The sequence below is a fragment of the Rahnella sp. CFA14(1/10) genome (genome assembly GCF_004195095.1).
Lineage (GTDB): Bacteria > Pseudomonadota > Gammaproteobacteria > Enterobacterales > Enterobacteriaceae > Rahnella > Rahnella perminowiae.
In genome coordinates this window covers 1-41,783 of the sequence record NZ_SEWS01000019.1, presented here as the reverse complement: position 1 = coordinate 41,783, position 41,783 = coordinate 1, and the positions used below count along the sequence as shown (strand labels likewise).

Sequence of the window (41,783 nt, the reverse complement as noted above, 5' to 3'; positions counted from 1 at the left end):
CGTCTTGTGAGTGCCCACACAGATTGTCTGATAAATTGTTAAAGAGCAGTGAGTTACGCGCTTTCGCTTGCTAACTCGAGGTGGCGTATATTACGCTTTCCTCATTCAGTGTCAACCGTTTATTTCACCCGGTTGCCGCTGTTTTCAATCTTTCCGACCCGGTCACTTCGTGATGTTGTTCACGTTGTTCCCTGTCGATGGAGCGGCATTATAGGGATCCGAATTTTTTGCACAAGCCTTTTTTCCAATAAAAGGATCGACTGCGTATTTTTCGAGCCCTTCGCGGAGATCTCACCCGATCCGCTGGTTTTAACGTCGATCTCATCCCTCCCGAATTGGTATTTCCTCTCACCCGAACTATATTGCCAAGATTAAACTTATCTTTGGAGTGCTTCAGATGTCTCAACCTTTACGTTCTTATCAAGAATTAACACCTACATTGGGCGAACGAGTGATGGTGGATCCTTCAAGCGTGGTTATTGGCGATGTAGATCTGGCCGATGACGTCAGTATCTGGCCGCTCGTCGTCATACGTGGGGATGTTAATAATGTGGTTATCGGTTGCCGGACCAACGTACAGGATGGAAGTGTGCTTCATGTTACCCATCAGTCACGACAAAATCCTCAGGGGCATCCTCTTATTATTGGGGAAGACGTCACCGTCGGGCATAAAGCAATGCTGCATGGTTGTACCATCGGGAACAGAGTTCTGGTCGGGATGGGATCAATACTGCTGGACGGGGCTATCGTTGAAGACGATGTCATGATTGGTGCCGGCAGCCTGGTGCCGCCAGGGAAAACACTCGAAAGTGGTTACCTCTATTTAGGAAGTCCTGTGAAGCAGATACGAGAGCTGACTTCTGATGAACTCGCAGGGCTGACATACTCCTCTAATAATTATGTGACATGGAAAGATGTTTATCTTTCCCAGGAACAATAAAGAAACGTATTGCCTGAACAGTAACAAATCCGGCTGCTCAGGCACTCCCGATCACACCAGCAAGTCTTTTTTTAACTGCTCAAGCACAGGTTCTATCTGAGGCATCACACCATGCCACAGATAGAAAGCATGCGCTGCCTGCCCCACCAGCATTCCCAGTCCGTCAGCATAATGCGTTATCCCATTATTTTTCGCCCAGGTGATAAAAGGCGTTAAACCCGCCTGATAATACATATCGTAAACCCGGGTCTGCGTCGTCAGCACACTTTCTGGGATAGCGGGGATCTCACCCTTAATACCCGAAGCCGTAGCGTTAATGATCAGGTCGAAAGATTCTTCAGCCAGAGAAGCTAACGCGATGGCCCGAATATCACCTTTTTCCTGGAAAATTTGGCTCAGATGCTGCGCCCGCTCGAAGGTCCGGTTAGTCACGACGACGGAACAACCATAAGACAACAAAGGAAGGATCACCCCGCGCGCAGCCCCACCGGCGCCGATCAATAAAATCCGATCCCCCGGCGTCAAAAGCGCCAGCCGCTCAAGGTCACTCAGCATACCGATGCCATCAGTGTTATCCCCAAGCAGTCGCCCGTCTTCAAGTTTTTTGAGTGTGTTAACAGCACCAGACATTGAAGCGCGATCTGTCAGCTCATCAGATCTCGCAAAAGCACGCTCTTTGAAAGGTACCGTGATATTTGCCCCACGAGCGCCGTCTGCAAAAAAAGTTCGCAAAGTCTCTTCAAACTCTTCATGCGAAGCCAGAACCGTACCATAGGTATGATCGATACCAGTCTGACGGGCAAACAGTGCATGAATACGAGGGGATTTGCTATGCCCAATCGGATTCCCAAATACCGCGAAAGATGGCGTGACTTTCATTTGTTAGCCTTGACGAATAAGGTTGCCAGTGAGGGCATCCCGAATTTCAGATGGATTATCTCTTCCTCCTACTTCGCCATCCAGCACGGGAAAGTCTTTCCCAAACTGGAGTCTGACTTCTTCAGACAAACGGCAAGGAGGTTGCCCATTCAGATTCGCACTGGTTGAGACCAGTGGTTTTCCAAATTTTTGGCAGAGTTCTTTTACCAGGGGATGATCCGTGACGCGTACTGCCAGAGAACTGAAACGGCCAGTCAGCCAATCAGGCGTCACGGCTTTTGCAGGCATTACCCAGGTAACCGGCCCTGGCCAGAATGACCAAATGTACTGAAGTTGCTGTTCAGTTAATGATGAGTCATCGATATAAGGAAGAAGTTGCTGATAATTGTCAGCAATCAGAATGAGCCCTTTATCTTTCGGACGTTTTTTCAGCGCCAGCAATGCTTCTACCGCTTGTTCGCTATCAGGGTCACATCCCAGACCGAAAACGGCTTCCGTTGGATAAGCAATAACATGCTCCCCACGCAATGCCTCAAGTACTGTGTTCAATGATTTTTGTGTCTCTTTATTCATCTTGTTCGTTATCTTTTCTTTCTACGGCTTTGCCGCACAATTTACTGGCACAGAATAACTTCATTCCCTGAGCCGTTTTCTTTTCCATCAATAACGGGTAATGGCAGTGTTCGCACTCCCCGGCTACCGGTTTATTATTGATGGCAAACTGACAATCCGGATAACGGTCACAGGCGTGGAATACTTTGCCGAAACGCGATTTGCGCTGTAACAGATGCCCTTTTCCGCATTGCGGGCAGCCCAGAGTCGTTTCTTCAGGTTTATCGATAGCTTCAATATGATCGCATTCAGGATACTGACTGCAACCAATAAACATGCCATAACGCCCCTGCCGCAGCACCAACGTGGAGTCACATTTAGGGCACACCTGTCCTTCAAGGACTTTCACAACATGCCCATCCGCTTGTGATTTCAGGGGACGAATATACTGACATTGCGGATAGGATGAACAACTGAGAAAGGGGCCGTGGCGACCACTACGGATCACCAAATCGGCCCCGCATTGCGGACAGGATCCATTTTGCTTATCAGCAAAAAGTGCTGCTTTTGTCATATGTTACGTTTTACCTGTTATCTCTTAGTGCAGATAACCCTCATTAACTTCAAATAATAGCTCTTCCATTTGCTGATACGCTGTTTCATATCCGGGAATATTAAACAGAACCATCAGCACGACCCACTTCAGATCCTCAAGATCGAACTCTTCAGTGTCCAGAGCCATAACACGATCGATAACCATCTCTCTGGTATCGAAATTCAATACTTTGATCTGTTCCAGGAACAACAGAAAACCACGACAACTGCTATCTAACCGAATTGTTTCCTCTTCGGTATAAACGCGTAATGCTGAAGGATCAGAATCCAGCATATAAGATGGGGTTCCACCCTCTTGCATATCCGCAAGTTTTTCAAGCCAATTCAACGCATTGTGAATATCAGCCCGGTGAAAACCAGCCTCGGTCAAGTCATCCGTTAACCTATCCTCGTCAACATTCATCTCCGCTTCGTTGTGAATGTAAGTTTCAAATAAGTACATTAGTACGTCGAACATGGCTTGCCCTCTTAATTCGGACATAGCCGCCGGATACAGCTGCGATCCATCCTGCTAACTCCAGTTCGAGTAGTTTACCTACGACTTCTGGCACAGGTTGGCCGGCACGTTCGGCGACGACGTCAACAGATGTCACCTCATATTCTACGTTAGCCAACACATCAGCAAATGGCAATTCAACTTCGCTATCTGGCGCACAAATAATCGCCTCTGACGCATCTGATTCACTCTCAGGCGGCATTTTCAAGGATTCCGATACCTTGATAGTGGGGAACCAGGTCAACCCGCTTCCTATCTGTTCGGCGATATCATTTGGTTCAGTCACGAGATACGCACCCTGCTGAATCAGCCAGTGCGTACCTTCCGAGGTTGTACTTCCCAGCGGGCCTGGCAATGCGAATACTTCCCGTCCTTGCTCAAGTGCATAGCGCGCGGTAATCAATGAGCCGCTGCGAAGCGTTGCTTCGATGACAAGTACACCCGCACTCAACCCGCTGATAATCCGGTTACGGCGGGGAAAATTAGCGGCTAAAGGGGGAGCCGTCACCAGATGTTCAGACACCAGCGTTCCCCCCTGCCCCAGAATACGATCTGCCAGCTTAAGATGACAGGATGGATAGCGCTTCATCAGCCCGCTTCCCAGCACAGCTATTGTCTTACCCTGAGCTTCCAGTGTTGCCTTATGGCTGATTCCATCTATTCCCATCGCCAGCCCGCTTGTCACAGTAAAACCGCTACTGACCAAACCGCCTGCAAAAACCTGCGCATATTGTTCGCCGTAATGGCTGTAATCGCGACTCCCCACCATTGCGATTTGTGGCGATAGTAGTAATTCAGCAGATCCCTCAGCGAATAAAATCAGTGGAGGGGAGGATATTTGTGCCAACAGCGGGGAGTAAAAATTGCTGCCAAAAGTAATGAGATGACAGTTTTCTCCTTCCAGCCATTTCAGTGATGCAGATAGCCAGTGTTGATTAATATGCTGAAAATCGGCTACTTGTTCGGGTAAAAGACCACTTTTCGCTAATTCTGAAGACGAATAAATCCCCCGGTCCGAGAGGGTATGAATGATCCCCGTCGCGCGTTGGGTACCGAGGCGTTTGACCACTGACATACGTATCCATGCTTCCTGCAATGTCATTATCCATTCCCTTCTCAAGGCCTTTCGGCGACTGATACAATTGGCAGAGGATGCTGTCAATCGGGGCAGGAAATGTCTAGAATAGAGTCTATATATCTTCAATCAATTGAATAAAGATCCAGAAAAATATGTCCGTATTACAGATATTACATTTCCCAGACGAGCGGCTTCGCATAACAGCAAAACCGGTCAAAGAAGTTAACGCCGAAATCCAGCAGATCGTGGATGATATGTTTGAAACCATGTATGCAGAGGAAGGCATTGGCCTTGCTGCCACTCAGGTCGACATTCATCAACGCATCATCGTAATTGATGTGTCTGAAAACCGCGATGAGCGTCTGGTTCTGATCAATCCTGAATTGCTGGAAAAAAGCGGCGAAACCGGGATTGAAGAAGGCTGCCTGTCGATCCCTGATCAACGGGCACTGGTGCCGCGCGCTGAAAAAGTAAAAGTCCGTGCGCTTGACCGTGACGGTAAAACCTTCGAGCTTGAAGCTGATGACTTGCTGGCAATTTGTATCCAGCATGAAATGGATCATCTGGTAGGTAAATTATTCGTGGACTACTTGTCTCCCTTGAAACGTCAGCGTATTCGCCAGAAAATGGAAAAAATGGCCAAGCTGAACGCGCGGGCTGACTAATATTCGTGTAACACAGGACACTGCTTTGCGAATCATATTTGCCGGTACTCCCGACTTTGCAGCGCGTCATCTTGACGCGCTTTTATCATCAGAACATCAGGTTGTCGGTGTTTTCACTCAGCCTGATCGCCCGGCCGGCCGCGGAAATAAACTGACTGCAAGCCCGGTGAAAGTTCTGGCTCAAGCACATGACATCCCGGTATTCCAGCCTAAATCTTTGCGTCCCGAAGAAAATCAGTCCCTGGTTTCCTCACTGCAGGCTGATGTAATGGTTGTCGTCGCTTACGGTCTGATTTTACCGAAAGCAGTGCTTGATATGCCGAAATTGGGTTGCATCAATGTGCATGGTTCCTTATTGCCACGCTGGAGAGGCGCAGCACCGATTCAGCGCTCTCTGTGGGCGGGTGACGCAAAAACGGGTATCACCATCATGCAGATGGATGTCGGGCTTGATACCGGTGACATGTTGCACAAAGTCGAATGTGACATTCTCCCGGAAGATACCAGTGCTTCGCTTTACAACAAACTGGCTGGATTGGGTCCTCAAGGTCTGCTTGAAACTCTCAGGCAACTGGCGGATGGCACAGTAAAACCTGAAGTTCAAAGCGAAGAGCATGTCACCTACGCAGAAAAACTCAGCAAAGAAGAAGCCCGCTTAGACTGGAATTTATCAGCTGAGCAACTTGAACGTTGCATTCGTGCCTTTAACCCCTGGCCTGTCAGCTTTTTCATGATTGACGAACAGCCGGTGAAGGTCTGGCAGGCTGAATGTCAGTCAGAAAAAAGCAACGCAGCTCCCGGCACCATTATTTCTGCCGACAAAAAGGGTATTCGGATTGCGACCTCCGATGGGATCCTGAATATCACCCAGTTGCAGCCGTCAGGTAAAAAGGCAATGTCCGCACAAGATTTGCTTAACTCTCGTCGCGAATGGTTTATCGAAGGCATGCGTTTAGCCTGACCATAACGACTACGCCCGATATTTCGTCGGGCCTTATCTCTCTGATAATGCTGGCTCCGGTCAGCTTTTTTGACTATGAAAACACCCTATAATCTCCGTAGCATTGCCGCTCAAGCCATCAGCCAGGTGTTGGATAAAGGATTATCCTTGTCCACTGTTCTCCCTGGTCTGCAGAAAAACATTTCAGAAAAAGATCGCGGACTTCTTCAGGAACTTTGCTTTGGTACGCTTCGCGTGCTGCCACAGTTGGAATGGTGTTTGCAGCAACTCATGGCAAAACCTCTCACGGGTAAACAAAGAACATTACATTACTTACTGATGGTGGGTCTCTATCAGCTGATCCACACGCGGATCCCGGCACACGCCGTACTGGCGGAAACGGTTGAAGCCGCCGTTGCGCTAAAACGTCCGCAATTAAAAGGACTGATCAACGGCGTGCTGCGCCAGTTTCAGCGGCAGCAGGAAGAATTGCTTCAACGAATGGCCAACAATGACAGTCGTCATCTCCATCCCAGCTGGCTCCTTAACCGTCTGAAAAAAGCTTACCCCGGTGAGTGGGAAAGCATTGTTGATGCCAATAATCAAAAGCCGCCGATGTGGCTTCGCGTCAACAGACAGCATCACACACGCGACGAATATTTACATTTGCTAAACGAAGCTCAGATTGAAGCTGTACCGCATCCAGAATATAAGGATGCATTACGGCTGATCACGCCATGTCAGGTAAGCCTGCTTCCGGGATTCGCAGAAGGTTGGGTTACTGTTCAGGATGCTTCGGCGCAAGGCAGTGTTGATCTGCTGGATCCAAAGAATGGCGAACTGATCCTCGACTTATGTTGCGCACCGGGCGGAAAAACCACCCATATTCTGGAAGCCGCACCGAAAGCCCATGTTCTTGCCGTTGATGTGGACGAGCAACGTTTGAAACGTGTTCATGAAAACCTTCAGCGTTTGAAACTCAGCGCGGAAGTGAAGCAAGGTGACGGGCGTGAACCGCAGGTTTGGGCAGGTGATCGCATTTTTGACCGTATACTTCTCGATGCTCCCTGTTCAGCGACCGGCGTTATTCGCCGGCATCCTGACATCAAATGGTTGCGCAGAGACAGTGATATTGCCGAGCTCGCCAGCCTTCAAAAACAAATCCTTGATGCTGTCTGGCCACGGCTAAAAAGCAAAGGTGTCATGGTGTACGCCACCTGCTCAATTTTACCGGATGAAAACTGTCAGCAAATCACCTCATTCTTGGAATCACATCAGGATGCTACGCTGGTTGAAACAGGAACGATTGACCAACCAGGCCGGCAGAACCTTCCGGATGCTGAAGACGGCGATGGATTTTATTACGCTAAACTGATTAAAAGCTGATCATCTTGTATTAGTGCTGTTTACTCAGGCTGATACCTTCGTGGCAAAGCAGAGAGTCATATGAAAATAATAATTCTCGGGGCCGGGCAGGTTGGCGGAACACTCGCCGAAAACCTGGTTGGTGAAAACAACGACATTACGGTTGTCGACACGAATACCGTCCGGCTGCGTCAGCTTCAGGATAAATTTGACCTGCGCGTAGTCCAGGGGCACGGTTCTCATCCCCGTGTACTTCGCGAAGCTGGCGCTGAAGATGCCGATATGCTGGTGGCTGTGACAAATTCTGATGAAACCAATATGGTTGCCTGCCAGATTGCCTATTCACTGTTTAATACACCAAACCGCATTGCCCGCATCCGTTCAACTGAATACATCCGAGAATCTGAAAAACTTTTCCACCCGGAAGCTGTGCCTATCGATCACCTGATTTCGCCGGAACAATTGGTCACTGATTATATTTATAAACTCATTGAATATCCGGGTGCACTGCAGGTAGTGAATTTCGCCGAAGGCAAAGTCAGTATTGCAGCAGTAAAAGCCTATTACGGCGGCCCCTTAGTAGGTAATGCACTTTCTTCAATGCGCGAACACATGCCGCACATTGAAACGCGTGTTGCAGCCATTTTCCGCCAGGATCGCCCGATTCGTCCGCAAGGCTCAACCATCATCGAAGCCGGCGATGAAATATTCTTTGTGGCCGCCTCTCAGCATATCCGCGCAGTCATGAGTGAGCTTCAGAGGCTCGAAAAACCTTATAAACGAATCATGATCGTTGGTGGAGGCAATGTCGGAGCGGGACTTGCCCAACGGCTTGAGAAGAATTACAGCGTAAAACTCATCGAGCGGGATCAACAGCGTGCCGCCGAGCTTGCAGAGATACTACAAGATACGATTGTCTTCTATGGTGACGCTTCGGATCAGGAATTACTGGCTGAAGAGCATATTGAACAAGTAGATGTGTTCATCGCTATTACCAATGATGATGAGGCAAACATCATGTCGGCAATGCTGGCTAAGAGGATGGGTGCAAAAAAAGCGATGGTTCTTATCCAGCGCAGCGCATATGTCGATTTGGTGCAGGGTAGTGTGATCGATATTGCAATTTCTCCCCAGCAGGCAACGATTTCAGCATTACTTGGACATGTCAGAAAAGCAGACATCGTCAGTGTTTCATCGCTAAGGCGCGGTGTCGCTGAAGCCATTGAAGCGATTGCCCATGGCGATGAGACCACATCAAAAGTGGTAGGCCGTACCGTGGAAGAAATCAAACTGCCGCCGGGTACAACAATTGGGGCTATTGTACGCGGTAATGAGGTAATTATTGCCAACGGCACAAGCAGGATCCAACAGGGTGACCACGTTGTGATGTTTATTACCGATAAGAAGTTTGTCAGGGATGTGGAACGTTTGTTCCAGCCAAGTCCGTTCTTCTTATAAATTGCATCTGCTGTTTATCGGATTTAGCGTTAATTGAGGTTCAGGTGAGAACTTTTGTAGCGAAGACCCTGCAAATAGTCTTTACTTGGTTTGACATATTTGATGAATTTGCCAAGGAGTATTTATGAGTTTTATGAAAGAGTTTCGTGAGTTTGCCATGCGCGGCAACGTGGTCGACCTGGCAGTCGGTGTTATCATCGGTGCTGCTTTTGGCAAAATAGTATCGTCATTTGTCGCTGATATTATTATGCCTCCGCTGGGTTTGTTGATTGGCGGGGTTGATTTTAAGCAGTTCGCATTTGTCCTCCGGGAGGCTCAGGGAGCAACACCCGCCGTAGTCATGCATTATGGGGTATTTATCCAGAACGTGTTTGATTTCATCATTGTTGCGCTGGCCATCTTTTGCGCTATTACCCTGATGAATAAAATGCGTCGTAAGCAGGAAGATAAACCCGCTGCACCACCTAAACCAACGGCGGAAGAGACTTTGTTAGCAGAAATTCGTGATTTACTGAAAGAGCAGCAGACACCGAGACTTTAACTGATATTACCCGCTAGGGCTTAATTAGAAGGGCAGTATTGAATACTCAAACGAACACTCAATACTGCCCTCCAGATAACCCCTCTTCTCATTTTTCGCTTTACGACAGTAGCTCCCCTTCCCTTTTTGATTTTTCTCAACACGTTGTTTAAACAATGGATCATGAAGAAGCGCCTGTAATGCATTATCCTGAATGATGCCTTTTTGATGCTTATAGTGGCTCATAAAACCTCGATATAATTAATACTGTTGAACAGAATGCGCGCATATGATACTGCTACAATTATGCTTGCGAAAGCGTTTTGTAAAACCCTTGAAATGCTTACGTTACCTTACCCGCTCCATCTTCCAGTGCTTCTAATATAGAACAACTGACACTAGTATGCGCAGAACCACAGCAGGCGGCGCTCAGCCTTTGGAGTGACTCGCGCATCTGATTAAGCTCTTGTAATTTAAGCTCAACTTCAGCAAGACGTTCATTCACGATAGATTTCGACTCCTGACAAGTGTGATGCAAAGGATCTATTCGAATAGAAAGTAACTCCTTGATAGCATCAAGCGTAAAACCTGTCGATTTGGCATAACGTATGAAGCGTAAACGCTGTACATCACCTTCGTTATACTGACGATAACCCGATGGATTGCGTGAGCCCGTGCCCATCATTCCCTGCTTTTCATAGTAACGCACAGTATCCGTGGAGACATTGGCCAGCCTGGCAAGTTCACCAATTTTATACATGCCTATTTTCCTCTGAATTTATCCTTTATCGCCTTTTCGTAATGCCCTTGAAGGAAGTCAGTGCTCATACCTGCCTGCTGTAGACGTATCTGTAAAATCTTCAAACGCTTTTCAGCGGGAAGAAACTTCGGATCATCGCTGTCTAATGTGCTCAATAGGTGATTTAACTCAATCGCTTCTTTTCGATCCTGCAACTCGGGCGGCAAATAGCCTGCATTTTTCAAAATACGATAGGAAGTTCTTAGCTCATCCGGAACTGCACTGTCGTCATCCAGGATAAGCGGGCGCCCACTGCCAGGCAGGTTATCAAATTCACCTTTTTCCTGAGCATCTTTGATGTGCTTTTCAACCCACTGATCCATTAGAAACATGATTTCGCCTTCGTCACATTGCACAAACCATTGTAGATCATAGCTGGAAGCGGCGCGCCGTAAAAGGGAGTGGAATGCAGAACGATTAAAGTTGGGAAAAAAGGGGGGTAGAACAGTGAGTTACAGATGTAAAAAAACCGGGCAGAAGCCCGGTTTTTTCATGCATCTACAGATTATTCAGCAGTTGCTACTTCTGCTTTTGACTCTGCACGATCAACGAGCTCGATGTATGCCATCGGCGCATTGTCGCCTGCACGGAAGCCACACTTAAGAATACGAGTGTAACCACCGGCACGGCTCGCGAAACGCGGGCCCAGTTCATTAAACAGTTTTGCCACGATCTCGTTATCACGAGTACGGGCGAATGCCAGACGACGATTTGCAACGTTGTCGGTCTTGGCAAGAGTAATCAGCGGCTCAACAACGCGACGCAGCTCTTTCGCTTTCGGCAGGGTCGTCTTGATGATCTCATGACGAACCAAAGAGCCGGCCATGTTACGGAACATAGCCTGTCGGTGGCTGCTGTTACGGTTCAGTTGACGACCACTCTTACGATGGCGCATGACCTTATCCTTCTCAGTAAAACCTTAACCTGTGATCCGGTTACTCGTCAGCAATACTTGCTGGTGGCCAGTTTTCCAGGCGCATGCCCAGAGACAAACCACGGGACGCAAGTACGTCTTTGATCTCAGTAAGAGATTTTTTACCCAGGTTAGGTGTTTTAAGTAACTCAACCTCGGTACGCTGTACCAGATCACCGATGTAGTGGATTGCTTCTGCCTTAAGGCAGTTAGCAGAGCGGACAGTCAATTCCAGATCGTCAACAGGGCGCAGCAGGATTGGATCGAATTCCGGCTTCTCTTCTTTGACTTCCGGTTGACGTACATCTCGTAAATCAACGAAAGCTTCAAGTTGTTCAGCAAGAATGGTTGCCGCACGACGGATCGCCTCTTCAGGATCGATCGTACCGTTGGTTTCCATTTCGATAACCAGCTTGTCCAAATCAGTACGCTGTTCTACACGCGCTGCTTCAACATTGTAGGCAATTCGCTCTACAGGGCTGTAGCATGCGTCTACTAACAGACGACCAATTGGGCGCTCATCTTCTTCCGAATGAATTCGGGCAGACGCCGGCACATAACCACGACCGCGCTGAACTTTGATACGCATGCTGATAGCAGCGTTCTCATCGGTCAGGTGGCAGATGACATGTTGCGGCTTGACGATTTCGACATCACCATCATGGGTAATGTCGGCTGCAGTCACAGGGCCAATGCCAGACTTATTCAGGGTAAGGATAACTTCATCTTTCCCTTGAACTCTCACCGCCAGCCCTTTCAGGTTGAGCAGGATCTCCAGGATATCTTCCTGTACGCCTTCTTTGGTGCTGTACTCATGCAGTACACCATCAATCTCAACCTCGGTCACCGCGCAACCCGGCATGGATGAAAGCAGAATACGGCGCAGTGCGTTGCCTAAAGTATGGCCAAAGCCACGTTCTAAAGGCTCAAGGGTCACCTTGGCGTGCGTCGAACTGACTTGCTCGATATCTACCAGGCGCGGTTTTAGAAACTCTGTCACAGAACCCTGCATTGTGTCCTCTCTTTGGTACTAAGCTTTACTTGGAGTAAAGCTCGACGATCAGGTGTTCGTTAATGTCGGAAGACAGATCAGTACGTTCAGGCATACGCTTGAACACACCTTCCATCTTGGCAGCATCAACTTCAAGCCAAGTCGGCTTTTCACGCTGTTCAGCCAACTCCAAAGCGGCCTTCACGCGAGATTGCTTTTTAGCTTTCTCACGGATGCTGACAACGTCATTCGGAGATACCTGATAAGAAGCGATGTTAACAACGCGACCGTTTACCATGATAGCTTTGTGGCTAACTAACTGGCGCGATTCCGCACGAGTAGCGCCGAAGCCCATACGATAAACTACGTTGTCCAAACGGCCTTCAAGCAGTTGCAACAGGTTTTCACCGGTGTTGCCTTTCAGGCGTGCTGCTTCTTTGTAATAGTTACGGAACTGACGCTCCAGAACACCGTAGATACGGCGAACTTTTTGCTTTTCACGTAACTGTACACCGTAGTCAGACAGACGCGGTTTACGCGCACCATGCTGACCAGGAGCTTGTTCAATTTTACACTTGGTATCGATCGCGCGAACGCCAGATTTAAGGAATAAATCTGTGCCCTCACGACGGCTAAGCTTGAGCTTAGGACCCAAATATCTTGCCATTTTCTCTCTCCAACAAACCTAAAAGCAGCGTTATACGCGACGCTTTTTCGGCGGACGACAACCGTTATGAGGGATAGGAGTCACATCAGTAATATTAGTGATGCGGAAACCAGCCGCGTTTAATGCGCGGATAGTAGACTCACGACCAGGACCAGGTCCTTTAACCATAACTTCCAGATTCTTGATACCGTATTCTTTCACTGCGTCAGCGCAGCGCTCTGCTGCAACCTGAGCTGCGAACGGAGTGGATTTACGAGAACCACGGAAACCGGAACCACCAGCTGTTGCCCAACCCAAAGCATTACCCTGACGATCGGTAATGGTAACAATGGTGTTGTTGAAAGAAGCATGGATATGAGCCACGCCGTCAGAGACTTGTTTTCTTACACGTTTACGTGTACGAACAGGTGCCTTTGCCATTTATTCAATCACCCCGATTATTTCTTGATCGGTTTACGCGGACCCTTACGGGTACGTGCGTTAGTCTTGGTACGCTGACCGCGCACTGGAAGACCACGACGATGACGCAAACCACGATAAGTTCCAAGGTCCATAAGACGCTTGATGCTCAGGGTGACTTCACGACGCAGATCACCTTCAACAATGAACTTGGCAACTTCGTCACGCAGTTTTTCGATTTGCTCTTCAGACAGCTCACTGATCTTAACATTTTCAGCAATACCGGATGCAGCACAGATAGACTGTGAGCGGGTTTTGCCGATGCCGTAGATCGAAGTTAATGCGATCACGGTATGTTTCTGATCAGGAATGTTAATGCCTGCTATACGGGCCACTATGCACTCCTACTATTTATATACGGCAACACCATTCTGAAAAGCCCGTTTTCAGGATACTCAAATAGTATTGCTGCTTACATACAAAAGATTGGCTGGCTAATCTAGCCAGCTCAACCCAACTTTGCAAGAAAAATATGCGAGATAATCAGCCTTGACGCTGTTTATGCTTCGGTTCTGCGCTGCAGATTACGCGAACGATACCGTTACGCTTAACAATTTTGCAGTTACGACATAATTTCTTGACGGAAGCACGAACTTTCATTTTTACTCTCCGTAACTTCGCAAACTCACCAGATTAGCGGTTGTAGCCTTTCAGGTTTGCTTTCTTCAATGCAGACTCGTACTGACTTGACATCATCAGAGTTTGCACTTGAGCCATAAAGTCCATGATAACGACGACTACGATCAGTAGAGAAGTACCACCAAAATAGAATGGAACTTTCATCGCGTCACGCATGAACTCCGGGATAAGGCAGATGAAAGTAATATACATTGCACCAATTAAGGTTAAACGAGTCATTACTTTATCGATGTACTTCGCCGTTTGCTCTCCCGGACGAATTCCTGGTACAAATGCACCGGACTTCTTCAGGTTATCTGCTGTCTCCCGCGGGTTGAACACCAACGCAGTATAAAAGAAACAGAAGAAGATGATTGCAGTCGCATAGAGTAACACATAAAGCGGTTGTCCAGGCTGCAAATACAGCGAAATCGTAGTCAGCCAGTTCCAACCAGTCCCGCCCCCAAACCATGATGCAATCGTGGCAGGGAACAGAATAATGCTGGAAGCGAAGATCGCTGGGATTACCCCGGCCATATTCACTTTCAACGGTAAGTGCGTGCTCTGTGCTGCATAGACACGACGACCTTGTTGGCGCTTAGCATAGTTAACGACGATACGACGTTGACCACGTTCAACAAACACCACAAAGAAAGTCACTGCAAACACTAAAACTGCAACCAACAGCAACAGGAGGAAGTGCAGGTCGCCTTGCCGAGCTTGTTCGATAGTATGTGCAATCGCTGGCGGGAGACCCGCTACGATACCTGCAAAGATTATGATTGAAATACCGTTACCGATACCTCGTTCAGTAATCTGCTCCCCCAGCCACATCAGGAACATTGTCCCAGTCACCAAGCTCACAACTGCAGTAAAGTAGAACGCAAAGCCTGGATTTAACACCAAGCCCTGCATACCAGGCATATTCGGCAGACCGGTAGCAATACCGATCGACTGAAACACTGCCAATACCAGCGTACCGTAACGAGTGTACTGGCTAATCTTACGACGGCCAGCCTCTCCTTCTTTCTTTATTTCTGCTAAAGCTGGATGAACCACCGTTAACAGCTGGATAATGATCGATGCCGAAATGTACGGCATGATCCCCAGAGCAAAGATTGAAGCACGGCTAAGGGCACCACCAGAGAACATGTTAAACATTTCAATGATGGTACCTCTTTGCTGCTCGAGCAATTTGGCAAGTACAGTGGCATCAATACCAGGGATCGGAATAAAAGAGCCGATACGGAAAACAATCAGCGCACCGATAACAAACAAAAGTCTGCGCTTCAGTTCGCCTAGTCCACCCTTGGCACTTTGAAAATCTAATCCCGGTTGCTTAGCCATCTGCTACTTATTCCTCAATTTTACCGCCAGCAGCTTCGATAGCAACACGAGCGCCTTTGGTGACACGCAAACCACGCAGAGTTACCGCACGACCGACTTCGCCAGAAAGGATTACTTTCGCGAACTCGATCTGGATACCAACCACGTTAGCGGCTTTCAGCGCGTTCAGGTCGATCACGTCGCCTTCCACCAGAGCCAGTTCAGACAGACGAACTTCTGCCGTGATCATAGCTTTGCGGGAGGTGAAGCCGAATTTCGGCAAACGACGATATAAAGGCATCTGACCACCTTCAAAACCACGACGTACGCCACCACCAGAACGTGAGTTCTGACCTTTGTGACCACGACCGCCGGTTTTACCCAGGCCAGAACCAATACCACGACCTACACGCCTTGGCGCTTGTTTGGCACCATCAGCCGGAGACAGAGTATTTAAACGCATCTCTTACTCCTCAACCTTAACCATGTAGGAAACCAGGTTGATCATACCGCGTACAGCAGGAGTATCCTCACGCTCAACGGTGTGACCAATGCGACGCAGACCCAGGCCCAGCAGAGTAGCTTTATGCTTCGGCAGACGGCCAATGGAACTGCGAGTTTGTGTAACTTTAATAGTCTTTGCCATGGTTAATTACCCCAGAATTTCTTCAACGGATTTACCACGCTTGGCAGCGACCATTTGTGGGGATTTCATATTTGCCAAAGCATCGATAGTTGCACGAACCACGTTGATCGGGTTGGTAGAACCATAAGCTTTAGCCAATACGTTATGAACCCCTGCAACTTCCAGGACGGCGCGCATTGCACCACCGGCGATAATACCGGTACCTTCGGAAGCCGGCTGCATGAACACACGGGAACCCGTATGAGCACCTTTAACAGGATGCTGCAGGGTGCCGCTATTCAGCGCGACATTCATCATGTTGCGACGGGCTTTTTCCATCGCTTTCTGGATCGCTGCCGGAACTTCGCGTGCTTTGCCGTAGCCAAAACCAACGCGACCGTTACCATCACCAACTACTGTCAGTGCGGTAAAGCTGAAGATACGGCCACCTTTTACGGTTTTAGATACGCGGTTTACCGCGATCAGCTTTTCCTGCAGTTCGCCAGCTTGTTTTTCGATGTGAGCCATCTTAAACCTCTTCCTTAGAACTGAAGGCCAGCTTCACGGGCAGCATCTGCCAGTGCCTGGACTCGACCATGATATTGGAAACCGGAACGGTCAAAGGATACTTTCGTGATCCCTTTTTCCAATGCGCGTTCTGCGATAGCTTTACCTACAGCAGTGGCAGCATCTTTGTTGCCGGTATACTTCAGTTGCTCAGTGATAGTTTTTTCTACAGTAGATGCAGCAACTATTACTTCAGAACCGTTTGGTGCGATGACCTGTGCGTAAATATGACGCGGGGTACGATGTACCACCAGACGAGTCGCACCCAATTCTTTGAGCTTGCGGCGTGCGCGGGTCGCACGACGGATACGAGCAGATTTCTTATCCATAGTGTTACCTTACTTCTTCTTAGCCTCTTTGGTACGCACGACTTCGTCGGCGTAACGGACACCCTTGCCTTTATAAGGCTCAGGACGACGGTAGGCACGTAAATCCGCAGCAACCTGACCAATAACCTGTTTATCAGCGCCTTTCAGCACGATTTCAGTTTGGGTCGGACATTCTGCAGTGATGCCTTCCGGCAGTTGATGATCGACCGGGTGAGAGAAGCCTAAGGCTAAATTCACCACGTTGCCTTTAACAGCAGCACGATAACCAACACCTACCAGTTGAAGCTTTTTAGTGAAGCCGTCGGTAACACCTATAACCATAGAGTTCAACAGTGCACGAGTGGTACCCGCTTGGGCCCAACCGTTTACAGAGCCTTCGCGCGGAGCGAAAGTCAGTGTATTTTCTTCCTGTTTAACTACAACAGCGTCATGGATAGTACGTGACAGCTCGCCGTTTTTACCCTTAATCGAAATAACCTGACCGTTGAGTTTTACCTCTACGCCGGCAGGAATGACGACGGGTGCTTTTGCAACACGAGACATTCTTTCCTCCCAATTAAGCTACGTAGCAGATAATCTCGCCACCAAGACCAGCTTGGCGAGCTGCACGATCAGTCATAACACCTTTAGAGGTAGAAATAACAGCGATACCCATACCGGCCATAACTTTTGGCAGCTCATCTTTTTTCTTATAGATGCGCAGGCCTGGACGGCTGATACGTTGAATGCTTTCTACCACTGCCTTACCCTGGAAGTACTTCAGTACTAATTCCAGTTCAGGTTTGGCGTCGCCTTCGATTTTAAATTCTTCAATGTAGCCTTCTTCCTTCAGCACGTTGGCAATAGCCACTTTCAGCTTGGAGGAAGGCATGGTGACCGCAACTTTGTTCGCGGCTTGACCGTTACGGATACGGGTCAGCATATCCGCGATCGGATCTTGCATGCTCATCTGTCTTTACTCCCGTGATTCAATTGGTGACAATTACCAGCTAGCCTTCTTAAGACCCGGAATTTCACCGCGCATAGCGGCTTCACGGACCTTAATACGGCTCAACCCGAACTTCCGCAGGAAAGCATGCGGACGACCAGTTTGACGGCAGCGGTTACGCTGACGAGACGGGCTGGAATCACGCGGCAGAGACTGCAGCTTAAGAACTGCATCCCAACGATCTTCGTCGGATGAGTTCACACCAGAGATAATAGCTTTCAATTCCTCGCGTTTAGCGCGGTATTTATCAGCCAGTTTTACGCGAACGACTTCGCGTGCTTTCATGGATTGCTTAGCCATTAGTAACCCTGCCTTACTTGCGGAACGGGAAGTTAAAGGCTGTCAGCAATGCACGGCCTTCATCATCGGATTTCGCAGTAGTGGTGATAGTAATATCTAAACCACGAACGCGATCGACTTTATCATAATCGATTTCCGGGAAGATGATCTGTTCACGCACGCCCATGCTGTAGTTACCACGACCATCGAAAGACTTAGCAGACAAGCCGCGGAAGTCACGAATACGTGGAACAGCAATGGAGACCAGACGCTCAAAGAACTCCCACATGCGTTCGCCGCGGAGGGTTACTTTACAGCCGATCGGATAGCCCTGACGAATTTTGAAGCCTGCAACTGATTTGCGTGCTTTGGTGATCAACGGCTTTTGACCGGAGATTGCTGCCAGGTCAGCTGCTGCGTTATCCAGCAGTTTCTTGTCAGCGATCGCTTCACCAACACCCATGTTCAGGGTGATCTTCTCGACCCGAGGGACTTGCATGACAGAATTGTAACCAAACTCAGTCATGAGTTTTTTTACGACATCGTCTTTGTAGTAATCATGCAGTTTCGCCATCGTACTACTCCAAATTACTTGATAGTTTCGCTGTTAGATTTGAAGAAACGGACTTTTTTGCCGTCTTCGAATCTAAAGCCTACACGGTCCGCCTTGCCAGTAGCCGTGTTGAAGAGAGCAACGTTAGAAACCGGAATTGCAGCTTCTTTTTCAACGATGCCGCCTGGTTGATTCAGGGCCGGTACAGGCTTCTGATGTTTCTTAACCAGGTTGATACCTTCAACAATGACCTTGCCAGAAGACAGGACATTTTTTACTTTACCGCGCTTACCTTTATCTTTACCGGTAAGCAGGATAACTTCGTCATCACGACGGATTTTCGCTGCCATGGTTCGCTCCTTAGAGTACTTCTGGTGCCAGAGAGATAATTTTCATGAACTTCTCATTACGCAGTTCACGAGTTACCGGCCCAAAAATACGCGTGCCGATTGGCTGCTCGCTGTTATTGTTTAAAATAACGCATGCATTACCATCGAAGCGAATGACAGAACCGTCCGGGCGACGAACACCCTTCTTGGTGCGCACCACTACCGCCTTCAGCACATCGCCTTTCTTCACCTTACCGCGAGGAATTGCTTCCTTGATGGTAATTTTGATGATGTCGCCGACGCCTGCGTAGCGACGGTGCGAGCCACCTAGAACCTTGATACACATTACGCGACGTGCACCGGAGTTGTCGGCCACGGTCAGCATAGTCTGTTCTTGGATCATGTTAGTGCTCCGCTAATGTCAACTACAACTTTAGGACCCAGGATAGGTCATTAAGAAATCCCCACAATATGAGGGCGCGGCATTATAACACCGGTTCCCGATTATGGGTAGAAAAAATAAACGGCCCACGTACATGAGCCGTTTATCTATTTTTGAGAGGCGCTACTGTATTACAGAATCGCTTTCTCTACAACGCGAACCAAGGTCCAAGACTTAGTCTTAGACAGTGGACGGCATTCGCTGATTTCCACAACGTCGCCGATACCACATTCATTGTTCTCGTCATGTACGTGCAATTTAGTCGTACGTTTGATGAACTTACCGTAGATCGGGTGTTTCACCACGCGTTCAATCGCAACAACAATGGATTTTTCCATTTTGTTACTGATTACACGACCCTGCAGAGTACGGATCTTGTCAGTCATTACGCACCCGCCTTTTCAGTCAGTAAAGTTTTCACACGTGCAACATCACGACGCACTTGTTTCAACAGGTGTGTTTGCTGCAACTGACCGCTTGCCGTTTGCATGCGCAGGTTAAACTGCTCACGCAAAAGGTTCAGCAACTCAGTGTTCAGCTCTTCCACGCTTTTTTCGCGCAGCTCTTGTGCTTTCATTACATCACCGTCTTAGTTACAAAGGTGGTTTTGATAGGCAGTTTGGCTGCTGCCAGCTGGAAGGCTTCACGAGCCAGCTCTTCAGGCACACCGTCCATTTCGTACAGGACTTTACCAGGCTGGATCAAAGCAACCCAATACTCTACGTTGCCTTTACCTTTACCCATACGAACTTCGAGCGGTTTCTCGGTGATCGGTTTGTCCGGGAATACTCGGATCCAGATCTTACCTTGACGCTTAACTGCACGGGTCATCGCACGACGTGCTGCTTCAATTTGACGAGCAGTCAGACGACCACGGCCAACAGCTTTCAGACCGTAAGTGCCGAAGCTCACATCCGTACCTTGCGCAAGACCACGGTTGCGGCCCTTGTGCACCTTACGGAATTTTGTACGCTTTGGTTGTAACATCAGCGACTCTCCTTACTTGCGGCCTTTACGCTGCTGCTTTTTAGGTTGAGCAGCCGGTTCCGGTTGTTCAACTGCAGCCATACCACCCAGGATCTCACCTTTGAAGATCCATACCTTAACGCCGATTACACCGTAAGTGGTGTGCGCTTCAGATGTGTTGTAATCGATATCCGCACGCAGAGTGTGCAACGGAACACGACCTTCACGGTACCATTCAGTACGCGCGATTTCAGCACCGCCAAGGCGGCCGCTTACTTCAACTTTGATACCTTTAGCGCCAAGACGCATTGCGTTCTGTACTGCACGCTTCATAGCACGACGGAACATAACGCGACGTTCCAGCTGTGAAGTGATGCTGTCAGCAACCAATTTTGCGTCCAGTTCCGGTTTACGGACTTCGGCGATGTTAATCTGCGCAGGAACGCCAGCGATATCCGCTACGACCTTACGCAGTTTTTCGACATCTTCGCCTTTCTTGCCGATAACGATGCCAGGACGAGCAGTGTGGATAGTCACACGGATGCTCTTCGCCGGACGCTCGATAACGATGCGAGAAACGGAAGCTTTCGCCAATTCCTTAGTCAGGAATTGACGAACTTTAAAGTCGCCGTCCAGGTTGTCAGCGAAATCTTTGGTATTTGCATACCAAGTAGAGTTCCAAGGTTTGACAATACCCAGTCGAATACCATTAGGATGTACTTTCTGACCCATTGCTAGTCTCCAGAGTCTCAGCGATCGGACACAACCACAGTAATGTGGCTGGTGCGCTTCAGAATGCGATCTGCACGACCTTTAGCACGCGGCATAATGCGCTTCATGCTTGGGCCTTCGTCTACGAAAATCTTCGTGACTTTCAGATCATCGATGTCAGCGCCATCGTTGTGTTCTGCGTTAGCAATGGCAGACTCCAGCACCTTCTTAACCAGACCAGCAGCTTTCTTGTTGGTGTAGGCCAGAGTTTCCAGAGCTTGCGACACTTTCTTACCGCGAATCAGGTCAGCAACAAGGCGAACCTTCTGAGCAGAAGAACGAGCGTGGCGATGTTTAGCGATAGTTTCCATCTCTTCCTCCTACCTTAGCGCTTTTTAGCTTTTTTATCAGCCGCATGGCCGCGATAAGTACGAGTCGGCGCGAATTCACCCAGTTTGTGACCGACCATTTCATCGGAAACAAATACTGGTACGTGCTGACGACCATTATGGACAGCGATGGTCAAACCGATCATGTTAGGAAAGATCGTTGAACGACGGGACCAAGTGCGCAAAGGCTTCTTGTCACCGCTTTCCACCGCTTTCTCTACCTTCTTCAGCAAGTGCAGGTCAATAAAAGGACCTTTCTTGAGAGAACGTGGCATGGCTTATCCTCTAATTATTTTTTGCTACGGCGACGTACAATGAATTTATCAGTACGCTTGTTGCTACGGGTCTTCTTACCTTTGGTTTGAACGCCCCACGGAGTTACCGGGTGCTTACCAAAGTTACGACCTTCACCACCACCGTGTGGGTGATCGACTGGGTTCATCGCAGTACCGCGAACGGTAGGACGAATACCACGCCAACGAGCAGCACCTGCTTTACCCAGAACGCGAAGCATGTGTTCAGAGTTACCGACTTCACCTAAGGTGGCGCGGCAATCAATCTGAACTTTACGCATTTCGCCAGAGCGCAGACGCAGAGTTACGTAGGAACCGTCACGAGCAACGATCTGAACGTAGGCACCGGCTGAACGAGCCATCTGGCCGCCTTTACCTGGTTTCATTTCTACGTTATGAACCGTTGAACCTACTGGGATGTTGCGCATAGGCAGAGTGTTACCTGTCTTGATTGCAGCATCAACACCAGATTGGATCTGGTCACCCACTTTCAGGCCTTTCGGCGCCAGGATGTAACGGCGTTCGCCGTCTTTGTACAGAACCAGCGCGATATTCGCGGAACGGTTCGGATCGTACTCCAGACGCTCAACCACTGCAGCGATACCATCTTTGTTGCGTTTGAAGTCAACCAGACGATAATGCTGTTTGTGGCCACCACCGATATGACGGGTGGTGATACGGCCATTGTTGTTACGGCCACCGCTTTTGCTCAGTTTTTCAAGCAGCGGAGCATAAGGTTTACCCTTGTGCAGCTCAGGGTTAACCACTTTAACAACGTGGCGACGACCCGGAGATGTAGGTTTACATTTAACAATTGCCATTGTTCTTACTCCTCCGACTTACTCAGCGCCGCTGATGAAGTCCAGATTCTGGCCTTCTTTCAGGGTTACGTAAGCTTTTTTCCAGTCGCTACGACGACCAACACGCTGACCGTGACGTTTAACTTTGCCTTTAACCAGCAAAGTGTTCACATCTTCGACTTCGACTTCAAACAGTTTCGAAACCGCAGCTTTGATTTCCGCTTTAGTCGCGTCTTTGGCAACTTTGAGAACGATGGTGTTGTTCTTTTCCATCGCAGTAGACGCTTTTTCAGAAACGTGCGGCGCGCGCAGCACTTTCAGCAGACGTTCTTCACGAATCATGCCAGCATCTCCTCAACTTGCTTCACAGCGTCAGCAGTCATAACTACTTTGTCGAAGGCGATCAGGCTTACTGGATCGATACCTGCTACATCGCGAACGTCAACCTTGTACAGGTTACGTGCGGCCAGGAACAGATTCTCGTCGACTTCGCCAGTTACAATCAGCACGTCTTCCAGAGCCATGTCTTTCAGTTTCTGTGCCAGCAGCTTAGTTTTAGGCGCTTCTACAGAGAACGTCTCGACAACGATCAAACGATCTTGACGTACCAGTTCGGACAGAATGCTTTTCAGCGCGCCGCGGTACATCTTTTTATTTACTTTTTGACTGTGGTCCTGTGGCTTTGCAGCGAAGGTTACACCACCGGAACGCCAGATCGGGCTCTTAACAGAACCTGAACGCGCACGGCCAGTACCTTTCTGACGCCAAGGTTTTTTACCGGAACCGGTTACTTCAGCACGGGTCTTCTGAGCGCGAGTACCTTGACGGGCACCTGCTGCATAAGCAACAACGACCTGGTGTACCAGCGCTTCATTGAAATCACGCCCGAAGGTAGTTTCGGAAACAGTCAGCGCGCTCTGCGCGTCTTTCACTACTAATTCCATTCCTATCTCCTCGACGTTAAGCCTTAACAGCAGGTTTAACGATCAGGTTGCCACCGGTAGCACCCGGAACAGCACCCTTGACCAGCAGCAGGTTGCGCTCAGCGTCAACACGTACTACGTCCAGGCTTTGAACGGTTACACGCTCGTTACCCAGTTGGCCTGCCATTTTCTTGCCTTTGAACACTTTGCCCGGAGTCTGGTTCTGACCGATAGAACCCGGAACACGGTGAGACAAGGAGTTACCATGGGTAGCGTCTTGGGTACGGAAATTCCAGCGCTTAACTGTGCCAGCAAAACCTTTACCTTTAGAAGTACCGGTAACATCAACTTTCTTAACGTCTGCGAAAATTTCAACGCTAATGTTCTGACCTGCAGTAAATTCTTCACCTTCTGCAAGGCGGAATTCCCACAGACCGCGGCCAGCTTCTACGCCAGCTTTAGCGAAGTGACCCGCTTCTGGTTTGGTTACACGGTTAGCTTTTTTGCTACCAGTAGTAACCTGTACAGCGCGGTAACCGTCGTTGTCCAGGTCTTTGACCTGAGTAACGCGGTTTGCTTCAATTTCGATAACGGTTACAGGGATAGAAACGCCATCTTCAGTGAAGATACGAGTCATACCCACTTTCTTACCGACTAAACCAATCATTGTTTCAACCTCTCAATCGCTCAATGACCCTGATTAACCCAGGCTGATCTGCACGTCTACACCAGCAGCCAGATCCAGACGCATCAGAGCATCAACGGTTTTCTCGGTTGGCTCAACGATGTCAACCAGACGCTTGTGAGTGCGAATTTCATACTGATCGCGCGCATCTTTATTGACGTGCGGAGAAATCAGAATGGTAAAGCGCTCTTTGCGGGTCGGCAGCGGGATTGGACCACGAACTTGCGCACCAGTGCGCTTCGCAGTCTCAACGATTTCCGCAGTTGATTGATCGATCAGACGATGATCAAACGCTTTCAGGCGGATACGGATTCTTTGGTTCTGCATGAGACCAGAGCTCCAATTATTTTAAACGTAAATAATTACTCCTCAAACCCATTTCGATTGATGGGAGAGTGTAATCGTTCTTCACATAACCCCCATATCGGGAGTATTGTTGACCGGCAAGTAAACTTATCGGCCATCTGATTCTCATTGAATCAGACCTACCAAGATTAGGTAAGCCCGCGCATTATACTTAAACACCCGCAAGAAGCAATCTGAACTATAAAGAAAATGCTTTTATTTTGCGCTCTTCTCTTCTTGCTGCTGCTCCTGCATTGCTTTTTTCAGCCATTCTTGTAAGGGCATGTCAGGGCTTCCCTCCTCTAACTTGATGATTTGACTCTCATCACTTTCATCTGGCGGCGCCCCTTCCTGAGACTCAGTCTCCATAGATGAAGTTTCTTCAGGCAGTTCTTCCTCCGCATTTGCGTTGTCATCTGTATAGGCAGTCTGGCTAACAGCAGGCAGTGCTTTGTTCTTATAAATGTAATGCAACGGAGATTGATGATAAGGAAGAGGGGAATCTTCACTGATTTCTATACGGTGGCTTTGCCAGTTAAGGTAACTTATATGAAGATAAGTCCCGGCCACCGCGCCAGCCAACAAACATAGGCTACTTAGCATCAGGCAATACACGTTTTTTCTGAGCGGACGATGGACCGTCACCTTCACCTTTTGTTTGTTTAAATGGCTTGTGTAAGCCGATAAATGAATATTTTGCATTTTTATTTTAAAGCTCTTCTTTTGTAAGCAGTACTGGCATGTTGCCGGTACGTTTAGCGATTTGCATCAGGGTGCCTTTGCCTACCCTTCCATCAACAACAAGATCTTCCCGTTGCTGGAATAATTTAATCTTCTCAATCAAATCCTTGTCCCACCGACCCGTTTTGCTGAATGGCTGGTTCAGGATTTTACTCAACGTCATATCCAGCCAGGCGGTATCAGCTTCCGAACTCGTATTGTTGATGGTGTTTTTACCACTTGGAGTCTGCGGGAATAGTTGGATATATTCGCCGCCCCAGACTTCGTTAAACCAGCTGCGCTGAACTGTCCACGTTTCATCTTTAATAAGAATATCTAACGTCTCATCCGTGACCTTCACAACGGTAACGTAGACGGACTGCTTATCTGTTGTAATCGGACTCACCCATGGGATGCCTTCCTGCACTAAAGCCTCTAATGTCGCCTTACCCTTTTTACACGTGAGCTGTGCACGCACGGCCTGATCACAGAACGCATCATCAGTCGGCACATCATAGCCCCATACCTTAAAGAGCTGGCGCATGCCATTACGCTCATTACTGCCAACATCATTCAGTGTCTTGGCCGCTGCAGGGATTTCATGAAGTCTTTCGGAAAGCGTCAACGTCAGCGGAAGGTATGGCTTTGCATAACTGAAATAAGTCCATCCCAACACACCGCCAAAAAGCATGTAACACGCGATGAGTAGCGTGAGACATTTCTTTTTGCCAGGAGAGAGCCCCCGGGTTTCGACACAAACTTTCATTTGCCGGTAAGTGACTGACTGCGTTTTTTCTGCATATGCGCTGTTAAGTGAATCTGCTGCCAGCGCATTAATAAGCTGGAACCTCCCACCAGAAGCACTCTGCAACAATTCAATGGCCGCTTTGTTAAAAATGCCCTCTTCCCCTCCGGCTGCTTGCAATCTTTGGGACAGATAATCCGATGTTTCTGCGAAATTCATCGGAGAAAGTGAATAAACCGCATGGGGTAGCCCCTTCTTATGCCGCCTGCTGCCTGCGCCTCCCTTATGTTCTTCTACTAACAGGAACGAGACGCGCAGAGATTGCGGATACGCTTTGAATGTCCGTAAAAATTCATAACTTTCTGCCGTGAGGTTTTCAGCATTATCAACGACAACCAGCCATGGCTCTGTGATATTTCCATGATGCTCAAAGGACTCTGCGATTCGCATGGTTACAATCGAGGGCGGTAATGCGCGCCATTTTTTCAACTGAAAACAACAAGCTAGCAATTGCCCCAGACTCTCACTGTCTGCTCCGTTCAAGGAAGCCGCACTTAAATGTAATACCCTGCGCTGGCTCCTTCGGGCAATCTCATGCGCCAGTCGTGTTTTGCCAACGCCTTTATTACCACTGAGTATCGCGACACCTCCCAGATTGAGCTTCTGCAGAATGAAATCCTGGGCGGCTAATAAACGTATATTATTGAAATAATTACCATCCTCAAAAGGAGAGGTGATGAATTTAAAGTAATCACAGTACATACCAATGTCCATAACCATTTATACATTCAATGAATGTTTTTAAATAAAAAAAACCGAAAGAGGAATAAATCTGAAAATCAAGAATCACAACCTCATTCATATTGAACATGTATTAATGTGAATCAATGTTTTTCTACGTATAATATAGCTTAATAAGTAACCCACTGGAATAATGAAAGCACAAAGGAATGATCCAACACATGTATGCCGCCTGGAATAAAGGACATTGGCCGAAGATATCATTGAAGATCGGAATGTTTATTCTCATAACATTCACCTGCATAATGATTTGTTGCTCAATAATCGCTGTTACTGTACTAAATAGCCGGGAAAGCATTAAGAGCATACCCAAGACCTCCGGTGAGGCCAAAACGCTTGTAAATATACCGGGCACACTCTTTGAGAAACCCAAAAAATCAGCGATTAAAGAGGCAACTCCGCCACCCGCCGTGAGCGTGAAACTCCCCTTACTCCTTAAGGGCGTTCTGACAAGTACTGACACCCGGCGCTCACTGGCTATCCTCCAGGGGCCGTCAGGTCAACAAAGTTATCGTGAAGGCGAAAAGCTCGCTGATGTGGAAAATGCTTACTTGGAGTCGGTAAAAGCAGATGAAGTTCAAATACGAACTCCCAGGGGAATAGCGATTTTATACCTCAATGATAAATCTCGGGAAAATAAACATCTTAAACCAGAAAAAGAGAAGGCTAACAAAGAACATGCAAAATACTTAATGCATTATTTAGTTGCCAACCCCATATATAAAGATGAGAAACTTACAGGTTATAGATTTAACCCCAGAACGAACAGTAATATTTATCTTAGAGCGGGACTTATTCCCGGTGAGGTCGTCATTAAAATAAACGGACAACCTCTTGACGACACCGCAACAGCAGATAAATACATTGAACAACTGGCAAGCCTGAGGGATGTACAACTTACCGTTCTGAGAGAAAGCCAACTTCAGAATATCTATATAAATTTAGCCACTATCGAAACATCGTTGGATACTGAAAGTCATGAAGAAGTTCATTAACCCTCTCTTAGTAAAGGCATGCATATTATTTGCTACCCTTCCAGGAATTGTACATGCGGAAGAATTTACTGCGAGTTTTAAGGGCACGGATATTAAAGAGTTTATTGATACGGTAAGCAAAAATCTGAATAAAACTATTCTTATCGATCCTTCCGTGCAGGGGACTGTTTCTGTCAGAAGTTATGATGTCTTGAATGAAGAACAATACTATCAATTTTTCCTAAGTGTGCTGGATATCTATGGTTTTGCGGTGATCCCCATGGATAACGGGCTACTGAAGGTCGTACGTTCAGCGAATGCCAAAATGTCTGGTGTTCCCGTCGCGGATAAAAACAGTCCCGGTAAGGGAGATGAAATTGTTACCCGCGTCATTACGCTTCTTAACGTGCCGGTCAGAGAACTGGCACCTTTGCTTCGCCAGATGAATGACAGTACAGGCGTAGGGAATGTTGTTCATTACGAACCCTCCAATGTTTTGCTTCTGACTGGCCGGGCATCGGTGGTCAACCGGCTCATTAATCTGGTCGAACGCGTTGACGCGATGGGCAACCAGCAAAGACAAACCATCAAACTAAAATATGCTTCTGCTCCCGAAATGGCTGAGATGATGAACAACCTGGTTCGTGAAGAATCAAAAGGACAATCATCATCCATATTACAAGCCAAAATTGTCGCCGATGAAAGAACCAACACGCTCATTGTCAGCGGGCCAGAGAGCGTACGAAGCCGCGCAGCAAAACTGGTTAATCAGCTGGATAAAGACCAGTCTTCTCAGGGCAACACCCGTGTTTTTTATCTGAAATATGCCAAAGCGGAAAAGATCGTTCCCGTTCTGACAGGCATTACTCAGGAGATGAAAGAAGGCAAAACTGCTCAGACTTCGGCAGCCTCTAACAAACCTATGAGCATCACGGCTGATGAGCAAACCAACTCCATCGTTATTACTGCTCAGCAAGATGTGATGCAGTCACTTGAGCAGGTCATCACCAAGCTTGATATCCGCCGGGCACAGGTGCTAGTCGAGGCCATTATTGTTGAAGTACAGGATGGTAACGGGCTCAATTTGGGTATCCAGTGGAGTAACAACCAGGTTGGTGGAACACAATTTACCGGTACAGGCGCGCCAATATCGACCGTTGCACCCGGAGTACGTCAGTACAAAAAAGAAGGCGTTATCAGCAGCGATAACCCTCTGAGCAGCACTTTGCAGACCTTCAATGGCATGACCGCAGGCTTCTTTAGCGGTGACTGGAACGTCTTACTCACTGCGTTATCTACCAGTAATAAAAACGATATTCTTGCCACGCCAAGCATTGTCACCCTTGATAATAAAGAAGCCTCATTCAATGTCGGTCAGGAAGTTCCTTCCCTTTCCGGCTCACAAACCACGTCTGGCGATAACATTTATAGCAGTGTGGTTTACAAAACCGTCGGCACAAAATTAAAGGTCACACCGCAGATCAATGAGGGTGACTCTGTCCTGATGGACATCGAACAGGAAGTTTCCAGTGTTGATACTTCAACTAACTCGACTCTTGGCCCCACCTTCAATACCCGAACCATTTCTAATGCCGTGCTGGTTCGTACGGGTGAAACTGTGGTTCTGGGCGGCTTACTGGATGACAGCACCAAAGAAACCAAATCCAAAGTGCCGCTGTTGGGTGATATCCCATGGGTAGGCAATTTGTTCCGCTACACCAGCACTGAATCAGCAAAGCGTAATCTGATGGTGTTTATCAGGCCGACCATTATTCGCGATGATGAAGTTTACTCTTCCCTTTCCAATAAGAAATATTCGCATTTTCAAAAGCTTCAGAAAACACGTCAGGCTGAAGATCATGAAGATCTGCTCACACCCAATACTCGTTCTGTTTTGCCTGACTACCCTGAAAATAAAGCGCCAAAAACCGCCATACCGGCCACGCCTAATGCCGGCAAACCTCGTAATCCGTTTAGTGGATAAGCCATGAACAAGGATAACGAATTGTCAAAAAAATCCGTTGTAGAACAAGTAGTTCGTGTTCTGCCTTATGCTTATGCCAAACAAAAAGGCGTCACGCGGCTTAATGACGTGCTTTTTTGCCGTCAGGACATTTCAGTGGAAACCCTGCTCGAGGCACGTCGGGTTATGGGGGAAATAACGTCAGTCGAAATAGTGGAAACTACGCTGTTCGATGAAAAGTTATCCGCAACCTATCAGCGTAGCAGCGGCGAATCGCAACAAATTATTGATGATATTGATAACGAGGTCGATCTTCTGTCTTTGTCTGAGGAATTACCGGATAACGAAGATCTGCTGGCCAGTGATGAGAATTCGCCGATCATCCGCCTGATTAATGCAGTGCTTTCTGAAGCCGTCAAAGAGGGCGCTTCGGATATTCATATCGAAACCTTCGAACGCATGCTCAGTATCCGGTTTCGTATCGACGGTGTATTACGGCAAATCCTGCAACCTGCCCGCAAGCTGGCGCCTTTTCTGGTATCGCGTATCAAGGTGATGGCAAAACTGGACATCGCCGAAAAACGTTTACCTCAGGATGGGCGTATTTCGCTACGTATTGGTCACCGGGCGATCGATATCCGCGTATCGACCATTCCTGCTCAATATGGTGAACGTGTCGTGATGCGTCTTCTGGATAAAAATAATTTATGCCTCGATATTTCACAACTGGGTCTGTCTACGCAGGATGAACAACAGCTGTCGGCATTAATCCATAAACCTCACGGGATTATTCTGGTCACCGGGCCGACTGGCTCAGGTAAAAGCACGACCCTGTACGCCGTTCTCTCGGCCCTCAACAATAACGAGCGTAACATTCTCACCGTCGAAGACCCGATTGAGTATGAACTGGAAGGTGTGGGGCAAACACAAGTTAACCCCCGCGTCGATATGACATTTGCTCTCGGTTTGCGGGCGATTTTGCGTCAGGACCCGGATGTCGTCATGGTCGGTGAGATCCGCGATAATGAAACAGCTCAAATCGCGGTACAAGCTTCACTGACCGGCCATCTGGTGATGTCAACCTTGCATACGAATAGTGCCGTCGGTGCCATCACCCGCTTACGGGATATGGGTCTGGAGCCTTTCCTTCTCGCCTCTTCGTTATTAGGTGTAGTAGCTCAGCGACTTGTGCGACGTCTGTGTCCGCATTGTGCACGGCCGTTCCCGTTAGAGGAGTCTCACCTTCCTTTATTCCACTTTCTGCCTGAGCCACCCTCCTCTGTTTTTAAAGCTGTAGGATGTTCTCATTGCCATTTCACAGGCTATAAAGGCAGGGCCGCCATCCACGAATGTATGGTGGTTGATAACGCTATACGTCAGGCAATTCATGAGAATCAGGATGAATTTTCCATTGAGAATATTCATCGCAAAACCGCCCGAAGCTTGCGGGAAAATGGCCTGCTTAAAGCCATCAGCGGCGAGACTACACTGGAAGAAGTGATCAGAGTTACTGCTGAACAAGAGATAGCGACACAGGGAACAATCTCATGAGTCGCTTCGCCTTTCATGCTACCTCCCCGACGGGCAAAACGCAGCGGGGAGTCATTGACGCTGATTCTCTGCGTCTGGCGCGTCAGATTGTGCGTGAGCGGGGTTTAACACTTCTTGAAATAAAGCCGGTTGGCAACCCGCTGATAACTGGAAATAGTAAAAGTAAGGGATTGAAAACGCGTGTCCCCTCACATGCTGTTTCACTGTTTTCGCGCCAGCTCGCCACATTAACCAATGCAGCCCTGCCCATAGAAGCCGCACTTGCCGTCATTGCCCGGCAAACCGAGCACGCCGGACTGACGCAAGTGCTCACCACCGTTCGTAACAAAGTGGTGGAAGGGCATACACTTGCCGATGCGTTATCTGATTTTCCTCGCATATTTGATCCGATGTTCAGGACTCTGGTCACCGCAGGTGAAAGAACGGGTCAACTCGGCACCGTACTGGAGAAAATGGCGGATTATTATGAAATCCGCCAGCAGATCAAAAGCAAGTTGTCACAAGCCATGATCTATCCGGCCATGCTCACCCTGGTTGCCATTCTGGTGATCGTCATTTTACTGGTTGCCGTTGTCCCGCAAATCATTGAGCAGTTTGTGCATATGAAACATACGCTGCCTGTGACCACCCGTATTTTAATCGGTGTCAGCGGTTTCCTGGAACGTGAATGGTGGCTGATTGCCATCGTGGTTATCGCTGGCATCGGTACCTTCAGGCTAGCTCTGCGCCGTAAAAATAATCGTATGCGTTTTCATACGATGTTGCTTGGCGTTGTCGTGGTCGGGCCGCTGATCAGGGCCATCAATAGTGCCCGATATGCCCGCACTCTCAGTATCTTGCAATCGAGCGGTGTTCCTTTACTTGATGCGATGAAAATCTCAACAGAAGGGATAACTAACCTGCGGATCCACTATTTACTTACTCAGGCGGCAGAACATGTTCGTCAGGGCAGTTCGCTGTTTGCTGTTCTGGAACAAACCCGTCTCTTCCCTCCCATGATGCTTTACATGATTGCTTCCGGCGAGCAAAGCGGACGTCTTGGCGAGCTTATGGCACACGCGGCCGACAATCAGGACAAGCTGATGCAGCACCGGCTTTCAATGGTATTAGCACTGTTTGAACCCCTGCTGATTGTCACGATGGCCAGTATTGTTTTGTTCATCATCATGTCGATTTTACAACCGATTCTCCAGCTTAATAATCTGGTCAGTTAAAGGTACAACTCAATGTTAAATACTCAAAAAAATCATCCCGTTATTCCTAAGAAGCAACAAGGTTTTACATTAATCGAACTGATGGTGGTTATCGTCATTCTCGGCGTGCTGGCGGCGCTCGTTGTTCCTAATGTCATGGGCAACAAAGAACGGGCTGATACACAAAAAGCCGTCAGCGATATCGTCGCCCTCGAGAACGCCCTCGACATGTATAAGCTGGATAACCATCGCTATCCGACAACCGAACAAACTCTGGAAGCTCTTGTCACTTTACCTACCCTGAGTCCATTACCAACCAATTACCGTAATGACGGGTATATAAAGCGTTTACCCGCTGACCCCTGGGGCAACGAATACATGTTAGTCAGCCCGGGTGAACATGGGGCTATCGATGTTTTTTCTGCCGGGCCTGACAGTGAGCCCAACACTGCGGATGACATCAAGAACTGGGTTGAGAAGGATCAGTAACTTTGTCCGCAGCCAAACAATCCGGCTTTACGCTGCTGGAAATACTGATGGTGTTGGCTATTTTCGCTATTGCAGCAGGGGTAGTCATCATGGTTTTACCGTCTGACAACTCACAAATCCAACGCGCTGAGCAAATGAAAACAGTGATGGAATATGCTTCTGAGCGTGCCGTGTTGGAAGGAAAGCCGCTCGGGCTTTCTTTAACGGCCGGCGCTTATCGGTTTGTGGTTTTAGGTGGCACGCTACCGTTAATACCACAAACACGTGAGCCTCAGTGGGAAGAGATTGAATCTTCCCGCATGCCTGTCAGCGGTGAATTAGCGGGAAACGAAACCCTTTCGCTCAGCCCGTTCGCACTCAATAAATCAATCAACCGTCCACCACAGATTGTTTTTATGCCCGACGGAACACTTTCAGTATTTGAACTCAGTTTCACTTCGTCTGCATCGGAACCGGCTTGTTGCAGCATCATTTCTGAAGGACGACTGCCACTGATATTACATGTCAGAAGGTCTGAAAAATAATGTACATATCTTCAACGCCTGACGCTAAAAATCAGCAAGGTATGACCCTGATAGAAGTGATCATTGCCCTTGGCATCTTTGCCACGGCTGCGCTGGCGTTACTGAACAGTATGAGTTCGCAAATGAGCGCTGTAGACCATCTGCAAACCTCTCTCTTTGCCAGCTGGGTTGCTGAAAATACGCTGATAGAAGCACAGATCAAATCTGCGAAAAAAGAAAAAGGACAAGGACAAGTGGCACTGGCCGGCCAGGAGTGGTTCGTTGAACAGCAAGTCACACAAGATAAAGACAACAAAATTAGCCAGAACCAGGTACAGGTTTTTCAGGCTGAAGATACACGTTCGCCGCTCCTTTCCGTTAGCAGCTGGACTCAGATAATGGCAAAAAAACCATGAGCAGCCAGCCGGTAGGCAAACAACAGGGGTTCACGCTGATTGAAGTTATGATTGCGATGGCGATATTTGCACTATTAAGCCTGCTGGCTTATCAGATCCTTTCCGCATCCGTAAAAAACAGTGAAATGGCACAAGAACACACGGCAAGACTGACCGCGATTCAGACAGCATTTTCTTTGATGGAACGGGATCTCAGCCAGATATTGCCCCGGAAAATCGCTGAGAAAGAGGCTTTTTTATCCGCCTCTGAGACGTCATTAAGTTTTACTACCATTGGTAGTTATTCTGCCTCAGCACCCTTATCTGCCAGTGACCTTATCCAGGCTACCTGGACATTTACCCACCACACACTAACGCGAAGTGCACAATCTCTTCCTTCCCGGCCACTGAAAGATTCTTCACCGATTCCCGCCGTTACCCTGCTGACAGGTGTGAACTCTCTGCATTGGCGATTCTATTCCGGCAACTGGAGCAACAACTGGAACAACAAGAATGCTTTTCCCAACGTGATTGAACTCGTTGTCACGCTGGACGACATAGGAGAAATACGTCGGTTATTTCTTCTGCCTCAAACCATTGAGGAGATGAATACTGAATCAGCGGAAAAAGCGCCTGAGCAAAGCAGTACGGAATCCGCCGCTCCGATGCCCTTAAACGGGGAGAGCGTCATTAATGAGTAAGCAACAAGGTGTAGCACTACTGATTGTTTTAATGATCCTTGCCATTATGGCTGCATTGGCAGCAAAAATGACGCTGCAATTTCAGGTCAGCCATCAGCGCCAAAGCTGGTTGCTCAATCAACAGCAATTACGCTGGCTAACCTTTGCCGCCGAAGAAATTGCTTTGCCGCAACTTCGAAATGAAATGATTGAAAATCCTACCCGCAACAGTCTTGATCTATTTGCTGTTCAGCAAGGTAACTTCACCGGACAGGACGGGTTTTCAGTGGACTATATTATTGCGGATGGACAAAACTGTTTTAACCTTAACAGCCTGCGTAATAACGCACCTGATACGAAGTCAGAGGATGAACCGTACAATACGCAAGTACTGAAACAGCTTCTTCTCAATGCGCAGGCAACATCCGTTGAAACTGAGCGGTTCGTTGATACTCTCAGCGATTATCTGGATGCCGATAACGAGGCCCGAACTTCCGGTGCTGAATCCGGGTATTACGAAACGCTGGCAATGCCCCGCGCTGCAGCTAACCAACGTCTTTTTTCCCTGAATGAACTGGCGTTACTCCCCGATCTTCCTCGTCTGCCACTCAACCAGATCCGCCAACAGCTTTGCATCCTCCCCGAAGAGTCTCAGCAAATTAACATCAATACGCTGACCGAAGAGCAGGCCCCCCTGTTGAGCGCCTTATTTCTGGGAGGGATTAATCAGGAGGACGCGATGGCATTAATTTCAGCGCGGCCACGCAGAGGCTGGGTTTCTGTTGACGCTTTTCTGAAAGAGGCAAAAAAACAGCGATTTACGCTGGAAATCCAAAGCAGTCAATTAAAGCCTCTGCTGACGGTACGCAGCCAGTACTTCGTACTCTATACGCTAGGGCGGTTTGAAGAACAGCAAAATGCTATGACCAGTTTTGTGCAATTCAATCCAAAGGATTCAAAAATCACAATTTATCAGCGACGCTATCGGGTAATTGAGTAAATGGAACAACTTCATCTGGCCAACAGGCTATTTATCAGGGCTGGCACTTCGCCAGAGCACTCAGTTTATTGGTTCACGGATCAGGCAGAATGTGATGAAGATATTCATTGCCTGCCGGATACAGGACATTTATCAGCACTCGCCACACAACCTGCGGCACAAAATGTTTGTCTGTTCATCCCGGCCAGTGAAGTCATTTTTCGCCAGATCGTACTGCCTCAGCGCGCGAGTAAAATTACCCGCCAGATGATTGGTTATCTGACTGAGGAAAGTATTGCCGGCGATATCGACACATTGCATTGGGTGGAACTTTATCGTGAAGAGCAGACACTATTTGTGGCGGGTATTGAAGCAGATTATTTAAAAAATTGTCTGCAGCGATTTAGCGATGCAGGACTGACAATAAAGCACATTTATATTGATGCCTTGCTGCTGCCATGGCATGAAGAAGGCTGGTCGATAATGAGGCTTGATGAGCACTGGATCCTTCGACAATCAGAATACTCAGGCTGCCAGATTGAGCAGGTCTTGCTCGATACGCTGCTTAAAATTGCAACGCCGGAAACCTTATATTATTACGGGGAGGAACAAGAAATCTCTTCTGACTGGGTACGCGCTGACCTGCCTTTCCATCCCCTGATTATGATGAAAAATAATTCTTCATCTGCAGTAAACCTGCTGCAGGGAGAGTTCGCCGTGCGTAAAGAGGAACCCGCCTGGGGGCGGCATCTTCAACGGGTGGCAGCAAGCATGATGATATTCACGGTAATAGTGATGATCAGTGCCAAACTTTTTACCTGGTGGCAGGTTTCACAGCAAGAATCGTTACTGAAAAACGAGATGCTGGCACTGCATCAGACCTGGTTTCCGCAGGACAAGCACACCCGTAATGTAAAGTTCTATTTTGAACAAAATATCAAAAAGGCGCCCACGGCCTTTCTTCCTGCACTGGCGAAGCTCACCGCTTACCAGCAGGAGATCCCGCAAATTACCATCGATAAATTAGATTTTCAGCAAAAGACCAAGCAGTTCACCCTGCAGGTGACGACTGATGACCGGGCGGCGATTGATGATTTTGTCGAACGGACAGACAGCGATTTTCACTTTGCTATTTCAAATTTAGCTACGTCTTCAGCGGGCATCACCGCTACGCTGACTCAGCGGAGTAATTCATGAAACAGTGGCTGATGCTTAAAGATAAACGAGAAAGATGGCTAATACTGATTGCCGCGTTTCTATTGGCAGTGGCTTGTGTCTGGTACGGCATTTTGACCCCGCTCAACAGCCGGATCGCCCAATCCCGGGTACGGATCAACACGCAACACCACCAGCTTGAATGGATGGTTCAGCAGACACAACAGCTCGGCGCGCCTTCAGGAGGGAAGGTCCAGAAAGATAAACTGACGGAAGCCATCAATACCTCAGCGACACATTTATCCCTGCAATTGCCTCAGCTCCTCGCAGACGAACGGGGGATTACCCTCAGCTACGAGCAGATTTCTTACGCCGAACTTTTGCGCTGGCTTGAAGTTCTCAGCCAGGAATACGGTATTCAGGTCGTGGCAATAACGATAGTGACGGGGACCGGGCAAACAGGCAGCGTAAGTGTTCCACAACTCACACTACGCTAAGCAGCAAAGCATTTCACATGAGCGAGGGATGGCAGCACATGGCACATATCACTTCATTATACGGCGGATTTTATCATACCGCTGTCGCCATATTAGGGTTGCTGATGGGCAGCTTCTTAAACGTTGTCGTCTATCGCCTGCCGCTGATGATTCAAAACAGCGGCGCACCGGCCGGCAGTCGCTTCAATCTGAGTTTTCCGGCATCGCACTGTCCGGCCTGTAAACATTCACTGAAATACTGGCAAAACATACCCTTGCTGAGCTGGCTACTGTTAAGAGGAAGATGTCATTATTGTGGTATCGCTATTTCAAAGAGATACCCTTTCACTGAAATCATTTGCGCAGCCCTGTTTCTCGGCATCTCCTTCTTATTTGTAACCCCCGTGAGCCTGGTAAGTGCACTGCTATTGTTCTGGTTTCTTTTGGCGCTAAGCCTGATAGACCTCGCCACTTACCTGCTTCCGGACCGGCTGACGCTGCCATTACTCTGGGCAGGGTTACTCATTCACTCCGTAGCGGGCAATGTTTCGCTTCAGGATTCAGTCTATGGTGCTGCTGCCGGCTATATTGCACTGTGGACTTTATACTGGGGAGTCAAATTAGTCAGTGGCAAAGATGGGATGGGATATGGTGATTTCAAACTATTGGCGGCGCTAGGCGCCTGGGTCGGCTGGCAGATGTTACCCTGTTTGTGCATTCTGGCCGCGCTGACAGGCATTGTGTTCGCGCTGATCCGTGTGGTTTTTTACAAATTGCCGGGGCAAATACCTTTCGGCCCCTGCCTGGCTCTGGCAGGCGCACTGGTTTACATCAGCCAGGAAAGCAAAACCCTCTGGCTGATGTTTAGCTAAAACACCCGAGATTATTGCGACTCTTCTTTCAGCTGAGACTGGATGTAATTCTGAATGCCAATACGCCCGATGAGTTCCAGTTCAGTTTCCAGCCAGTCGATGTGATGCTCTTCATCAGCAAGGATAGTAATCATTAAATCGCGGCTGACGTAATCATGCACCGAGTCGGCATAGGCAATGCCTTCGCGTAAGTCTTTCGCCCCTTCAAGTTCCAGCAGCAAATCAGACTTCAGCATTTCCTCAACATCTTCGCCGATATTGAGCTTGCCAAGATCCTGCAAGTTAGGAATGCCTTCCAGGAAAAGGATCCGCTCAATATAGATATCGGCGTGCTTCATTTCATCAATGGATTCGTGATATTCGATACCGTTGAGGCGCATCAGCCCCCAGTTCTTAAACATGCGGGCATGCAAAAAATACTGATTGATGGCAACCAGTTCATTTCCAAGAAGTTTATTTAGGTGAGCAATGACTTTTTTATCGCCTTTCATAGGTAACTCCTCCGTTCCGGTACCTAAAGCGTAGATCCGGTTCAGAGTAAGTCAAAGAAAACACCTACTTTTTAGCGATGTATTTCAGGCGATATTGTCTAGCTGCGGTATCTGCTGTAATTCGTCTTCCATTATCTGGCGCGCAACACGTACACACTTACCGCACTGCGTACCGACAGGAACAAAGTTTCTGAGTTGCTGAAACGTCTGAGGCTGATAACGACGAACCACCTGCCGTATCGTTTTATCACTGACACTGTTGCATAAACACACGTACATAGAAACCACACATCGCATAAAACTTAAGCTAACTGTAAATGAGAATGGTTAGTATTGCAAATCTCATCGCCAATAAATTTCTGGTCACCGTACTTGCAAAAAAGGGCCGCCCCCCGTCGGGAAGCCAGCCCTTACCTTCATGTTATTGCATTATTCTTAAATCCATATTTCATGAAAATGAAATATTACTTTTTCAGTACTTCCGGTGTAACAGTCAGATGCGATAACACTTTCAGACGTTTTGCGCCTGACGTGCTTCCATCAGCAAGAACAAATGAAAACTCGTCGCCTGCTTTTGCTCTCGCATAATCATAGGTTGAATAAAGGTGATTTAAAGCATATTCACCCCACGCGTCGCTGTATTTACTTGCGTTTTTACTCACCCTATCCATCAGATAAAATGAACCTGAGAGTTCCGAACTGGTAATTTTTCCATTGCTGTCTTTATGGTCAATAACCAGATTCAGGTATTGCCGTGATTGCATAAGCTCCGTATCAAGTACCACGTTGAAGGCTAACTGGCCATGCCATTCATCAAAATAAGTTTTTTGCACATCCTGAATATCAGCAGTATTTAGCATGTCCTGAGTCGTAGTGAAACTCCCATACACTTTACTTTCATCTTCAGCATCAACAATACTCACCAGTGAAGCTGGTTCCAGACCAAGGCCGACCGGCATGCAGAGAGAGATGGTTTCTCCACCGGTATCTGCTACACCACAATTGTGGGCATTCTGGCCTTTCCCTAAACCTGTTGAAAACAACACTCTACCTTCCGTGTTCTTAACAAAAAAATCAAATCTTCTATTATTATAGCTCGTGCGATCCATATCCCATTTGACGGTAACAGTCGCATTATCATCGGCAATGTTACGCCCGGTATGTAAGTTTGTAATATGCGGCTCATCAGCAGGTTTAGACAGAACACTTTTAACAATGGCGCCTAATTCATGTGATGAAGTATCACCACTCAGATCCCATATTATTGCCCCACCGAAGCCCTGTGCATTAATGTAATCTACTTTCTCCTGAACCGACTGCGGATCATCATAGGTGATAAATTCTTTTGTTTTAGCATTATAAAGATAAGGCACACCAGATTCGCTATCCCAGTAACGGGCATAATCCGCATTGGCCAGTTTATCTTTCAGTACATACCATGGATTGGTTCCGGTAAATTCTCCGACATCATCCCATGCACCATGAATCGATGCAGAACCCGTTGCGAACAGACCTGGAAGACCAGGGATGATTTCAGTGGCTGCCACATCACCCCATGCACGACCATAATAAGGAATACCCATCATCAGCTTACTCTTCGGAACCTGCCAGGTGGTGGCGTATTCCTGCATTGCTGAGGAAACATTGAGTTTAGGATCAGCATCCTGGCGGTTGGCATATAATGGAGCATTATGACCGGTGATAGGATCAAATGCGCCGTGTATGTCATAGGCCATGACGTTTACTGAATCCAACAGTGGCGTAGTTTCGGCAGGGTTTATGAATTCTATATTCTTATGATTCGTGGTGACGGCTGCCGATAACTGGAAATAAATATCATTTTGTAAACCAGCAGTATCGAGCTTGCTGCGTAAAACTTTAATCAGGTTGGTAAATTGTGCTTTTTCCTGATCATTATCTGGATATTCCCAGTCAATATCTACGCCATGGAATTTCCATTTCAGCACATAATCTACAATACTTTGCGCTAAACGTTCAGTACCTTCCTGGGTTGCCGTTGCCGCTTCGAACACACCTTCTTGTGAATTATCCCACCCGCCTACCGATAGCATATTAGTGAGACCACGGTAGTTGGCGATGTCCGCAATTTCTTTCATCAACTCTGGCGCTTTAGCCGTATCATGAGCCGTAATGACCCCATTCTTTATCACAGCAAAACCATAGTTCAGATGTGAAATCTGGTCAGTCGCAATCTTATCCGGTGTAAAGTAATTATGAGCCTCGTAAACTCCCCACTCAGGGAAATACCCGATAACTTTCCGCTGAGCGGCAACTTTGGCCTTAGTGTCTGCCTGATACTGCAGTGCTTTTTCCCCAGTCCATGGCGTAAAATAGTAAGTCCCTAAAATATTAGACTGAAGGTTTGTTGGCTCACCTTTCAACCAGACTGAATTTTCGCCAGGAACTTCTCCCGGATTCGCCCACCATTGGTTTGTCCAGTAGTAGCCATTGTAGCGAACTTTTGTTTGAGGGGTGCTGTATGCCTTATCCGCATCATAGCTCGGGGTATTGATAACGTTATAATCTAAATTCGCAACAACAACCGTTTCCCTGCCAGGGAAATTATTCCCTACCCCGTATGATTCTCCATCAGTGGTAGTTCCAAATACTAACCAGGTTGCACCATTATCTGTTGTGCGCATCATAGTGGCACCATTGGTGCCCTCAATCTGGTTGGTATCATCATTGGCTTTTAATTCTGCCATTGCTGAGGCAGAAACGAGAGACAACGACACCAATGCGGCGATATATTTCAGCTTCATAAATAATCCTTATTTATATATCCAATATTAATAGAATGACTGATAATTTCCATTATCAAAATAATCATACCAATTATTATTTTTTGTGAATAATTCAAATAAAGTATGTGAAAGCATCTTTGATACATTAAAAGTATATTTAAATTATTTAATAATGAGAGGGATTGAGAATATACGCCGCGTTAATATATGCAGGATCTATTTTTAATAGATAAAAATAACGAGAGGAAATATATGATATAAAAAAAGGGTGCCGAAGCACCCTTTTATTTTGCATAAACTATCAGCGATTAAGCGATAACTTTAGCAACAACACCAGCACCTACAGTACGGCCGCCTTCACGGATTGCGAAACGCAGGCCGTCATCCATCGCGATTGGGTGGATCAGCGTAACAACCATGTTCACGTTGTCACCAGGCATTACCATCTCAACGCCTTCTGGCAGTTCGATAGTACCGGTCACGTCAGTTGTACGGAAGTAGAACTGTGGACGGTAGCCTTTGAAGA

General features: G+C 47.8%; 59 protein-coding genes and 1 pseudogene. 18 read left to right on the top strand and 42 right to left on the bottom strand.

The features are described from left to right. Positions 1-397 precede the first annotated feature (397 nt). Positions 398-940: a gamma carbonic anhydrase family protein gene (locus EVX52_RS24835; RefSeq protein WP_129955661.1), complete on the top strand. Its 543-nt coding sequence runs from the start codon at positions 398-400 to the stop codon at positions 938-940. Positions 941-991: 51 nt separating this feature from the next. On the opposite strand, the gene aroE is transcribed toward EVX52_RS24835, so the two are convergent. The 5 genes from aroE to dprA are packed head-to-tail and all read right to left on the bottom strand — an operon-like array spanning position 992 to position 4,584. Next, positions 992-1,819 carry a shikimate dehydrogenase gene (gene aroE / locus EVX52_RS24830; RefSeq protein ID WP_129955660.1) on the bottom strand — a complete coding sequence of 276 codons (828 nt, stop codon included), beginning with the start codon at positions 1,817-1,819 and terminating at the stop codon, positions 992-994. Positions 1,820-1,822: 3 nt separating this feature from the next. Then, positions 1,823-2,392: an L-threonylcarbamoyladenylate synthase type 1 TsaC gene (tsaC, locus tag EVX52_RS24825; RefSeq protein ID WP_129992337.1), complete on the bottom strand. Its 570-nt coding sequence runs from the start codon at positions 2,390-2,392 to the stop codon at positions 1,823-1,825. Further along, positions 2,385-2,945: a type I DNA topoisomerase gene (locus tag EVX52_RS24820; RefSeq protein ID WP_129992336.1), complete on the bottom strand. Its 561-nt coding sequence runs from the start codon at positions 2,943-2,945 to the stop codon at positions 2,385-2,387. Before EVX52_RS24820 ends, tsaC begins: the two co-directional genes overlap by 8 nt. Positions 2,946-2,969: 24 nt before the next feature. Continuing rightward, positions 2,970-3,443 carry a DUF494 family protein gene (locus tag EVX52_RS24815; RefSeq protein ID WP_129955657.1) on the bottom strand — a complete coding sequence of 158 codons (474 nt, stop codon included), beginning with the start codon at positions 3,441-3,443 and terminating at the stop codon, positions 2,970-2,972. Continuing rightward, on the bottom strand, positions 3,415-4,584 hold the full coding sequence (dprA, locus tag EVX52_RS24810; RefSeq protein WP_129992335.1) for a DNA-protecting protein DprA: 1,170 nt from the start codon (positions 4,582-4,584) through the stop codon (positions 3,415-3,417). The genes EVX52_RS24815 and dprA overlap by 29 nt, the downstream gene beginning before the upstream one ends. Before the next feature lie 128 nt (positions 4,585-4,712). Here dprA and def point away from each other — a divergent pair, with 128 nt between their 5' ends. The 5 genes from def to mscL all read left to right on the top strand — a co-directional run bounded on the left by def (position 4,713) and on the right by mscL (position 9,529). Beyond that, positions 4,713-5,225, top strand: a complete 513-nt coding sequence (gene def, locus EVX52_RS24805) for a peptide deformylase (protein ID WP_112288147.1) — start codon at positions 4,713-4,715, stop codon at positions 5,223-5,225. A 1-nt stretch (position 5,226) separates the two neighbouring features. Next, positions 5,227-6,186, top strand: a complete 960-nt coding sequence (fmt, locus tag EVX52_RS24800) for a methionyl-tRNA formyltransferase (RefSeq protein WP_205952724.1) — start codon at positions 5,227-5,229, stop codon at positions 6,184-6,186. A 75-nt stretch (positions 6,187-6,261) separates the two neighbouring features. Continuing rightward, positions 6,262-7,551, top strand: coding sequence for a 16S rRNA (cytosine(967)-C(5))-methyltransferase RsmB (gene rsmB, locus EVX52_RS24795; protein ID WP_129955654.1), 1,290 nt, complete (start codon positions 6,262-6,264; stop codon positions 7,549-7,551). A 60-nt stretch (positions 7,552-7,611) separates the two neighbouring features. Then, complete coding sequence (gene trkA, locus EVX52_RS24790; RefSeq protein ID WP_129955653.1) at positions 7,612-8,988, top strand: Trk system potassium transporter TrkA; 1,377 nt, start codon at positions 7,612-7,614, stop codon at positions 8,986-8,988. Positions 8,989-9,112: 124 nt separating this feature from the next. Next, on the top strand, positions 9,113-9,529 hold the full coding sequence (gene mscL, locus EVX52_RS24785; protein WP_129955652.1) for a large-conductance mechanosensitive channel protein MscL: 417 nt from the start codon (positions 9,113-9,115) through the stop codon (positions 9,527-9,529). Between the two features lie 24 nt (positions 9,530-9,553). On the opposite strand, the gene EVX52_RS24780 is transcribed toward mscL, so the two are convergent. From EVX52_RS24780 to EVX52_RS24620, 33 genes are all read right to left on the bottom strand, one after another. Next, the gene (locus EVX52_RS24780) at positions 9,554-9,754 is read right to left on the bottom strand and encodes an alternative ribosome-rescue factor A (protein WP_129955651.1); all 201 of its coding nucleotides are present in this window, start codon (positions 9,752-9,754) and stop codon (positions 9,554-9,556) included. A 97-nt stretch (positions 9,755-9,851) separates the two neighbouring features. Next, positions 9,852-10,268, bottom strand: a complete 417-nt coding sequence (gene zntR, locus EVX52_RS24775) for a Zn(2+)-responsive transcriptional regulator (protein WP_129955650.1) — start codon at positions 10,266-10,268, stop codon at positions 9,852-9,854. A 2-nt stretch (positions 10,269-10,270) separates the two neighbouring features. Then, positions 10,271-10,639 carry a DUF1992 domain-containing protein gene (locus EVX52_RS24770; RefSeq protein ID WP_129955649.1) on the bottom strand — a complete coding sequence of 123 codons (369 nt, stop codon included), beginning with the start codon at positions 10,637-10,639 and terminating at the stop codon, positions 10,271-10,273. A 173-nt stretch (positions 10,640-10,812) separates the two neighbouring features. After that, a complete protein-coding gene (rplQ, locus tag EVX52_RS24765) occupies positions 10,813-11,202 on the bottom strand; it encodes a 50S ribosomal protein L17 (protein WP_013573706.1) in 390 nt (129 codons plus the stop codon). Between the two features lie 40 nt (positions 11,203-11,242). Continuing rightward, positions 11,243-12,232, bottom strand: coding sequence for a DNA-directed RNA polymerase subunit alpha (rpoA, locus tag EVX52_RS24760; protein WP_002919219.1), 990 nt, complete (start codon positions 12,230-12,232; stop codon positions 11,243-11,245). Positions 12,233-12,257: 25 nt separating this feature from the next. Further along, complete coding sequence (rpsD, locus tag EVX52_RS24755) at positions 12,258-12,878, bottom strand: 30S ribosomal protein S4 (RefSeq protein WP_014333606.1); 621 nt, start codon at positions 12,876-12,878, stop codon at positions 12,258-12,260. A gap of 30 nt (positions 12,879-12,908) precedes the next feature. Then, on the bottom strand, positions 12,909-13,298 hold the full coding sequence (gene rpsK / locus EVX52_RS24750) for a 30S ribosomal protein S11 (protein WP_004929731.1): 390 nt from the start codon (positions 13,296-13,298) through the stop codon (positions 12,909-12,911). Positions 13,299-13,315: 17 nt separating this feature from the next. Then, positions 13,316-13,672, bottom strand: coding sequence for a 30S ribosomal protein S13 (gene rpsM, locus EVX52_RS24745; protein ID WP_013573704.1), 357 nt, complete (start codon positions 13,670-13,672; stop codon positions 13,316-13,318). A 148-nt stretch (positions 13,673-13,820) separates the two neighbouring features. Next, positions 13,821-13,937, bottom strand: a complete 117-nt coding sequence (rpmJ, locus tag EVX52_RS24740) for a 50S ribosomal protein L36 (protein ID WP_012768118.1) — start codon at positions 13,935-13,937, stop codon at positions 13,821-13,823. Positions 13,938-13,970: 33 nt separating this feature from the next. After that, a complete protein-coding gene (gene secY, locus EVX52_RS24735; protein WP_013573703.1) occupies positions 13,971-15,302 on the bottom strand; it encodes a preprotein translocase subunit SecY in 1,332 nt (443 codons plus the stop codon). A gap of 7 nt (positions 15,303-15,309) precedes the next feature. After that, positions 15,310-15,744, bottom strand: coding sequence for a 50S ribosomal protein L15 (gene rplO, locus EVX52_RS24730; RefSeq protein ID WP_013573702.1), 435 nt, complete (start codon positions 15,742-15,744; stop codon positions 15,310-15,312). A gap of 3 nt (positions 15,745-15,747) precedes the next feature. Further along, positions 15,748-15,927 carry a 50S ribosomal protein L30 gene (gene rpmD / locus EVX52_RS24725; protein WP_013573701.1) on the bottom strand — a complete coding sequence of 60 codons (180 nt, stop codon included), beginning with the start codon at positions 15,925-15,927 and terminating at the stop codon, positions 15,748-15,750. A 6-nt stretch (positions 15,928-15,933) separates the two neighbouring features. After that, entirely contained in the window at positions 15,934-16,434 is a 501-nt protein-coding gene (rpsE, locus tag EVX52_RS24720; protein WP_013573700.1) for a 30S ribosomal protein S5, read from the bottom strand. A 14-nt stretch (positions 16,435-16,448) separates the two neighbouring features. Further along, positions 16,449-16,802, bottom strand: a complete 354-nt coding sequence (rplR, locus tag EVX52_RS24715; protein WP_013573699.1) for a 50S ribosomal protein L18 — start codon at positions 16,800-16,802, stop codon at positions 16,449-16,451. Between the two features lie 9 nt (positions 16,803-16,811). Continuing rightward, complete coding sequence (gene rplF / locus EVX52_RS24710; protein WP_129955648.1) at positions 16,812-17,345, bottom strand: 50S ribosomal protein L6; 534 nt, start codon at positions 17,343-17,345, stop codon at positions 16,812-16,814. Between the two features lie 13 nt (positions 17,346-17,358). After that, positions 17,359-17,751: a 30S ribosomal protein S8 gene (gene rpsH, locus EVX52_RS24705; RefSeq protein ID WP_013573697.1), complete on the bottom strand. Its 393-nt coding sequence runs from the start codon at positions 17,749-17,751 to the stop codon at positions 17,359-17,361. A 33-nt stretch (positions 17,752-17,784) separates the two neighbouring features. Beyond that, positions 17,785-18,090: a 30S ribosomal protein S14 gene (rpsN, locus tag EVX52_RS24700; protein ID WP_013573696.1), complete on the bottom strand. Its 306-nt coding sequence runs from the start codon at positions 18,088-18,090 to the stop codon at positions 17,785-17,787. A 13-nt stretch (positions 18,091-18,103) separates the two neighbouring features. Continuing rightward, positions 18,104-18,643 (bottom strand): 50S ribosomal protein L5, encoded by a 540-nt coding sequence (gene rplE / locus EVX52_RS24695; protein WP_129955647.1) that lies wholly within the window; start codon positions 18,641-18,643, stop codon positions 18,104-18,106. Positions 18,644-18,657: 14 nt separating this feature from the next. Continuing rightward, positions 18,658-18,972: a 50S ribosomal protein L24 gene (rplX, locus tag EVX52_RS24690; RefSeq protein WP_095923752.1), complete on the bottom strand. Its 315-nt coding sequence runs from the start codon at positions 18,970-18,972 to the stop codon at positions 18,658-18,660. A 10-nt stretch (positions 18,973-18,982) separates the two neighbouring features. Beyond that, positions 18,983-19,354 (bottom strand): 50S ribosomal protein L14, encoded by a 372-nt coding sequence (gene rplN / locus EVX52_RS24685; RefSeq protein WP_008457164.1) that lies wholly within the window; start codon positions 19,352-19,354, stop codon positions 18,983-18,985. 170 nt (positions 19,355-19,524) lie between these two features. Continuing rightward, positions 19,525-19,779 carry a 30S ribosomal protein S17 gene (rpsQ, locus tag EVX52_RS24680; protein ID WP_013573693.1) on the bottom strand — a complete coding sequence of 85 codons (255 nt, stop codon included), beginning with the start codon at positions 19,777-19,779 and terminating at the stop codon, positions 19,525-19,527. Beyond that, a complete protein-coding gene (gene rpmC / locus EVX52_RS24675) occupies positions 19,779-19,970 on the bottom strand; it encodes a 50S ribosomal protein L29 (protein ID WP_013573692.1) in 192 nt (63 codons plus the stop codon). The genes rpsQ and rpmC overlap by 1 nt, the downstream gene beginning before the upstream one ends. Further along, positions 19,970-20,380, bottom strand: coding sequence for a 50S ribosomal protein L16 (gene rplP / locus EVX52_RS24670; protein ID WP_009639183.1), 411 nt, complete (start codon positions 20,378-20,380; stop codon positions 19,970-19,972). Before rplP ends, rpmC begins: the two co-directional genes overlap by 1 nt. 12 nt (positions 20,381-20,392) lie before the next feature. Continuing rightward, on the bottom strand, positions 20,393-21,091 hold the full coding sequence (gene rpsC / locus EVX52_RS24665; protein WP_013573691.1) for a 30S ribosomal protein S3: 699 nt from the start codon (positions 21,089-21,091) through the stop codon (positions 20,393-20,395). Positions 21,092-21,108: 17 nt separating this feature from the next. Next, a complete protein-coding gene (gene rplV / locus EVX52_RS24660; protein WP_004391423.1) occupies positions 21,109-21,441 on the bottom strand; it encodes a 50S ribosomal protein L22 in 333 nt (110 codons plus the stop codon). A gap of 14 nt (positions 21,442-21,455) precedes the next feature. Beyond that, positions 21,456-21,734: a 30S ribosomal protein S19 gene (gene rpsS / locus EVX52_RS24655; protein ID WP_004929772.1), complete on the bottom strand. Its 279-nt coding sequence runs from the start codon at positions 21,732-21,734 to the stop codon at positions 21,456-21,458. 14 nt (positions 21,735-21,748) lie between these two features. After that, positions 21,749-22,573, bottom strand: a complete 825-nt coding sequence (gene rplB, locus EVX52_RS24650; RefSeq protein ID WP_112288137.1) for a 50S ribosomal protein L2 — start codon at positions 22,571-22,573, stop codon at positions 21,749-21,751. Positions 22,574-22,591: 18 nt separating this feature from the next. Next, entirely contained in the window at positions 22,592-22,894 is a 303-nt protein-coding gene (gene rplW / locus EVX52_RS24645) for a 50S ribosomal protein L23 (protein ID WP_013573689.1), read from the bottom strand. Next, a complete protein-coding gene (gene rplD / locus EVX52_RS24640; RefSeq protein ID WP_013573688.1) occupies positions 22,891-23,496 on the bottom strand; it encodes a 50S ribosomal protein L4 in 606 nt (201 codons plus the stop codon). Before rplD ends, rplW begins: the two co-directional genes overlap by 4 nt. A gap of 16 nt (positions 23,497-23,512) precedes the next feature. Then, a complete protein-coding gene (gene rplC, locus EVX52_RS24635; RefSeq protein ID WP_013573687.1) occupies positions 23,513-24,142 on the bottom strand; it encodes a 50S ribosomal protein L3 in 630 nt (209 codons plus the stop codon). A gap of 33 nt (positions 24,143-24,175) precedes the next feature. Beyond that, positions 24,176-24,487 (bottom strand): 30S ribosomal protein S10, encoded by a 312-nt coding sequence (gene rpsJ, locus EVX52_RS24630; RefSeq protein ID WP_009639175.1) that lies wholly within the window; start codon positions 24,485-24,487, stop codon positions 24,176-24,178. 234 nt (positions 24,488-24,721) lie between these two features. After that, entirely contained in the window at positions 24,722-25,207 is a 486-nt protein-coding gene (locus EVX52_RS24625; RefSeq protein WP_129992333.1) for a hypothetical protein, read from the bottom strand. A 7-nt stretch (positions 25,208-25,214) separates the two neighbouring features. Further along, the gene (locus EVX52_RS24620) at positions 25,215-26,744 is read right to left on the bottom strand and encodes an ExeA family protein (protein ID WP_240783500.1); all 1,530 of its coding nucleotides are present in this window, start codon (positions 26,742-26,744) and stop codon (positions 25,215-25,217) included. A 188-nt stretch (positions 26,745-26,932) separates the two neighbouring features. Between EVX52_RS24620 and gspC the strand changes: the two genes are divergently transcribed. Genes gspC through EVX52_RS24560 form a run of 12 tightly spaced genes read left to right on the top strand, consistent with a single transcriptional unit; the run spans position 26,933 to position 38,001 of the window. Beyond that, positions 26,933-27,766, top strand: coding sequence for a type II secretion system protein GspC (gene gspC, locus EVX52_RS24615; protein WP_129955643.1), 834 nt, complete (start codon positions 26,933-26,935; stop codon positions 27,764-27,766). Further along, on the top strand, positions 27,750-29,729 hold the full coding sequence (gspD, locus tag EVX52_RS24610) for a type II secretion system secretin GspD (RefSeq protein ID WP_129992332.1): 1,980 nt from the start codon (positions 27,750-27,752) through the stop codon (positions 29,727-29,729). The genes gspC and gspD overlap by 17 nt, the downstream gene beginning before the upstream one ends. Positions 29,730-29,732: 3 nt before the next feature. After that, a complete protein-coding gene (gene gspE, locus EVX52_RS24605; protein ID WP_129992331.1) occupies positions 29,733-31,259 on the top strand; it encodes a type II secretion system ATPase GspE in 1,527 nt (508 codons plus the stop codon). Beyond that, positions 31,256-32,473 (top strand): type II secretion system inner membrane protein GspF, encoded by a 1,218-nt coding sequence (gene gspF, locus EVX52_RS24600; RefSeq protein ID WP_129992330.1) that lies wholly within the window; start codon positions 31,256-31,258, stop codon positions 32,471-32,473. The genes gspE and gspF overlap by 4 nt, the downstream gene beginning before the upstream one ends. 12 nt (positions 32,474-32,485) lie before the next feature. Then, on the top strand, positions 32,486-32,941 hold the full coding sequence (gspG, locus tag EVX52_RS24595; protein ID WP_129955639.1) for a type II secretion system major pseudopilin GspG: 456 nt from the start codon (positions 32,486-32,488) through the stop codon (positions 32,939-32,941). 2 nt (positions 32,942-32,943) lie between these two features. Further along, positions 32,944-33,465: a type II secretion system minor pseudopilin GspH gene (gene gspH, locus EVX52_RS24590; protein WP_129955638.1), complete on the top strand. Its 522-nt coding sequence runs from the start codon at positions 32,944-32,946 to the stop codon at positions 33,463-33,465. Beyond that, the gene (gene gspI / locus EVX52_RS24585; RefSeq protein WP_129992329.1) at positions 33,465-33,860 is read left to right on the top strand and encodes a type II secretion system minor pseudopilin GspI; all 396 of its coding nucleotides are present in this window, start codon (positions 33,465-33,467) and stop codon (positions 33,858-33,860) included. Before gspH ends, gspI begins: the two co-directional genes overlap by 1 nt. Continuing rightward, entirely contained in the window at positions 33,857-34,540 is a 684-nt protein-coding gene (gene gspJ / locus EVX52_RS24580) for a type II secretion system minor pseudopilin GspJ (protein WP_129992328.1), read from the top strand. The genes gspI and gspJ overlap by 4 nt, the downstream gene beginning before the upstream one ends. Next, on the top strand, positions 34,533-35,519 hold the full coding sequence (gene gspK, locus EVX52_RS24575) for a type II secretion system minor pseudopilin GspK (RefSeq protein ID WP_129955635.1): 987 nt from the start codon (positions 34,533-34,535) through the stop codon (positions 35,517-35,519). The genes gspJ and gspK overlap by 8 nt, the downstream gene beginning before the upstream one ends. Next, positions 35,520-36,695, top strand: a complete 1,176-nt coding sequence (gene gspL, locus EVX52_RS24570; RefSeq protein ID WP_129992327.1) for a type II secretion system protein GspL — start codon at positions 35,520-35,522, stop codon at positions 36,693-36,695. Beyond that, positions 36,692-37,150, top strand: coding sequence for a type II secretion system protein GspM (gene gspM / locus EVX52_RS24565; protein ID WP_129955633.1), 459 nt, complete (start codon positions 36,692-36,694; stop codon positions 37,148-37,150). The genes gspL and gspM overlap by 4 nt, the downstream gene beginning before the upstream one ends. 38 nt (positions 37,151-37,188) lie before the next feature. Then, positions 37,189-38,001 carry an A24 family peptidase gene (locus EVX52_RS24560; protein WP_240782881.1) on the top strand — a complete coding sequence of 271 codons (813 nt, stop codon included), beginning with the start codon at positions 37,189-37,191 and terminating at the stop codon, positions 37,999-38,001. 11 nt (positions 38,002-38,012) lie between these two features. Here the strand turns inward: EVX52_RS24560 and bfr are convergent, their stop codons facing one another. The 4 genes and pseudogenes from bfr to tuf all read right to left on the bottom strand — a co-directional run. Then, positions 38,013-38,492 carry a bacterioferritin gene (gene bfr / locus EVX52_RS24555; protein ID WP_129955631.1) on the bottom strand — a complete coding sequence of 160 codons (480 nt, stop codon included), beginning with the start codon at positions 38,490-38,492 and terminating at the stop codon, positions 38,013-38,015. Positions 38,493-38,576: 84 nt separating this feature from the next. Beyond that, positions 38,577-38,771 (bottom strand): bacterioferritin-associated ferredoxin, encoded by a 195-nt coding sequence (gene bfd / locus EVX52_RS24550; protein WP_129992326.1) that lies wholly within the window; start codon positions 38,769-38,771, stop codon positions 38,577-38,579. A gap of 185 nt (positions 38,772-38,956) precedes the next feature. Next, positions 38,957-41,275: a glycosyl hydrolase family 18 protein gene (locus EVX52_RS24545; protein ID WP_129992325.1), complete on the bottom strand. Its 2,319-nt coding sequence runs from the start codon at positions 41,273-41,275 to the stop codon at positions 38,957-38,959. Between the two features lie 290 nt (positions 41,276-41,565). Next, a pseudogene (gene tuf / locus EVX52_RS24540) lies at positions 41,566-41,783 on the bottom strand (elongation factor Tu); the annotation flags it as partial.

Excerpts from the sequence above, each read along its gene's own strand:
- gspM (WP_129955633.1), top strand. The coding sequence starts at position 36,692 with ATGAAACAGTGGCTGATGCTTAAAGATAAACGAGAAAGATGGCTAATA.
- gspK (WP_129955635.1), top strand. The coding sequence starts at position 34,533 with ATGAGTAAGCAACAAGGTGTAGCACTACTGATTGTTTTAATGATCCTT.
- def (WP_112288147.1), top strand. The coding sequence starts at position 4,713 with ATGTCCGTATTACAGATATTACATTTCCCAGACGAGCGGCTTCGCATA.
- mscL (WP_129955652.1), top strand. The coding sequence starts at position 9,113 with ATGAGTTTTATGAAAGAGTTTCGTGAGTTTGCCATGCGCGGCAACGTG.
- rpsS (WP_004929772.1), bottom strand. The coding sequence starts at position 21,734 with ATGCCACGTTCTCTCAAGAAAGGTCCTTTTATTGACCTGCACTTGCTG.
- zntR (WP_129955650.1), bottom strand. The coding sequence starts at position 10,268 with ATGTATAAAATTGGTGAACTTGCCAGGCTGGCCAATGTCTCCACGGAT.
- rpsH (WP_013573697.1), bottom strand. The coding sequence starts at position 17,751 with ATGAGCATGCAAGATCCGATCGCGGATATGCTGACCCGTATCCGTAAC.
- rplE (WP_129955647.1), bottom strand. The coding sequence starts at position 18,643 with ATGGCGAAACTGCATGATTACTACAAAGACGATGTCGTAAAAAAACTC.
- EVX52_RS24835 (WP_129955661.1), top strand. The coding sequence starts at position 398 with ATGTCTCAACCTTTACGTTCTTATCAAGAATTAACACCTACATTGGGC.
- rpsN (WP_013573696.1), bottom strand. The coding sequence starts at position 18,090 with ATGGCTAAGCAATCCATGAAAGCACGCGAAGTCGTTCGCGTAAAACTG.
- gspG (WP_129955639.1), top strand. The coding sequence starts at position 32,486 with ATGTTAAATACTCAAAAAAATCATCCCGTTATTCCTAAGAAGCAACAA.
- rpsK (WP_004929731.1), bottom strand. The coding sequence starts at position 13,298 with ATGGCAAAGGCACCTGTTCGTACACGTAAACGTGTAAGAAAACAAGTC.
- rplV (WP_004391423.1), bottom strand. The coding sequence starts at position 21,441 with ATGGAAACTATCGCTAAACATCGCCACGCTCGTTCTTCTGCTCAGAAG.
- rplP (WP_009639183.1), bottom strand. The coding sequence starts at position 20,380 with ATGTTACAACCAAAGCGTACAAAATTCCGTAAGGTGCACAAGGGCCGC.
- rplO (WP_013573702.1), bottom strand. The coding sequence starts at position 15,744 with ATGCGTTTAAATACTCTGTCTCCGGCTGATGGTGCCAAACAAGCGCCA.
- rplN (WP_008457164.1), bottom strand. The coding sequence starts at position 19,354 with ATGATCCAAGAACAGACTATGCTGACCGTGGCCGACAACTCCGGTGCA.
- rpmC (WP_013573692.1), bottom strand. The coding sequence starts at position 19,970 with ATGAAAGCACAAGAGCTGCGCGAAAAAAGCGTGGAAGAGCTGAACACT.
- rpoA (WP_002919219.1), bottom strand. The coding sequence starts at position 12,232 with ATGCAGGGTTCTGTGACAGAGTTTCTAAAACCGCGCCTGGTAGATATC.
- EVX52_RS24560 (WP_240782881.1), top strand. The coding sequence starts at position 37,189 with ATGGCACATATCACTTCATTATACGGCGGATTTTATCATACCGCTGTC.
- rplQ (WP_013573706.1), bottom strand. The coding sequence starts at position 11,202 with ATGCGCCATCGTAAGAGTGGTCGTCAACTGAACCGTAACAGCAGCCAC.
- EVX52_RS24820 (WP_129992336.1), bottom strand. The coding sequence starts at position 2,945 with ATGACAAAAGCAGCACTTTTTGCTGATAAGCAAAATGGATCCTGTCCG.
- rpsJ (WP_009639175.1), bottom strand. The coding sequence starts at position 24,487 with ATGCAGAACCAAAGAATCCGTATCCGCCTGAAAGCGTTTGATCATCGT.
- rpmJ (WP_012768118.1), bottom strand. The coding sequence starts at position 13,937 with ATGAAAGTTCGTGCTTCCGTCAAGAAATTATGTCGTAACTGCAAAATT.
- aroE (WP_129955660.1), bottom strand. The coding sequence starts at position 1,819 with ATGAAAGTCACGCCATCTTTCGCGGTATTTGGGAATCCGATTGGGCAT.
- rplF (WP_129955648.1), bottom strand. The coding sequence starts at position 17,345 with ATGTCTCGTGTTGCAAAAGCACCCGTCGTCATTCCTGCCGGCGTAGAG.
- bfr (WP_129955631.1), bottom strand. The coding sequence starts at position 38,492 with ATGAAAGGCGATAAAAAAGTCATTGCTCACCTAAATAAACTTCTTGGA.
- EVX52_RS24770 (WP_129955649.1), bottom strand. The coding sequence starts at position 10,639 with ATGTTTCTAATGGATCAGTGGGTTGAAAAGCACATCAAAGATGCTCAG.
- rplR (WP_013573699.1), bottom strand. The coding sequence starts at position 16,802 with ATGGATAAGAAATCTGCTCGTATCCGTCGTGCGACCCGCGCACGCCGC.
- EVX52_RS24620 (WP_240783500.1), bottom strand. The coding sequence starts at position 26,744 with ATGGACATTGGTATGTACTGTGATTACTTTAAATTCATCACCTCTCCT.
- rpsD (WP_014333606.1), bottom strand. The coding sequence starts at position 12,878 with ATGGCAAGATATTTGGGTCCTAAGCTCAAGCTTAGCCGTCGTGAGGGC.
- EVX52_RS24815 (WP_129955657.1), bottom strand. The coding sequence starts at position 3,443 with ATGTTCGACGTACTAATGTACTTATTTGAAACTTACATTCACAACGAA.
- rpsC (WP_013573691.1), bottom strand. The coding sequence starts at position 21,091 with ATGGGTCAGAAAGTACATCCTAATGGTATTCGACTGGGTATTGTCAAA.
- rplB (WP_112288137.1), bottom strand. The coding sequence starts at position 22,573 with ATGGCAATTGTTAAATGTAAACCTACATCTCCGGGTCGTCGCCACGTT.
- bfd (WP_129992326.1), bottom strand. The coding sequence starts at position 38,771 with ATGTACGTGTGTTTATGCAACAGTGTCAGTGATAAAACGATACGGCAG.
- rsmB (WP_129955654.1), top strand. The coding sequence starts at position 6,262 with ATGAAAACACCCTATAATCTCCGTAGCATTGCCGCTCAAGCCATCAGC.
- gspC (WP_129955643.1), top strand. The coding sequence starts at position 26,933 with ATGTATGCCGCCTGGAATAAAGGACATTGGCCGAAGATATCATTGAAG.
- gspE (WP_129992331.1), top strand. The coding sequence starts at position 29,733 with ATGAACAAGGATAACGAATTGTCAAAAAAATCCGTTGTAGAACAAGTA.
- gspI (WP_129992329.1), top strand. The coding sequence starts at position 33,465 with ATGTACATATCTTCAACGCCTGACGCTAAAAATCAGCAAGGTATGACC.
- gspF (WP_129992330.1), top strand. The coding sequence starts at position 31,256 with ATGAGTCGCTTCGCCTTTCATGCTACCTCCCCGACGGGCAAAACGCAG.
- dprA (WP_129992335.1), bottom strand. The coding sequence starts at position 4,584 with ATGACATTGCAGGAAGCATGGATACGTATGTCAGTGGTCAAACGCCTC.
- gspJ (WP_129992328.1), top strand. The coding sequence starts at position 33,857 with ATGAGCAGCCAGCCGGTAGGCAAACAACAGGGGTTCACGCTGATTGAA.
- secY (WP_013573703.1), bottom strand. The coding sequence starts at position 15,302 with ATGGCTAAGCAACCGGGATTAGATTTTCAAAGTGCCAAGGGTGGACTA.
- rplX (WP_095923752.1), bottom strand. The coding sequence starts at position 18,972 with ATGGCAGCGAAAATCCGTCGTGATGACGAAGTTATCCTGCTTACCGGT.
- rpsQ (WP_013573693.1), bottom strand. The coding sequence starts at position 19,779 with ATGACTGACAAGATCCGTACTCTGCAGGGTCGTGTAATCAGTAACAAA.
- rplC (WP_013573687.1), bottom strand. The coding sequence starts at position 24,142 with ATGATTGGTTTAGTCGGTAAGAAAGTGGGTATGACTCGTATCTTCACT.
- tsaC (WP_129992337.1), bottom strand. The coding sequence starts at position 2,392 with ATGAATAAAGAGACACAAAAATCATTGAACACAGTACTTGAGGCATTG.
- EVX52_RS24545 (WP_129992325.1), bottom strand. The coding sequence starts at position 41,275 with ATGAAGCTGAAATATATCGCCGCATTGGTGTCGTTGTCTCTCGTTTCT.
- rpsE (WP_013573700.1), bottom strand. The coding sequence starts at position 16,434 with ATGGCTCACATCGAAAAACAAGCTGGCGAACTGCAGGAAAAGCTGATC.
- trkA (WP_129955653.1), top strand. The coding sequence starts at position 7,612 with ATGAAAATAATAATTCTCGGGGCCGGGCAGGTTGGCGGAACACTCGCC.
- rplW (WP_013573689.1), bottom strand. The coding sequence starts at position 22,894 with ATGATTCGTGAAGAACGTCTGCTGAAAGTGCTGCGCGCGCCGCACGTT.
- EVX52_RS24780 (WP_129955651.1), bottom strand. The coding sequence starts at position 9,754 with ATGAGCCACTATAAGCATCAAAAAGGCATCATTCAGGATAATGCATTA.
- gspD (WP_129992332.1), top strand. The coding sequence starts at position 27,750 with ATGAAGAAGTTCATTAACCCTCTCTTAGTAAAGGCATGCATATTATTT.
- gspL (WP_129992327.1), top strand. The coding sequence starts at position 35,520 with ATGGAACAACTTCATCTGGCCAACAGGCTATTTATCAGGGCTGGCACT.
- EVX52_RS24625 (WP_129992333.1), bottom strand. The coding sequence starts at position 25,207 with ATGCAAAATATTCATTTATCGGCTTACACAAGCCATTTAAACAAACAA.
- rplD (WP_013573688.1), bottom strand. The coding sequence starts at position 23,496 with ATGGAATTAGTAGTGAAAGACGCGCAGAGCGCGCTGACTGTTTCCGAA.
- rpmD (WP_013573701.1), bottom strand. The coding sequence starts at position 15,927 with ATGGCAAAGACTATTAAAGTTACACAAACTCGCAGTTCCATTGGCCGT.